Genomic DNA, 41,761 nt, shown 5'->3' on the forward strand with positions numbered 1-41,761 from the left:
GGGTCGGCACCGGACGCGCACCCGCCCGTCGCCGGGCAACCACGACTACAACACGTCGGCGCTCGACGGGCAGAGCCGACCGGGGTCAGCTCAGACGTTGAACCCGAGGGACCGGAGCTGGTCCCGACCCTCGTCAGTGATCTTGTCCGGGCCCCACGGCGGGAGCCACACCCAGTTGATGCGGATGTCGTTGACGAGGCCGCCGCCGGGGCCGGTGGTCAGCGCCTGCCGGGTCTGGTCCTCGATCACGTCGGTCAGCGGGCAGGCCGCCGAGGTGAGCGTCATGTCCAGGGTGGCGACGTTCTCCTCGTCGACGTGGACGCCGTACACCAGGCCCAGGTCGACCACGTTGATGCCGAGCTCCGGGTCGACGACGTCCTTCATCGCCTCCTCGATGTCGGCGAGCATGGCCTTGCTGACACCGCTCACCGAGGCGGCAGCATCGCCCGCCGGGACGGCGGCAGCATCGCCCGCCGGGACGGCGGCAGCATCGCCCGCCGGGGCGGCGGCAGCATCGCCCGCCGGGGCGGCGGCGTCACCGGCCTCCGGCGTCACCGCATCGGTCTGCGCCACGACGGCGTCATCGGCCTCCGGCGTCGCCGCAGTAGCCGTGTTCTCGCTGCTCATGCCTTCACTCCGCTTCGCTTCGTAACGCCATGAGGCACCACCGCGCCGCACCACTGACTCTCTCGCTGACGCTCGCTCATGCCTTCACCTCCGGGCTCACGCCCACACCGGCGCGTGCCGCGGCGTCCTTGAACGCCATCCACGGCAGCAGCGCGCACTTGACCCGGGCGGGATAGCGGGCCACACCCGCGAAAGCAACCCCGTCACCGAGCACGTCCTCGTCCGGCGTGACCTGGCCACGTCCGGACATCAACTCCACGAACGCCTCGTGCACCTCGAAAGCTTCCCCGGCGGTCCGACCGCGCAGCAACTCGTGCAGCACGCTCGCCGAGGCCTGGCTGATCGAGCAGCCCATGCCGTCGTACGAGATGTCGTGCAGCACGTCGCCGCCGGTGGCCACCCGGACGGTGACCTCGTCGCCGCAGGTGGGGTTGACGTGGTGCGCTTCCCCGACGCGGTCACCGGGGTCGTCGGCGTCGCGCAGGCCGCGACCGTGCGGGCGCTTGTAGTGGTCCAGGATGATCTCCTGGTAGAGCTGGTCGAGCTGCACCATCAGTCGAACACCTTCCGCACCTGCTCCAGACCGGCCACCAGAGCGTCGATCTCCTCGGTGGTGGTGTAGAGGTAGAACGAGGCCCGGGTCATCGCCGGGACACCGAACCGGCTGCACACCGGCTTGGCACAGTGATGGCCCACGCGCACCTGCACGCCGAGCGAGTCGAGCACCTGACCCACGTCGTGCGGGTGCACGTCACCGAGCGCGAACGAGATGGTGCCACCCCGGCCGATCGGCACGGTCGGGCCGAAGATCCGCAGGTCGGGCACCGAGCCGAGGGCGTCCAGCGCGTACGCCGTCAGCTCCTTCTCGTGCCACTGGATGCCCTGCATGCCGATGCCGGTGAGGTAGTCCACCGCCGCGCCGAGCGCGACCGCCTCGGCGATCGGCGGGGTGCCCGCCTCGAAGCGGGCCGGCGGCGCGGCGAACGTCGAGCGGGCCATGGTGACCGTCTCGATCATCGAACCGCCGCCGAACACCGGCGGCATGGCCGCCAGCAGCTCGCTCCGACCCCAGAGCACGCCGATGCCGGTCGGGCCGAGCATCTTGTGCCCGGTGAAGACGATGTAGTCGGCGTCCAGGTCGACCACGTCGATGGGCAGGTGCGGCACCGACTGTGAGCAGTCCAGCAGCAGCAGCGCGCCCACCTCGCGGACCCGCGCGGTGATGCGGGAGGTGGCGTTGACGGTGCCGAGGATGTTGGACATGTGCACCAGCGAGACGATCTTCGTCCGTTCGGTGATCAGGTCGTTCAGGCCCGACTCGTCCAGCCGGCCCTGCTCGGTGACTCCGAACCAGCGCAGGGTCGCGCCGGTGCGCTCGCAGAGCAGCTGCCACGGAACGATGTTGGAGTGGTGCTCCATCTCGGAGATCACCACCTCGTCGCCGGGACCGAGCCGGAAACGCTCGTCCGTGTCACGGGACGGAGCGGCGTCCGCGGGCAGCGAGGCGTTCGAGAAGGCGTACGCCACGATGTTGATCGCCTCGGTGGAGTTCTTCGTGAACACCACCTCGTCGACGCTCGGCGCGTTGATGAACGCGGCGATCTTGGCCCGCGCGCCCTCGTACGCCTCGGTGGCCTCGGTGCCCAGCGTGTGCACCGAGCGCGAGACGTTGGCGTTGTGCCGCGTGTAGTGCTCGTCGAGCACGTCGAGCACCTGGCGGGGCTTGTGCGAGGTGTTGGCGCTGTCGAGGTAGACAAGCGGGTGCCCGTTGATCTCCCGATCGAGGATCGGGAAGTCGGCACGCACCCGGGCCACGTCGAAACGCGGCACGTCGTCGTACTGCGGCATCCCCGCGGGGATCGCGATGCTGGTCATCTCGACAGCGCCTCTCCCGCTCAGGCCTTGGCCGTGCCGGCCCCGGCGGCGTACCGCTCGTAGCCCTCGGCCTCAAGCTTGTCGGCAAGCTCCGGGCCGCCCTGCTCGACGATCCGGCCGGCGACGAACACGTGCACGAAGTCCGGCTTGATGTAGCGCAGGATCCGCGTGTAGTGGGTGATCAGCAGCATGCCGGTGTCGCCGTTGTCGCGGACCCGGTTGACACCCTCGCTGACCACGCGCAGCGCGTCCACGTCGAGGCCGGAGTCGGTCTCGTCGAGGATCGCGATCTTCGGCTTGAGCAGCTCCAGTTGGACGATCTCGTGCCGCTTCTTCTCACCGCCGGAGAAGCCCTCGTTGACGTTGCGCTGGGCGAACGCCGGGTCCATCTGTAGGCGCTCCATCGCGCCGCGCAGCTCGCCACCCCAGGTGCGCAGCTTCGGCGCCTCGCCGTCGATGGCGGTCTTCGCGGTCCGCAGGAAGTTGGCCACCGAGACGCCGGGCACCTCGACCGGGTACTGCATGGCCAGGAAGAGGCCGGCGCGGGCCCGCTCGTCGACGGTCATGGCGAGCACGTCCTCGCCGTCGAGGGTCACCGAGCCGCCGGTGATCTCGTACTTGGGGTGACCGGCGATCGAGTACGCAAGCGTGGACTTGCCGGAACCGTTCGGGCCCATGATCGCGTGGGTCTCACCGGAGCGGACGGTCAGGTCGACGCCGGCCAGGATCGGCTTGAGCTCACCCTCGGGCAGCTTGACCGACACCTTCAGGTCGCGGATCTCCAGGGTGCTCATTATCGGGTCACTCCATTACTCGGCGTCAGGCTGAGGTAGATGTCGCCGTCGCGGACTTCGACGGGGTAGACGGGGACGGGTTCGGTGGCCGGCAGGCCGCTCGGCGCGCCGGTACGCAGGTCGAAGCGCGAGCCGTGCAGCCAGCACTCCAGCGTGCAGCCGTCGACCTCACCCTCGGAGAGGGCGACCGCGGCGTGCGAGCACTCGTCGTAGGCGGCGTAGAACTCGCCGTCCTCGCCGTGCACCAGCGCGATCGGGGTGCCGTCGACGTCCGCGCTGATCGCGGTGCCCTTTGGCACGTCCTCGGTGGAGCAGACGCGGATCATCAGGCGCCCGCCTTGGTCAGCCGGGCCTCGATCGCGTCGCCGAGGCTCTCGCGCAGCGACTCCACCGGGATCTTGTTGATCAGCTCGGCGAAGAAACCGCGGACCACCAGCCGGCGGGCCTCACTCTCCGGGATGCCCCGGGCCATCAGGTAGAACAACTGCTCGTCGTCGAAGCGGCCGGTCGCGCTGGCGTGGCCGGCGCCGGCGATCTCGCCGGTCTCGATCTCCAGATTGGGTACGGAGTCCGCCCGCGCGCCGTCGGTGAGCAGCAGGTTCCGGTTGATCTCGTACGTGTCGGTGCCGGTCGCCTCGGCCCGGATCAGCACGTCACCGACCCAGACGGTGTGCGCGCTCTCGCCTTGCAGGGCGCCCCGGTAGCCGACGTAGCTGCGGCAGTCCGGCACGGAGTGGTCGACCAGCTGCCGGTGCTCCAGGTGCTGGCCCGAGTCGGCGAAGTAGACGCCGTACAGCTCGGCCTCGCCACCCCGACCGGTGTATTCCACGCTGGTGAACTGCCGGACCAGGTCGCCACCCAGGGACACCTGGATGTGGATGACCTTGGCGTCCCGGCCCAGCTTGATCTTGAGATGCTGGGCCTGGACCGCGTCGTCGGCCCAGTCGGCGATCGTGACAAGCGTCAGCTTCGCGCCGTCGGTCACGGCCACCTCGACGTTGTCGGCCAGGGTGGCCGACCCGACGTGCTCCACGACCACTGTCGCCTCGGCGAACCGGCCCACCTCGACGAAGGTGTGACCGAACGCCGGCTGCTCGACACCCTCGCCGACCACCCGCAGACGCACCGGCTCGCCGAGCACCACGTCTTCGGCGACCCGCAGCAGCAGGGCGTCGGCGGCGGCGCCGTAGGCCAGCGCGCTGACCCGGTCGACCGGGGTCAGGACGCTACCGACCCGCTGGTCGTCGCGGCCGATCCGGGTGATGGCAACACCTTCGGGCAGGTCACCGTACTCGTGCCGAACCGCGCCGGTCGCGGTCGGCGACTCCGGCGCGGCAGCGTTGGCGCCGTCGCCGGTCAGGCCGCGCAGGCGCTTGAGCGGGGTGAAACGCCACTCCTCCTCCAGGCCGGTGAGGGCCGGGAAGTCGGCGACGTCGTACGAGCGCAGCGCCTGCGACTTGGTGCTGGGAGGCGGCGCGGAAGCCTGGGTAGTCATGTCTTCCTTGGTCTGTCTGTTCCGTGACGACGAGGTTGGGGCCGGGTGCGGGCGGGCCGACGTTCCGGCCCGCCCCGCTGGAGCGGCGGCGTCAGCCGACCGCGCCCTCCATCTGAAGCTCGATCAGGCGGTTGAGCTCCAGGGCGTACTCCATCGGGAGTTCCTTGGCGATCGGCTCGATGAAGCCGCGCACGATCATCGCCATCGCCTCGTCCTCGCTCAGGCCCCGGCTCATCAGGTAGAAGAGCTGGTCGTCGCTGATCTTGGAGACGGTCGCCTCGTGCCCCATCGACACGTCGTCCTCGCGGATGTCGACGTACGGGTAGGTGTCCGAGCGGGAGATGGTGTCGACGAGCAGCGCGTCGCACTTGACAGTGCTCCGGCTGTGGTGCGAACCCTCCAGCACCTGCACCAGGCCCCGGTACGAGGTACGGCCGCCGCCACGGGCGATCGACTTCGACACGATCGTCGAGGAGGTGTGCGGCGCGGCGTGCACCATCTTGGCGCCGGCGTCCTGGTGCTGGCCCTCGCCGGCCATCGCCACCGAGAGCACCTCACCCTTGGCGTGCTCGCCGGTCATGTAGACCGCCGGGTACTTCATTGTCACCTTGGAGCCGATGTTGCCGTCGACCCACTCCATGGTCGCGCCCTCGTGGCAGACGGCGCGCTTGGTGACCAGGTTGTAGACGTTGTTCGACCAGTTCTGGATGGTCGTGTAGCGGCAACGCGCGTTCTTCTTCACGATGATCTCCACGACCGCGCTGTGCAGCGAGTCTGAGGAGTAGAGCGGCGCGGTGCAGCCCTCGACGTAGTGCACGTACGCACCCTCGTCGACGATGATCAGCGTCCGCTCGAACTGGCCCATGTTCTCGGTGTTGATCCGGAAGTAGGCCTGTAGCGGGATCTCGACGTGCACGCCCTTCGGCACGTAGATGAACGAGCCGCCGGACCACACGGAGGTGTTCAGGGCGGCGAACTTGTTGTCACCGACCGGGATCACCGTGCCGAAGTACTCCTTGAAGACGTCCTCGTGCTCGCGCAGCGCGGTGTCGGTGTCCAGGAAGAGGACGCCCTGCTCCTCAAGGTCCTCACGGATCTTGTGGTAGACGACCTCGGACTCGTACTGCGCCGCGACACCGGCGACCAGTCGCTGCTTCTCCGCCTCCGGGATGCCCAGCCGGTCGTAGGTGTTCTTGATGTCCTCGGGCAGGTCCTCCCAGCTGGTGGCCTGCTTCTCGGTCGACCGCACGAAATACTTGATGTTGTCGAAGTCGATGCCGGTGAGGTCCGCGCCCCAGGCCGGCATCGGCTTGCGGCCGAACAGCCGCAGACCCTTCAGCCGCAGGTCGAGCATCCACGCCGGCTCGTTCTTCTTGGCCGAGATGTCCCGCACCACCGCCTCGTTGATGCCGCGCTGGGCGACCGCCCCGGCGGCGTCCGGGTCGGACCAGCCGTACTCGTACCGACCCAGTGCGGCGAGCTGCTCTTCCTGAGTCAGTGGCTGAACAATCTGCTCGGTCATCTAGCTGTCCTCACAGTGGTGACGGGATTACCGGATTGAGCACGCCCCGGCTGGGTCGGAATGTGCGTGGTGCACACCCCGTCGCCGTGCGCGATGGTGGCAAGGCGCTGCACGTGGGTGCCGACCAGACGGGAGATCACCGCGGTCTCGGCCTCGCACAGCTGAGGGAATTCGGCGGCCACGTGCGCCACCGGGCAATGGTGCTGGCAGAGCTGACCGCCGGAGGCGATCGTTGTCGCGTTGGCAGCGTAACCCTCGCCGGTGAGCGCCGCGGCGAGTGCCTCGGCTCGGGCGAGAGGGTCGTCGCCGGCGTCCTCCATGGCCGCCCGGCAGCGTGACTCCAGCGCGGAAACCTGCTCGGCGGCGAACGCCTCGACCGCGTCCGACCCGCCGCGGCGGGCGATCCACCGCAGCGCGGCGGTGGCCATGTTGTCGTAGTGATGGGTGCCACAGCGAACCCGGCCGGCCTCGGTCAGCATGAACACCTTGGCCGGACGCCCCCGACCACGGCTGCCCTGCACGGCCTGCTCGCGGGCGTACACGTCGCCGTCGGCGAGCATCGCGTCGAGGTGCCGGCGGATCGCCGCCGGGCTGAGCCCGAGGGCCACGCCGAGCTGCGCGGCGGTCGTCGCACCCCGCTCCAGCAGCAGTTGGGTGACCCGGTCACGGGTGGAACTCTCGGCCGCCGTGCCACCAGTGGGCGCCGCCGACGCGGTCACGACCGGCGCGGACGCGGACGCACCGACGGCCGGGACAGCCGTCGGCTGGTGCCCGGGAAGCGCCGCCGCGTTTTTCACAACGCCAACGTTACGTAATTACCCGGAGGGTCGCAAACCCCGACCCGGTGATCCGAACCACCGAGCCGACCGAGTCGGACGAACCTCGATCACTACAGTGCGTAGGATTTGCGCCGTGAACCGAATCGTCCGTCCGGTCCCCGGCATCCTGCTGCGCCGCCTCGCGCTCGCCTCCATCATCGCGAACGTGGCAATCGTCGTCACCGGCGGAGCCGTCCGACTGACCGCCTCGGGCCTCGGCTGCCCCACCTGGCCCCGCTGCACCGACGACTCGTACGTCACCACCCCCGAGATGGGTGTGTACGGGGTGATCGAGTTCAGCAACCGGATGCTGACGTTCGCGGTGGGCCTCATCGCACTGGCCACCCTGCTGGCCGTACTGGCACACCGGCCGCGCCGACCCGGGCTGCTGGCCCTCGCGGTCGCCGTCTTCCTGGGCATTCCCGCCCAGGCGGTGGTCGGTGGCATCACCGTGCTCACCAACCTCAACCCCTGGGTGGTCGGGCTGCACTTCCTGGCCTCGATGGCGGTGCTCGCCGCCGCGTACGCCCTCTGGCGGCGCATCGGCGACCCGGACGGCCCGACCGTGCCCGTGGTGCCCACACCGCTGCGCGTGCTGGCCCGCGTCACCACCGGCGTCGCCGTCGCGGTGCTGGTCATCGGCACCTGGGTCACCGGCAGCGGCCCGCACGCCGGCGACCACGGCGCGGCCCGCAACGGACTGGACCCGGAGTCGATCTCCCAGGTGCACGCCGACGGGGTCTTCCTGCTGATCGGCCTCTCGGTGGCGCTGATCTTCGCGTTCCGTGCCGTGGGTGCGCGCCGGGCCACCCGCGCCGCGATCGTCCTGGTCGCCGTGGAGCTGGGTCAGGGCGTGATCGGCTTCGTGCAGTACTTCACCCACGTGCCGGCGCTCCTGGTCGGCGCGCACATGCTCGGCGCCTGCCTGGTGCTGCTGGCCACCCTCTCGGTGCAGTGGTCGACCCGCGAGCGCCACCCCGTCGCCCCGGCCACCGAGACCACCCCGGCCGACGCCGCCCCCGTCCCGGTCACCGTCTGACGCCCCGCGCACCCCGCGCGCCCCGCGCGCCCCGCGCACCCCGCACGGCCCTGATCGACTCGGGTTTCTTGATGTCGCGGTGTCCGAGCCGGTCCGATGGGCCGACTTACAGAAGGCCGAGTCGATCACAACGAAGTCACGTCGCTCACCGGGCTCTGCGGGCGTTTCTCGGCTGCGCCACCGGTGTCGGCCGGCTCGGCAGCGGGCGTCAGGCCCGGCAGACCAGCCGACAGCGGGGGCCAGGCCCGGCAGACCAGCCGACAGCGGGCGTCAGGCCCGGCAGGCCAGGTGGGTGGCCTTCGCGGCGGCGAGACGGTCAGGGGGTCCGTCCGCGTACCCGATGAAGAGCGACGGCTCGGTCAGCTCCAGCCCGTCGTCCCACACTGCGGTCTCGACGGAGATGCCACGGGCCGTGAGCGGAGCGAGGACCAGCGGTCGTCCGGGTCGAGATCGACGAGGTCGGCACAGGTAACGAGAGCGACCCGGGGTTCCCCCCGGGTCGACTGGTGGTGTGCGGTCAATTCGGTTGGCTGCTCAGCGAGCCATCGTGCGCCGGGCCATCGACCGCCAGAGGTCGTTGCTGGGGCGCATCTGGTCCATCAGTTCACGCTCCCAGGCGTTCTCGACGGTGACTCCCGCCTCGGCGCACGCCTCCCGTGCGGTGACGGTGTCGTCGGCGAACTGGTCGCCCCACTCGCCGTCGGAACCCACCAGGACGATTCGCGCGCCACGCTTGCCGACGTACTCGATGACCGCCTTCGCGCCGCCGTGGCCGGCGGCGAACGCCTTGAGGCCCGCGACCAGGCCGTGGGGGGCCTGCTCGGCGGCGGTCTGCTCGGCCGTCATCGTCGTATCGGAACCATCTGCCATAACGCGAAGCCTAAGCAGACCCGCACCCTCCCGGGCGAGAACCATGAACCTTTTGTGATGCCAATTACCTAGAGGTTTGAAAACGATCACAGGTTTTCTGCCCGGTTATATCCGGACTTTCCACTGCTAAACGGGCGGGCAAAGCGTGCGACAGTCCGCACAGTTGAGCCGATCCGGCTCATGCTGAAAGTTACTCTGATGTGACGTTAAACCCGGACAACTCATCCATGCCCATGATTAGTCACGAGAGTCCCGGCGGCAGAGCCGCAGCCTGGGTGACGGGTCAGATCAGCGCGTCGAGCGCGACGGCCGCGAACACGATCGTCAGGTACGTCGTGGACCAGTGGAACAGCCGCATCGGCTTGACCGCCTCGCCCCGCGTCGCGCGTCGGCAGAGTCGGTGTGCCTCGACCACGAAGATGGCACCCACCACCAGGGTCGGCACCCCGTAGATCGCGCTGAGCCCCAGCGGCCAGACGGCGAGCGAGGTGAGCACGGTCAGCCACGCGAAGATCAGGATCTCGGCGTTCACCCGGCGGATCGAGGCCACCACCGGCAGCATCGGGATCCCGGCGCGGGCGTAGTCGTCCTTGTACTTCATCGCGAGCGGGTAGAAGTGCGGCATCTGCCAGAAGAAGACCACCGCGAAGAGCCCCCAGGCGGCCGGCGCCAGTGAGCCGGTCACCGCTGCCCAGCCGATCAGCACGGGCGCGGCACCGCAGGCGCCGCCCCAGAAGGTGTTGGTCGGGGTGGAGCGCTTGAGCCACAGCGTGTAGATGACGTCGTAGTAGACGATCGCGGCGAGGGTCAGCCCGGCGGCGAGCAGGTTGGTGAACGCCGCCATCAGGGCGATCGACACCGCCGCCAACACCAGACCGAAGACCAGCGCGCTACGCGGTGAGACGGTGTGCGCCGGCAGCGGCCGACGCTTGGTACGCCGCATCAACTGGTCGATGTCCCGGTCGATGTAGCAGTTGAGCACGCTGGCCGCACCGGCGGCGAGCGAGCCGCCGATCAGCACCACGGCCATCAGCCACAGCGACGGCAGCCCGCCGTCGGCGAGCATCATCGCCGGGATGGTGGTGACCAGCAGCAACTCGACGATCCGCGGCTTGGTGAGCGCCACGTACGCCGAGAGGACCCCACGCACGTCCCGCCGGGCCACCGGACCCTCGGCCGCCCGTGCCGGGTGTTGCCCGGCCGGGTTGCTCGCGGGGCGCTCGGTGATCATGCTCACGGATTGGCACCTTCCGGCATCGGCACGGGGAGATCGGATCGGCGGGCCGCTCGGGCCCGCACACCGACCCACACACTACGCGTTGTCGTTTTCGCTGCCCGGCCGACCCGACAACGGTGCGGGCCGTCACACCACCGAGGTGAACCAAGCATCCGGAACGTCACGTGGCGCACACCATGCGGAGATCCCCGGGCGCGGGTTTAGGGACGCTCGATAAGGTCATCGGTGAGGGTTCCGCCCATCTGCCGAGGAGCACAACCATCGTGGCTGCCAAACGACCCGAGCACTCCGCACTGAACTGGTCCGACCTCGATCGCCGGGCCGTCGATACCGTCCGCGTGCTGGCCATGGACGCCGTAGAGAAATCCGGCAACGGCCACCCGGGCACCGCGATGAGCCTCGCGCCCGCGGCGTACCTCCTCTTCAACCGCGTCATGCGGCACAACCCGGCCGACCCGAACTGGCCCGGCCGGGACCGGTTCGTCCTCTCCGCCGGGCACTCCAGCCTGACGCTCTACATCCAGCTCTTCCTGTCCGGTTACCCGTTGAGCCTGGACGACCTCAAGTCGCTGCGGCAGTGGGGCTCGCAGACGCCGGGTCACCCCGAGCACGGGCACACCCCGGGCGTGGAGACCACCACCGGCCCGCTCGGGCAGGGCCTGGGCAACGCGGTCGGCATGGCCATGGCGGCCCGCCGCGAGCGCGGCCTGTTCGACCCCGAGGCCGAGCCGGGCGCGTCGGTCTTCGACCACGACATCTGGTGCATCGTCTCCGACGGCGACATCGAGGAGGGCATCAGCCACGAGGCCAGCGCCCTCGCCGGGCACCAGCAGCTGGGCAACCTCACGGTGATCTACGACGACAACGAGATCTCCATCGAGGACGACACCCGGATCGCCAAGAGCGAGGACGTGGCCGCCCGCTACGAGGCGTACGGCTGGCACGTGCAGACCGTCGACTGGCGCAGCGGTGACGCCGACCAGGGCGACTACCACGAGGACGCCGAGGCGTTGTACGCGGCGCTGGTGGCCGCCCGGGCGGAGACCGCCCGCCCCTCCTTCATCGCGCTGCGCACCATCATCGGCTGGCCCGCCCCCAACAAGCAGAACACCGGCAAGATCCACGGCTCGGCGCTCGGCGCCGACGAGGTGAAGGCCACCAAGCAGATCCTCGGCTTCGACCCGGAGCAGACCTTCCAGGTCGACGAGGAGGTGCTCACCCACGCCCGTTCGGTGATGGGCCGCGGGTCCGAGGCCGAGCAGCAGTGGACCACCGCGTTCGACGCCTGGAAGAAGACCAACCCGGAGCGCACCGCGCTCTACGAGCGGTTGGCGGGCCGGGTCCTGCCGGACGGCTGGACCGACGCGCTGCCGGTCTTCCCCGCCGACGCCAAGGGCGTGGCCACCCGGGCCGCGTCCGGCAAGGTGCTGGAGGCGCTCGCGCCGGTGCTGCCGGAGCTGTGGGGTGGTTCGGCCGACCTGGCCGAGAGCAACAACACCACAATGAAGGGCGAGCCGTCGTTCATCCCGGCCACGCACGCCACCAAGGACTTCCCCGGTCACGAGTACGGCCGCACGCTGCACTTCGGCATCCGTGAGCACGCCATGGGCGCGATCCTCAACGGCATCGCCCTGCACGGCGGCACCCGCCCCTACGGTGGCACGTTCCTGGTGTTCAGCGACTACATGCGTCCCTCGGTGCGGCTTGCCGCGTTGATGGGCCTGCCGGTGACCTACGTCTGGACGCACGACTCGATCGGCCTCGGCGAGGACGGCCCGACCCACCAGCCGGTGGAGCACCTGACCGCGCTGCGGGCCATTCCGGGCCTGGACGTGGTCCGCCCGGCGGACGCCAACGAGACGGCCTGGGCCTGGCGGCAGGCGCTGGAGCACACCGACCGCCCCACCGCGCTGGCGCTGAGCCGTCAGCCGCTGCCGACCCTGGACCGCGACGTGCTCGGCGGTGCGGACGGCGTGGCCAAGGGCGGGTACGTGCTGGCCGAGGCGTCCAACGGCAAGCCGCAGGTGATCATCGTCGGCACCGGCTCCGAGGTGCAGCTCTGCCTGACCGCCCGGGAGCGGCTGGAGGCCGACGGCACCCCGACCCGGGTCGTCTCGATGCCCTGCCAGGAGTGGTTCTACGAGCAGGATGAGGCGTACCGGGAGTCGGTGCTGCCACGCGGGGTAAAGGCACGGGTGAGCGTGGAAGCGGGCATCGCGATGTCGTGGCGTGGCGTCGTCGGTGATCTGGGCGAGAGCGTCAGCCTGGAGCACTACGGGGCGAGCGCCCCGCACACCGTGCTCTTCGAGCAGTTCGGGTTCACCCCCGACCGGATCGTGGCGGCGGCGCACGCCTCGCTGGCCCGGGTGGGCGACATCACCGGTTTCACGACCGGCAACTGAGGGAGCGTGGACGGCATGACCGACAAGCTGAATGAGCTCACCGCCGCGGGCGTGGCGGTGTGGCTCGACGATCTTTCCCGGGTGCGGTTGAGCTCCGGCGGGCTGGACCAGCTCCGCCGCGAGAAGCACGTGGCCGGTGTCACCACCAACCCGACGATCTTCGCAAAGGCGCTGAGCGACGCCGACGAGTACAACTGGCAACTGCGCGACCTCGCCACCCGTGGCATCGAGGTCGAGGAGTCGGTGCGCATGCTCACCACGTACGACGTGCGGTGGGCCTGCGACGTGATGCGTCCGTCCTACGACGGCAGCGACGGCGTCGACGGCCGGGTCTCCATCGAGGTGGACCCCCGGGTGGCGCACGACAGCGACCGGACGGTGGCCGAGGCCAAGGCCCTGTGGTGGCTTGTCGACCGCCCCAACCTCTACATCAAGATCCCGGCCACCGAGGAGGGCCTGTCGGCGATCACCGACACGCTCGCCGAGGGGATCAGCGTCAACGTGACGCTGATCTTCGGTCTGGACCGCTACTCGGCCGTGATGGAGGCGTTCCTCGCCGGCCTGGAGCAGGCCAAGGCCAACGGCCACGACCTGTCGAAGATCGGCTCGGTGGCGTCGTTCTTCGTCTCCCGGGTCGACTCCGAGGTCGACAAGCGGCTGGAGAAGATCGGCTCCGACCAGGCCAAGGCACTGAAGGGCAAGGCCGCCGTCGCCAACGCCCAGCTGGCGTACGAGCGCTACACCGAGGTGTTCTCCTCCGACCGGTGGAAGGCGCTCGCCGCCGCCGGCGCGCACCCGCAGCGGCCGCTGTGGGCGTCCACCTCGACAAAGAACCCGGACTACCGCGACGTGATCTACGTCGAGGAGCTGATCGCCCCCGGCACTGTCAACACCATGCCGGAGTCGGTCATCCACGCGTACGCCGATCATGGCGAGACCCGCGGCGACACCATCACCGGCTCCTACGACGCGGCCCGCAAGGTCTTCGCGGACCTGGAGTCGGTCGGGGTGGACATCGACGACGTGATCGCCACGCTGGAGCGCGAGGGCGTGGAGAAGTTCGAGGCCAGCTGGCAGGAGCTGCTCGACGGCGTCCGTAAGTCGCTGGAGGCGGCGGCCAAGGGCAAGGGTGCGCCGAACAAGGCCGCCAAGGGCAACGCCAAGGGCGCCGAGAAGGCCGGTGGCGCATGAGCGAGCGCAGCGAGCGAATCAGCAGACTCAGTGCCGGGGTGGCTCATGACGGCACGCAGCGAAGCGGAGTGACGGCATGAGCGATCTACCTGCGGGGCCGGTCGAGGCCGCTGCCGGACTCTCCGTGTACGGCGCGGACGCGGTCGACAAGTCCGCGCCCGCGTCGACCCGGGAGGCGCTGGTCAGGGCCGGCGTCCCGGGCAGGTTGGCGGGCAAGGACGCGAGCCTCTGGGGTCCGGACGCCGAAGCCGAGGCGAAGGTCCGCCTCGGCTGGGTGGACACCCACCGGCGCAGCCGGGAGCTGCTGGCGCAGTTGGCCGAGCTGAAAGCGGAGCTGGCCGACCTGGACCACGTGGTGCTCGCCGGCATGGGTGGCTCGTCACTGGCCCCCGAGGTGATCACCCGGACGCTGGGTCGCCCGCTGACAGTGCTGGACACCACCGACCCGGGCCAGGTCCGGGCGGCGCTCGGTGACCGGCTGGAACGCACTGTGGTGGTGGTGGCCAGCAAGTCCGGCTCGACGGTGGAGACCGACAGCCACCGACGTGCCTACTGGCAGGCGTTCCTGGACGCCGGGATGACCGAGGCGGAGGCCGGTCGGCACTTCGTCATCGTCACCGACCCGGGTTCGCCGCTGGAGACCACCGCCGCCGAGATGGGCGCGTTCACAGTGCTCGCCGACCCGAACGTCGGCGGCCGGTACTCGGCGCTCACCGCGTTCGGCCTGGTGCCCTCGGCGCTGGCCGGGGTCGAGGTCGCGGAGCTGCTCGACCAGGCCGACGCGCTGGCCGCGTCGCTCGGCGCGGACCGGGACAATCCGGCGTTGGCGCTGGGTGCCGCGCTGGGTGCCGCGGCCACGTTGGCCCGGGACAAGGTCGCCCTGGTCTCCGACGGCTCCGGCATCGACGGGCTGGGCGACTGGGCCGAGCAGCTCATCGCCGAGTCGACGGGCAAGGCCGGGGTGGGCATCCTCCCGGTGGTCGTGGAGTCTCCGCGAAGCCCCGGCGCGACCGGGGCCGACGTGCTGACGGTCAGCTACGGCGGCTCGCTCGCCCCCGGTGACGTGCCCGGTGGTGGCGTCACCCCGGACGTGGCCGTCAACGGCCCGTTGGGCGCGCAGTTCCTGGCCTGGGAGTACGCGACGGCGGTGGCCGGCGTGGTGCTCGGCATCGACCCGTTCAACCAGCCGAACGTCACCGAGTCCAAGGAGAACACCAACAAGATCCTGGCCTCGGGTCCGCCGGCGGAGTCGCCGTCGTTCACCGAGGGCGCGATCGAGGTGTACGCCCCGCAGGGCGCTCCCGGTGACCTGGCCGGGGTGCTGCGCTGGCTGCTCGACGGGCTGGGCGACGACGGCTACCTCGCCGTGATGGCGTACCTCGACCGGTTCGCCGACGCCGACGCGGCCCGGCTGCGGACGCTGCTCGCCGAGGCGGGCGGGCGGCCGGTGACCTTCGGTTGGGGGCCGCGGTTCCTGCACTCCACTGGCCAGTACCACAAGGGCGGCCCACAGGTGGGCAGCTACCTCCAGGTGACCGGTGCGGTCGCCGAGGATCTGGCGGTGCCGGGCAAGCCGTACACGTTCGGTGTGTTGCAGGCGGCGCAGGCCGCCGGGGACCGGCAGGCGCTCGCCGAGCGGGAGCGCCCGGTGCTGCGGCTGCATCTGACCGACCGTGCCGCCGGTGTCGCCCAGCTACTCGACGCCGCCGGTGCGCTGCGGGCCTGAGGATGGACGACGTGACTGAGGCGAGAGCGAGGGTGGCACCGTGAGCGCGAGGAGTGAGCCGGGTTCGCGAGCCCCGCAGTCGCGAACCGAGGGTGGCGCGACGAATCCACTGCGCGACCCACAGGACCGCCGGTTGCCCCGGATCCCGGAGCCGTGCGCTCTGGTGATCTTCGGGGTGACCGGCGACCTGGCCCGCAAGAAGCTGCTCCCTGCCGTCTACGATCTGGCAAACCGGGGGCTGCTGCCACCCGGTTTCGTGGTGCTCGGCTTCGCGCGCCGCGACTGGGGTGACGGCGACTTCGAGACGCTTGCCTGCGAGGCCGCCCGCAAGCACGCGCGCACCCCGTGGCGGGACGAGGTGTGGGCGCGGCTGGCCGGCAACATCAAGTTCGTCGGCGGGTCGTTCGACGACGACGAGGCCTTCGACCAGCTCGCCTCGACGCTCGACGACCTGCGCCAGACGCACGGCATCGCCGGCAACGCGGCGTTCTACTTCTCCATCCCGCCGGCGGCGTTCCCGGTCGTGCTCAAACAACTGGCGCGCACCGGGATGGCCGACAACGAGAAGTCCGGCGGTTGGCGTCGGGTCGTGGTGGAGAAGCCGTTCGGCAACGACCTGCCCTCGGCGAAGTCGCTCAACGACCTCGTCGACGACGTGTTCACCCGGGAGGACGTCTTCCGGATCGACCACTACCTGGGCAAGGAGACAGTTCAGAACATCCTCGCCCTGCGGTTCGCCAACAACCTGTTCGAGCCCCTGTGGAACTCCAAGTACGTCGACTCGGTGCAGATCACCATGGCCGAGGACGTCGGCATCGGCACCCGCGCCGGCTTCTACGACACCGTCGGCACCGCCCGCGACGTGCTCCAGAACCACCTCCTGCAACTCCTCGCGCTGGTGGCGATGGAGGAGCCGACAAGCTTCGACGCCGACGAGATCCGGGCCGAGAAGCTGAAGGTGCTCAAGGCGATCACCCTGCCCAAGGACGTGGCCCGGGACACCGTCCGCGGCCAGTACCTGCCCGGCTGGGTGGGGGGTGAGCGCGCGGTCGGCTACCTGGAGGAGCGGGACGTCCCCGCCGACTCCACCACGGAGACGTACGTGGCGGTGCGGCTGGGCATCCAGAACCGCCGGTGGGCGGAGGTGCCGTTCTACATCCGGGCCGGCAAGCGGCTGCCCCGGCGGGTCACCGAGGTCGCCATCATGTTCAAGAAGGCACCGCACCTGCCGTTCAACGACGCGGACATGGAGTCGCTGGGCAACAACCAGTTGGTCATCCGGGTGCAGCCCGACGAGGGCGTGGTGCTCAAGTTCGGCTCGAAGGTGCCGGGCACCACGATGGAGGTCCGCGACATCGCGATGGACTTCCAGTACGGCGAGGCGTTCACCGAGTCCAGCCCCGAGGCGTACGAGCGGCTGGTGCTGGACGTGCTGATCGGCGACCGCACCCTGTTCCCGGACGCGGCCGAGGTCGAGCAGAGCTGGCAGGTGATCGACCCACTGGAGCATGCCTGGGCGGGCACCAAGCCGGAGCCGTACCGGGCCGGCGAGTGGGGGCCGCGTGCCTCCGACGAGATGCTGGCCCGCGAGGGCCGCGCTTGGAGAAGAGCATGATCGGGCTGTGGGACACCACCGGCAACGAGGTGGTCAAGGCGCTCGCCGCCGAGCGGCGCAGCGCCGGCGGCGTGGCCAGCGGAATGGCGCTCACGCTCATCGTGGTGGTCGACGAGAAGCGGGTCCGTGAGGCGGAGGCGGCGGCGACGATCGCCGCCGCCGCCCACCCGTGCCGGCTGGTGGTGGTGGTTCGCTCGGAGATCGAGCGGGACCGCAACCGGTTGGACGCGGAGATCGTGGTCGGTGGCCGGCTCGGCCCGTGCGAGGCGGTGGTCACCCGGATGTACGGCCGGTTGGCCCTGCACGCCGAGTCGGTCGTGATGCCGCTGCTGGTTCCGGACGTGCCGGTGGTCACCTGGTGGCACGGCGAGCCGCCGGCGGAGATCGCCACCGACTTCCTCGGGGTGGTCGCCGACCGCAGGATCACCGACTCGGCCCAGGCCGCCGACCCGGTGGAGGCGCTGCGGCAGCGTGCCCGGGACTACGCGCCTGGCGACACGGACCTGGCGTGGACCCGGATCACCCCGTGGCGCACCCTTGTCGCCGGGGCGTTCGACACCGCCAGCGAGCGGGTCGTCGAGGCGACGGTGGTCGCGCCGCCCACCGACCCGACGGCGGCGCTGATGGTCGGTTGGCTGTCCAGCCGGCTCGGCATCACCCCGCACCGGGTGGACACCGACGAGTTCCCCCGGATGCGGGAGGTGCGGTTGAGCTGCGCCAACGGCGACCAGTTGGTGCTGACCCGCGAGGACAGCATGGCGGTGTTCCGGCGTACCGGCCAGGACGACCGGGCGTTGCCGCTGGTCCGCCGGCCTCTCGGTGACGAGTTGGCCGAGGAGCTGCGGCGTCTGGACGCCGACCAGGTGTACGCGGAGGCGCTGGGCGCGACTGTCGGGCTGCGCGGGCTGGACCAGCGTCCCGCGCAGCGGGTGCACGTGTGGAAGGATCCGGCCACCGCGCGGCGCGCCGAGGCCGGGGTCGCCGCGCACTCCGGCACGAGCGGCGAGGGCTGACGCCCTACCGGGGCAGGACGTCGGGGCAGAGGCCGGTGCGGACCGGCCCTGCCCCGGAAGACACCATCTCGGGCATCGCGGCCCGGGCACGACGCGACAGCGACCGCCGGGCGGTCGGGAAACGAAGGCGCATCCCATGAGTGAGGCGAGTGTCGCCGTCCACGCCGACGCCGACCTGCTGGCGCAGGCCGTGGCGGCCCGGTTGCTGGTGAAGCTGCTCGACGCCCAGGCCGACCGGGGTGCGGCCTCGGTGGTGCTCACCGGTGGGCGGATCGCCGCCGCCGTGTACCGGGCGGTGGCGACGCTGCCCGCTTGCGACGCGGTGGACTGGTCCCGGGTCGACGTGTGGTGGGGCGACGAGCGGTTCCTGCCCGCCGGTGATCCGGACCGCAACGAGACCCAGGCTCGGGCCGCCCTGTTGGACGTGGTGCCGCTGGACCCGGCCCGGGTGCACCCGATGCCGGCCTCCGACGGCCCGGCCGGCAACGACCCGGAGGCGGCGGCGGCCGCGTACGCGCAGGAGTTGGCGCGTGCCGCCCGGCCCGGGGACGCCACCCTGCCGCACTTCGACGTGCTGATGCTGGGCGTCGGCGAGGACGGGCACGTGGCGTCGGTCTTCCCCGAGCACCCGGTGCAGTATGAGACCCGACCGGTCAGCGCGGTGCGGGGCAGCCCGAAGCCGCCGCCGATGCGCACCACGCTCACCCTGCCGGCGATCAACACCGCCGAGGAGGTCTGGCTGGTGGCCGGAGGCGCCGACAAGGCCCGCGCTGTGGGTATGGCGTTGGCCGGTGCCGGGTCGGTGCAGTTGCCGGCCGCCGGGGTGCACGGCGTGGGCCGCACCCGCTGGCTGCTGGACCGGGCGGCCGCGGCCGACGTGCCAGCACGGCTGCGCAGCCCGCGCTAACGGCCCGCTATCCGCCGCCGGCGGCGAGGGTTATTCGCCGCGGCGGCGGCGCAGCGCCGCCAGTGCCTCGTTCAGCAGCGCCTCGCCCTCCTCGGCGGTGCGCCGCTCCTTCACGTACGCCAGATGGCTCTTGTACGGTTCGGCGCGCACCCGGCCGGGTGGGTTCTGCGCGTCCCGGCCGGCGGGTAGGCCGCACCGGGGGCAGTCCCACCGGGCCGGCGCCTCGGCGTCCGCGGCGATCCGGATGTCGATCCGGTGATCGTTGCGGCACCAGTAGGTGACGTCCTGTCGGGGGGCGGGTTGGTGCCGTTCGTCGGGGCGCATGGGTGCGGACCCGACTCGGGCGCCGCGGATGACGTTGCCACTGGGCACGGCTGCTCGCTCCTGTCGTCGGAGGGAACCCGCCGTCGAACAGGGGTGGACGGCGGGCGACGCGGTGCAGCGGAGAAAAGCCTGCGCGCGGCCCGTCGTGTGACGGACCGCGCGCAGATTGTACGACTCAACGAGCTCGCTCAGGTGCCGCTGTTCATCTGGAGGCGCAGCCACAGCCCGAGCCCGACGATGGCGGCGAACCAGACGACGCTCACCAGAACCGTGTAACGGTCCAGGTTTTTCTCTGCCACGGAGGAGCCGGCGAGGCTGGAGCTGACGCCACCGCCGAACATGCTCGACAGACCGCCGCCCTTGCCGCGATGCAGCAGGATAAGCATGGTGAGCAGAATGCTCGTGATGATCAGCAACACGATCAACGTGTATGCGAACCAGATCGGCATGGCTGGGGTCAGTCCTCTCGTAGCGATCCTCGCCCGGTCTGATCGGGCACTGCGGCACCGACCGGCGGACGGGCGGTGTCCAGGATACCGACCGATCAGCGGGCGATGTGCTCCGGGAAGCGGCAGATCTGAGCGAATTCCTCCGCGTCCAGGCTGGCACCCCCCACGAGGCCCCCGTCCACGTCCGGCTGGGCCATGATCGAGGCGACGTTCGACGCCTTGACCGAGCCGCCGTAGAGGACCCGGACCTGGTCGGCGGTCTCCTGGTCGAACCGTTCCGCCACGCGCTGACGGACCGCCCCGCAGACCTCCTGGGCGTCCTCCGGCGTCGCGGTCTTGCCCGTGCCGATCGCCCAGACCGGCTCGTACGCGATCACGACCTGCCGCACCTGCTCGGCGGTGAGCCCGGCCAGGCCCCCGTCGAGCTGGTCGGCGCAGTGCGCCACGTGGGTGCCCTGCTCGCGGATGTCCAGCCCCTCCCCCACGCAGAGGATCGGCGTCAGACCGTGCGTGAGCGCCGCCTTGACCTTGGCGTTGACGAGCGCGTCGTCCTCGTTGTGGTAGGCCCGCCGCTCGGAGTGCCCGACCACCACGTAGGTGCAGCCGAGCTTGGCCAGCATCGCACCGGAGATCTCCCCGGTGTACGCGCCGGCCGCGTGCGCGGAGAGGTCCTGCCCGCCGTAGCCGATGAGCAGCTTGTCCCCGTCCACAGCGGTCTGCACGGTCCGCAGGTCGGTGAAGGGCGGCAGCACGACCGTCTCGACGTCGGTGAGCTGCTTCTCGGTGAGGCTCGCCGCCAGCTTCTGCACCAGCAGGTTGGCCTCAAGGTGGTTGAGGTTCATCTTCCAGTTGCCGGCCATCAGCGGCCGGCGGGTGGTGCTCGACATTCAGTTCTCCAGGGCCGCGATGCCGGGGAGGGTCTTGCCCTCGAGGTATTCCAGGGAGGCGCCACCACCTGTGGAGATGTGCCCGAAGGACGTCTCGTCCAGCCCCAGCGCACGGACGGCGGCAGCGGAGTCACCGCCGCCGACGACACTGAACGCGTCGGCCTTGGTGATCGCCTCGGCGATCCCCCGGGTGCCCGCCGCGAAGGCCGGCATCTCGAACACGCCCATCGGGCCGTTCCAGAAGATCGTCTTCGCCGGGGACAGCGCGGCGGTGAAGCCGGCCACCGTCTCCGGGCCGACGTCCAGACCGAGCCGGTGGCTCGGGATGCCGTCGACGCGGACCGTGTCGTGCGCGGCGTCCGGGGCGAACGCGTCCGCGACCACCACGTCGACCGGGAGCAGGATCTTGCCGTTGGCCCGCTCCAGCAGGTTGCGGCAGGTCTCGACCATGTCCTTCTCCAGCAGCGACGTGCCCACCTCCAGGCCCTGGGCCTTGAGGAAGGTGAAGCACATCCCGCCACCGATGAGCAGCCGGTCGACGGTGGGCAGCAGGGCCTCGATCACGGCGAGCTTGTCGGACACCTTCGACCCACCGAGCACCACCACGTACGGCCGCTCGGGGTCACCGGTGAGCTTGGAGAGCACCTCGACCTCCCGCAGCACCAGGCGGCCCGCGACGTGCGGCAACCGGGCCGGCACGTCGAAGACACTCGCGTGCTTGCGGTGCACCGCACCGAACGCGTCGTCCACGTACGCGTCGCCGAACGCGGCGAGCTGGTCGGCGAACGCGCCCCGCTCGGCCTCGTCCTTGCTGGTCTCGCCGGCGTTGAAGCGCAGGTTTTCCAGCAGGGCGACCTGGCCGTCGGCCAGGTCCGCGACAGTGGAGCGGGCGGAGTCGCCGACGGTGTCGGTGGCGAAGTGCACGGGCGCGCCGAGCAGCTCACCGAGCCGCCCGGCAACCGGACGCAGGCTGAACTGCGGGTCCGGAGCGCCCTTCGGGCGGCCCAGGTGCGAGCAGACGACAACCTTCGCGCCGGCCTCGACCAGCGCGCCGAGGGTCGGCAGCACCGCGCGGATCCGGCCGTCATCAGTAATCGCACCGGACTGCTTGTCGAGCGGGACGTTCAGGTCGGCGCGCACCAGCACGCGCCGACCTGCCACCCCCTCGGCGAGCAGGTCGTCGAGGGTCCGGATGCTCACAGCGACGAACCGACCAGCTTGACGAGGTCGACGAGGCGGTTGGAGTAGCCCCACTCGTTGTCGTACCAGCCGACGACCTTGACCTGGTTGCCGACGACCTTGGTCAGCGGCGCGTCGAAGATGCACGACGCCGGGTCGGTCACGATGTCCGAGGAGACGATCGGGTCCTCGTTGTAGACCAGGATGCCCTTGAGGGGGCCGTCCGCGGCGGCCTTCAGCGCGGCGTTGACCTCGTCCACGGTGGTCTCGCGACCCACGTTGACGGTGAGGTCGGTGACCGAGCCGGTCGGGATCGGCACCCGCAGGGCGTACCCGTCGAGCTTGCCCTTGAGGTCCGGCAGGACCAGACCGATCGCCTTTGCCGCACCGGTGGAGGTCGGCACGATGTTCAGCGCGGCGGCGCGGGCCCGACGCAGATCCGAGTGCGGCGCGTCCTGGAGGTTCTGGTCCTGGGTGTACGCGTGGATCGTCGTCATCAGACCGTGCTGGATGCCGAACGTGTCGTGCAGGACCTTCGCCATCGGGGCGAGGCAGTTGGTGGTGCACGAAGCGTTGGAGATGATGGTGTGCTTCGCCGGGTCGTAGGTGTCGTGGTTGACACCCATGACGACGGTGACGTCCTCGTTCTTCGCCGGGGCGGAGATGATGACCTTCTTGGCCCCGCCGTCGACGTGCGCCTTGGCCTTGGTGGCGTCGGTGAAGAAGCCTGTCGACTCGATGACGACGTCGGCGCCCACCTCGCCCCACGGCAGTTTCGACGGGTCCTTCTCGGCGTACGCCTTGATGGTCTTGCCACCGACGGTGATCTCGTCGGCGGTGGCCTTGACCTCGTACGGCAGGCGACCCAGGATGCTGTCGTACTTGAGCAGGTGGGCGAGCGTGCCGTTGTCGGTGAGGTCGTTCACCGCCACGACCTCGATGTCGGCGTCAGACGCCAGCACTGCCCGGAAGAAGTTACGGCCGATTCGGCCGAAGCCGTTGATGCCAACCCGGATGGTCACAGGTCCCATCTCCTCGCGTTCTGGTCCGCCGGCTACAGACAACGGGCCGGCGGGAATGGTGTGCGCCGACCGTTGGAGCCGGCCGCTGACGGTTCATCTCGGCCACCCCGCCGCGCGGTCTGCGGACCTGACCGCCCGAGGCGGTGGGCACAGCGAGGAGTGCCGGTGTCGGCCCCCTTGCCGTACGCAGCGACCCTATCCGAGCGTGCGAGACCACGCTGCGCCGGGGCGTGCTCCCGGGCACACCGTGCGGCCCCACCGTCCTATCAGACCACGAGCATGTCGGGCGTGACTGCCGCTTCGGTATCCGGGATGCCGAGGTCCCGGGCGCGTTTGTCGGCAAGCGCCAGCAGCCGGCGGATCCGCCCGGCGATGGCGTCCTTGGTCAGCGGCGGGTCGGCCAGCGCGCCCAACTCCTCCAGGGACGCCTGCCGGTGCTCCAGGCGCAGCCGCCCGGCGTCGGTCAGGTGGTTGGGTGCCTCGTCGGCGAGGATCTCCAGCGCACGGGTGACCCGGGCGGCGGCGGCGACCGCGGCACGCGCCGAGCGGCGCAGGTTGGCGTCGTCGAAGTTGGCGAGCCGGTTGGCGGTGGCTCGCACCTCCCGGCGTACCCGACGCTCCTCCCAGGCCAACACGCTGGAGTGCGCGCCGATGCGGGTGAGCAGCGCGGCGATCGCGTCGCCGTCCTTGACCACGACCCGGTCCACCCCGCGCACCTCGCGGTTCTTGGCGGTGATGCCGATCCGGCGGGCCGCGCCGACAAGCGCCAACGCCGACTCCGGCCCCGGGCAGGTGATCTCCAGAGCGCTGGAGCGGCCCGGCTCGGTCAGCGAACCGTGTGCCATGAACGCCCCCCGCCACGCGGAGACCGCGCAGCAGACGTTCGCCGCCACCACGTGCGGGGGCAGCCCGCGCACCGGGCGGCCCCGCACGTCGAGCAGGCCGGTCTGCCGGGCGAGAGCCTCGCCGTCCTTGACCACCCGCACGATGAAGTGGCTGCCCTTGCGCAGGCCACCGGAGGCCAGCACGTGGATCTCGCTGGAATATCCGTAGACCTCGGCGATCTCCCGGCGTAACCGCCGGGCCACCGCCCCGGTGTCCAGTTCCGCCTCCACCACCACGCGGCCGGAGACGATGTGCAGCCCGCCGGCGAAGCGCAGCAGCGCGGCCATCTCCGCCCGCCGACAGCAGGGCTTGGGCACGTCGACCCGACTCAGCTCGTCCTTGACCGCGGCCGTCATCGCCATTGTGCGTCCCCTCACGGACCGGTTCCGGCGTGTCGCCGGTGATTACGTACGTGTCTAACGATCGGCGCCCAGGACAGGCACCAGCGCGGCGCCCAGGGCAGCCGGATCATGGCGGGGAGTGCCGTCGGTGACGGCGACGGGAGCTAGGACCAGGCGGGCACCAAGCGATTCTGCCGCACGTTCGACCGGTTCGGGGTCACCCACCGCCCGGGCATCGGCGAGCACTGTGTCCACCTTGAGCTCGGGCAGGTACCAGCGCAGCGCCGCGAGATGGTCGGCGACGGAGAGCCCGAGGGTCTCCTTCTCCGCGGCGAGGTTCAGCGTGACCAGCCGCCGGGCCGAGGTGGACACGATCGCGTCGGCCAACTGCGGCACCAGCAGGTGCGGGAGCACACTCGTGTACCAACTGCCCGGCCCGAAGATCAACCAGTCCGCCGCCATGATCGCCTCGATGGCCTCGGCACAGGCCGCCGGGGCGGCGGGCGTCAGGCGCAGCGACTCGACCCGCCCGGTGGTGACGGCCACCTGGTGCTGGCCACGCACTGTGTGCACCTGGTCGGGGGCGGTCGGGTCGACACCGCGTACCCGGGCCTCGATGCCGACCGGCTGACGGGACATCGGCAACACCCGGCCGACCGCGCCGAGCATCGCGCCGGCGTGCTCCAGCGCGGCCACCGGGTCGCCGAGCAACTCCATGAGGCCGCAGAGCACCAGGTTGCCCACCGCGTGCCCGGCCAGCCCGTCGCCGTGCGTCGCGCCAAGATCGTTCGTACCCTCGCCGCCCGAACCCTGCTCACGCGGCGCGGGGCCGTCGGCGCCCTGGTCGCGCGGCGCGGGGCCGTCGGCGCCCTGGTCACGCGGCGCGGGGCCGTCGCCGTGGTCGCGCGGGCTGCGGCCGTCGGTCGCTGCCGGGGCCGGGTCGACTTCGCCGCGTTGGGGTACGCCGGCCGGCACGGCGGCGAAGCGGTGCTGGAACAGCCCGGCGCTGCGCCGGGTGGCCGGGTGGTCTCCGGCAAGCGCCACCAGCGCCTGGCGCAGATCACCAGGGGGCAGGCCACCCCGCTCGGCGCGCAGCCGGCCGCTGGAGCCGCCGTCGTCGCCGACGGTGACCACGGCGGTGATGTCGAGGTCGAGTTCGGGTGCGCAGTGGCGCAGCGCCCGCAACGAGGCGGAGAGCCCGTGCCCACCGCCGAACGCCACCACCCGGCGGGCCGTCATTCGCGCCCCAGGTCGCGGTGCTGGGCGTTGGCCGCCAGCCCGGAGTGCCGCAGGCGGGCGGCCAGCTCCTCGGCGATGGCCACGCTGCGGTGTTTGCCGCCCGTGCAGCCCACGGCGACAGTCAGGTAGCGCTTGCCCTCCCGCTCGAACCCGGTAGTGGTGGCGTTGACCAGGTCGGCGTACGAGGCGACGAAGGCGTCCGCACCCTCCTGACCCAGCACGTACGCGCTGACCGCCTCCTCCCGACCGGTGTGCTCCCGCAACTCCGGCACCCAGTACGGGTTCGGCAGGAACCGGGCGTCCAACACGAAGTCGGCGTCCGGCGGCAGGCCGTACTTGAAGCCGAACGACAGCACTGTGACCCGCAGCCGGCGGGCGTCCTCGCCGCCGAACAGCTCCTCGATGCGCCGGCGGAGCTGGTTGACGTTGAGGTGGCTGGTGTCAATGATCACGTCGGCCTGGTCGCGCGCCTCCTCGAGCAGGCCCCGCTCCACGGCGATGCCGTCGGCCAGCCGCCCGTCGCCCTGCAACGGGTGCGAACGGCGAACGCTCTCGAACCGCCGGATCAACACCTCGTCGTCGGCGTCGACGAACACCACCCGGGGCGAGAACCCGCGCTCCTTGAGCTCCCGGATCGCCCCGGCCAGGTCGGTGGAGAAGGCCCGCGACCGCACGTCCAGCACCATCGCGGTACGCCGAGCCGCGCCACCCGCCTTGAACGCCAACTCCGCCATGTCCAGCATCAGTGCCTGCGGCAGGTTGTCGACGACGTAGTAGCCGACGTTCTCCAACGCTCGGGCCACAGTGCTGCGACCACCCCCGGAGACGCCGGTCACCACCACGAGTGTGGTTTCCGACTCGGCCGCCGGCTGCCCGTCCCCCGCGGCCGGACCGTCGATCCGTCCGCCGCCCGCACGCGCCTCGCTCACCCGTACCCCCAAGCTGTGGCGCCGCGGCCCCCTCGGCCGCGTTTGGTCAATCAGCGACTCTATCCCGCCGCCCGGCCGACGGGCCGGCACCCGCCGCGGGTCGCGCTCCCGACAGTCAGCAGTCTTGATGACGATCAGTAACTGTCAATACGCTCTTTGTGATCGTCGCAGGTCAGACCGACATCTGGGAGGGTGCGATGCACGACCTTGCGGACAAGAACAAATACATCGGCTTCCTGTTCATGCGAATCAGTCCGGAGTACTTCGCCCTCGGCCGGGAGGGCATCCACGAGGTCTCCGCCGAACACGCGCGGGACCTGGGCCGCTTCGCCAAGCAGCTCACCCACGTCGTGACGACCGGGGTGAACGGCAAGTACGACCAGGTCACCATCGTCGAGGGCGACACCCTTGAGGAGATCAACGCGGCGGCCACCGCCTTCCGGATGGGCGGCAAGGCCCGCTACATCGAGATCGTCGACATCGTCGTCGGGATGAAGGCCCCGCCGCGGGGTCTGGCCAACCGGTCCAGCCAGCCCGGCTGACCGCGTCGCCCGTCCGGCGCACCCGTCGCTCAGATGCGCCGGACGGGTCCCCGGCCGATGCCTACAGCGCCTTCCTGGACGCACAACCCAACGAACTCAACCGCACTCAGGCGGACCTGACCGCCTGGCAACCGGCTGCACCTGCTCGCAGAGCTGCACGTGGACCGCCCGTAGCGCGCCGCCGATCTCGGCCGGCTCATCCTCGTACGTCTCCCAGGCGAGAAAGGCGCGAGTTAGCCGGCCTGCGCGCGAAGCCGGTTTTCCCACACACGATCGGTGGCTGCCCACTCGGCGACCAACAGTGCCAGGCGTCGGGCGGGGATGCTGCCCGCGACTTCGGCCAACTCGGCGACCCTTGGGTCGACCGCCAGGGCCGACGGCGGGGTGGCCGCCGACGACCACGTGAAGCCGTCGTCCAGGGCTGTGGCGGTGAGGGCCACGGCGTGGACGCACAGTTCCTCAGCGGCTGCGCAGTCACACTCGGCGGTGAAACCGTCCGCCGTGATGCCCACCCAGACCTCGAACGAAGGCTGCCCGGTCTCGCGGAACTCGCCGGAAACCCCACCACCGGCCGGCCTCGGCACCACCGGTTGATCAGATGCTCGAAGCTGGTCCGCTGCCGCACAGACCATAGGTCCGGCCGCGTCCCGGAGTGCGTTGATGTCGATGCGTACCGCCATGGGGGCCATCCAACCGGATGGAGGTGATGCCGCCGGCATCAGGGCAGCCGACACCTTGCCGCAGGCGTCAGCCGAGCGGGCCGCGCCGCAGAGCTGTCACAAACGACGACCAAGCGCCCCGGTCGAAGATGAGCGCCGGCCCGCCCGGATCCTTGGAATCCCGCACGGCCAACGCGCCAGGAAGTGGGGCCACCTCGACACAGTTAGAGCCGCTTGCGCTGCTCCGGCTGCTCTTGCGCCACTTCCCTGCGGGAACGTCCGGAGCGGTCATCGGTCAGACCCCTTGAGCGCTAGTCAGTATTCACCAGCCACCTGGGCCAGGAAGCCAGCCGACTCGTCCGGGTCGAGTGCCTTGGCCATGAGGTGATCGAACATGAGTCTATATCGGGCGACGTGTCTCTCCTCCTCAAGGAGCAGGGTGCTGGAGTCGTTGTCGAGATAGACGACGGTGGGGTCCAAGGTCGGTTCGGCGTAGTCGAGCAGGGTAAAAGGGCCGCCCATGCCTGCGTGCGCGCCGGCAGCGAAGGGCAGGATCTGGATCTCGACGGTGGGCAGCTCACAAGCCTCGATCAGGCGAGCGAGTTGCGCGCGCATCGCGGCGGGGCCGCCCACAATGCGGCGCACGGCCGCCTCATCGAGCACAATCCACAATCTCGGCGGCAGATCTCGCGAGAGCAGAACCTTGCGGCCGAGCCGTGCTGCCACCCGACGGTCGACTTCGTCCTGGTCGGCGGTGCTGCGGCCCGCCTTGACGATCGCGCGGACGTACTCCTCCGTCTGCAACAGGCCGGGAACGTACAGACTCTCGAACGCGCTGATCGACGTGGCCTCCGCCTCGAAGCCGACGTAGTCGTCCGGCAACACGTCGCCGTAGGCGCTCCACCAGCCTTTCTGGCGAGACTGCCGAAGCAACCCGGTCAGCGACTCGCGCTCCTCTTCGGAGGCGTCGTAGAGGTCGAGCAGCGGAGGCATGTCCTTCGGCATCACCCTGGAGTGCCCGAGTTCGAAGCGGATGACCTTGGTCCGGTGCCACCCCAGGATCTTGGCCACCTCCTCGGCGGTGTGTCCGGTGCGGTCCCGCAGACGACGCAGCTCGCGCCGCAGACGACGGGCCCTGATCGTCGGACTTGGCACCTGTGACATCGCCAGCACCACCTCCACCGTGAGTAATCGATTCTTGCCTAGGAGCGACCGCAGATCAAGCACCTGGCGGAAGGAAACACGACGTTGCATTTCCGTTCGCCGTGGTCCAGTCTCTTGGTAATCACTCGCTACGGAGAGGCAGGGACCGGTGACTGACAACCGATCGTCGCGGTGGGAGCGGGAGCCGCGGCAGCACAACGGCTTCCAGGACGACCTGACCGCCGTACTCGACGGGGCCGACGTGTCCGAGCGGGTCCGGGCGGCCATCGCGCACGCGCTGGCGAAACCGGGCGCTCTGTCCGCGTACGCCAACTCTTTGGTCAGCCGCTACACGACGGAGCGCGAGCGGCGCTCGGGCCGCAACGGGCCGCCCGCCGGCGGGTTTCGGATGCCCCGGCGCTGGACGCTGCACCTGACCTACCTGGCGAGCGACCTGGCGGAGGCCCGCGACCAGGCCGTCGTCTACACGGAGGGGTTGACGATCCTGCGGCCCGAGATGCCGGCGGGGGCCGCGCTGCTGTCCCGGGCCGACGCCTGGAACCACGTCGAGCCCGTCTTCTGCGGCCGGATCGGTCCCGACAAGGAGGTCTGCGTGGACGTCACCGGGCACCCCGGCTGCCACAGCGCGGCCGGCATCGGCGGGCTCTGCTGGGGTGACGGGGATGGCGAGACGGGGCAGTAACTGCCCCACAGTTGCGAGACGCGGTAGACGCGCCGGGCAGGTGTGCGGGCACCGCTGTCGGGGTCGGCTCGTAGACTCCCCGGATGGCTTCTCCCACCGACCTGCGTACCGAGGACGCTCTGCCGGTGCTGCGCCGGGTGTTCGGCTACGACGCCTTCCGCGGTTTCCAGCAGCAGGTGATCGACCACGTGGTCGCTGGTGGCGACGCCCTGGTGCTGATGCCCACCGGTGGCGGCAAGTCGTTGTGCTACCAGATCCCGGCTCTGGTCCGCGAGGGGGTCGCGGTCGTCGTGTCGCCGCTGATCGCACTCATGCAGGACCAGGTGGACGCCCTCACCGCGGTCGGCGTGCGCGCCGGCTTCCTCAACTCGACCCAGACCCTGGACGCCCGACGCCGGGTCGAGGCCGCCTTCGTGGCCGGCGAGTTGGACCTGCTCTACCTCGCCCCGGAGGCGCTCGGCGTCCGGTCCACCCTCGCCCTGCTGGACCGGGGGCGCATCTCCCTGTTCGCGATCGACGAGGCGCACTGCGTGTCGCAGTGGGGTCACGACTTCCGCCCCGACTACCTCGCGCTGTCGATGCTGCACGAACGCTGGCCGCAGGTGCCACGGATCGCGCTGACGGCCACCGCGACGAGCGCCACCCGCACCGAGATCGCCACCCGGCTCAACCTCGACGACGCGCGGCACTTCGTGGCCAGCTTCGACCGCCCCAACATCCAGTACCGCATCGTGCCCAAGCGGGAGCCACGCAAACAACTGCTGGCCCTGCTGCGCGACGAGCACCCCGGCGACGCCGGGATCGTCTACTGCCTGTCCCGCGCCTCGGTGGACAAGACCGCCGAGTTCCTCGTCGCCAACGGCATCGCCGCCCTGCCGTACCACGCGGGCCTGGACGCGGCCACCCGCGCCGCCAACCAGCAGCGCTTCCTGCGCGAGGACGGCCTCGTCATGGTGGCCACCATCGCCTTCGGCATGGGCATCGACAAGCCCGACGTCCGGTTCGTCGCCCACCTCGACCTGCCCAAGTCCGTCGAGGGCTACTACCAGGAGACCGGCCGCGCCGGCCGGGACGGCCTGCCGTCCACCGCCTGGCTGGCGTACGGGCTTCAGGACGTGGTCCAGCAACGCAAGATGATCGAGACGTCCGACGGCGACCTGGCCCACCGCCGCAACCTCGCCGCGCACCTGGACGCGATGCTCGCCCTGTGCGAGACGGTGCGCTGCCGCCGCGTCCAACTGCTCGAATACTTCGGCGAGACGACGACGGCCGCCTGCGGCAACTGCGACACCTGCCTCAACCCACCGGAATCCTGGGACGGCACCGTCGCCGCCCAGAAGTTGCTGTCCGCCGTCTTCCGGCTCGACCGCGAACGCAACCAGCGATTCGGCGCCGGGCACTGCATCGACATCCTGCTCGGCAAGCAGACCGACAAGATCAGCCAGTACGGTCACGACTCGCTGACCGTCTTCGGCATCGGCTCCGAGCTGAGTGAGGCCGAGTGGCGGGGCGTGGTCCGCCAACTGCTCGCCGAAGGGCTGCTCGCCGTGGAGGGCGACTACGGCACGTTGGCTCTGACCGAGGCCAGCGCCGACGTCCTGGGTCGCCGCCGCACGGTCACGATGCGCCGCGAACCGGAGAAGCCCGCGTCGAGTCGTTCGTCGAAACCGCGCGGCGCGGCCACCGTGGTGGCCGAGCTGACACCGGCCGCCGCGTCGCTGTTCGAGCGGCTCCGGAGCTGGCGGGCGGCCACCGCCAAGGAGCAGGGCGTCCCGGCGTACGTGGTCTTCCACGACGCGACGCTGCGACAGATCGCCAGCGACGCGCCGAGCACGCTGGCCGACCTGTCCCGCGTCAGCGGGGTCGGCGAGAACAAGCTCGCCAAGTACGGCGAGCAGATCCTCGCCGTCCTCGCCACCGACTGACTCCGCACGCGCTGAAGGGCCGGTCCCCGTGGGGTCCGGCCCTTCGCTGGTGCACAGGTGCTGGCGTGGTGCGCGGTGCTGTGTGGTGCGCGGTGCTGGCTGGTGCGGTGTGGCGGGGTCAGCTGGTGGCGTAGCCGCGGGTGGCGATCCAGTCCGCGAGGTGCTCGACGGTGACCTCGTAGGAGGCCTGGTTCGGGTCGGCGGAGTCGGCGATCCTCACAATGGTGCCGTTGTCGCGGTAGCCGACGACGCTGATGTAGTGCCCACCCTCGTAGGAGTGCGTCGTCCCAGCGGTGTCGGTCGTGGTGCCGGCGATGTTGGCGACCACGGCCCGGCCGTCGTCGACGGTCTTGACGATGTCGGCGCGCAGCGTGTCGGTCTGCTTGGCGTCGGCGTCAGGCTTGCTGATCTCCACGGACCGGTAGGCGTCAGCCTTGCCGGTTTCCTTGTTCAGGACCGGGGTGATGTCGTTGATGCTGTTGGTGCCGGCCTCGGTGGTGCCCATTTCCTTGGCCATGTCGTCGACGTTGATGTTCTTGCCCTGCACGGACAGGGCGTTACGGGTGGCGGCGGGGCCACAGTAGTAGAAGTTCGGCTGCGCCTCATAGCGCACACCCAGCTGACGCTCACCGTTGGGCTTGCGGTCGGTCTGCGTCTGCGAGGTCGGCTTGGCGGTGCTCGGCGCGGCGAACGCCGTGGTGACAGGGCCGGCGATAGCCCCACCGGTGAACGCGAGCCCAGCGGCGGTCAGGGCGGTCTTGCGGATCAGATCGGTACGCATGATGGCGTGCTCCTCTGCATCGGGGGTGTGCCCGCACGGCAGTGAACCGGGGGGGTGCGTGCCATGCGGGGAAGTTCGAGACAACGCCAGCGATCCACGGGGACCTGCTCGAAGCGTCGTGGGGGATGTAACGCCCCCCAGCGGCGAGGCATTCCACCGCACTGAACCCGGGGGGAGCGGCCCTGCCCGTGCTCGGTGGGCCGGGAGATGTAACAGTGGCGCCCCGGCGGATGTTCCCGGGGGTCGCCGCACACCAGAGCCCGAGGGCTACGGCGGCATGCCAGGTATAACGACCCCGCCCGACCCCCCATTCCACAACCGCGATGACCCGGACCACAGGACACTGCCGAACAAAACAGACAATCAACCCACTCGGCCGCCCCTCGGCGCGGTCAAATCGGCGTGATCAACTCGGGTTTGCTGAAACCGCGGTGACCGAGCGCCGGGGACACCCCGACATTATGAAACACGAGTGGATCATGCCCGCCTGGGCCGCTTGTTGGCCGCCCCCAGGCGGGACAAATAACGACATTCCGCATGAACCGGTGGGTCGCCCCCAGGCCGGGCGGACGACACTCGGCATAAGCCGACAGCCGCCCCCGCCGGGCGGACGACGACAGTGCTCAGGTGGCGCTGGGCTTTACCTCCGCGCTGTCGCCGACCTTCATATCCTTGTCGAGAGCGGCCAGGATCGCCTCGGCGGTGCGTCGACCCACCCCGGGAACCTCGGTGATCTCCTCGACTGTCGCGGCGGAGAGTCGTTTGAGTGAGCCGAAGTGCCGCAGCAACGCCTTGCGCCGCACATCGCCGAGGCCGGCCACGTGGTCGAGTGCCGACTCGGTCATCCGCTTCGAGCGGCGTTGCCGGTGGAAGGTGATGGCGAACCGGTGGGCCTCGTCGCGGACCCGTTGGAGCAGGTAGAGACCCTCCGAGGTGCGCGGCAGGATGACCGGGAACTCGTCGTCGGGAAGCCAGACCTCCTCCAGCCGCTTGGCCAGGCCGCACAGTGCCACATCGTCGATGCCCAGGTCGGCAAGGGCCTGCGCGGCGGCCGCGACCTGTGGCGCGCCGCCGTCGACGACCACCAACTGCGGGGGGTACGCGAACTTGCGCGGCCGGCCGGTGGTCGGATCGATAAGCACGCCGACCTGAGGCTCCACCGCGTCTTCCGGGGCGGCCGGGTCGTCGGCCGACTCCACACCGACCTCGCCCGTCTCAGCCCTCGCGTCCAGGTAGCGGGCGAAGCGACGGCGCAGCACCTCGGACATCGCGGAGAGGTCGTCGGTGGCGCCACGGACGATGAACCGCCGGTATTCGCTCTTGCGGGGCAACCCGTCCTCGAAGACCACCATGCTGGCCACCACGTCGGTGCCCTGGATCTGGGAGATGTCGAAGCACTCGATGCGCAGCGGCGAGGTGCGCATGTCCAGCGCCTCGCTGATTTCGTCAAGTGCCTTGCCCCGGGTGGTGAGGTCACCGGAACGCTTCAGTTTGTGCCGGGCCAGCGCGTCCTTGGCGTTGCGCTCGACCGTCTCCATCAGTGAACGCTTGTCACCGCGCTGCGGCACCCGCAGCGACACCCGGCTGCCCCGGTGGTTGGAGAGCCAGTCCGCCAGCGCCTCGGCGTCGGCGGGCAGCTCAGGCACCAGCAGCTCCCGGGGCACGTCGGTCTCGCCGTGCTCGCCGCCGTACACCTGGGTGCAGAAGTGGTGCACCAGGTCGCCGGTGGTCAGCTCCTCGGTCTTCTCCACCACCCAGCCGCGCTGGCCACGGACCCGGCCGTCACGGACGTGGAAGACCTGCACGGCCGCCTCGAGCGGGTCGTCGGCGAACGCGACAACATCGGCGTCGGTGCCGTCGCCCAACACCACCGTCTGCTTCTCCATGGCACGGCGCAGGGCGGCCACGTCGTCGCGCAGCTTGGCGGCCCGCTCGAACTCCAGCTGCTCGCTCGCCTCGGTCATCTCCCGCTCGATCTTGCGGACCATGGTGTCGGTGCGCCCGGCCATGAAGTCGCAGAACCCGTCCACGATGGCGCGGTGTTCGTCGGCGGAGACGGTGCCGACGCACGGCGCCGAGCACTTGCCGATGTAGCCGAGCAGACAGGGACGGCCGACCTGGCCGGCGCGTTTGAACACGCCGGCGGAGCACGTCCGGGCCGGGAACACGCGGAGCAGCAGGTCGAGGGTCTCCCGGATGGCCCAGGCGTGCGAGTACGGACCGAAGTAGCGCACCCCCTTGCGCTTGGCGCCGCGCATCACCTGGAGCCGTGGGTATTCCTCGTTGAGGGTGACGGCCAGATAGGGGTACGACTTGTCGTCGCGGTAGCGGACGTTGAACCGGGGGTCGTACTGCTTGATCCAGGTGAACTCCTGCTGGAGCGCCTCGACCTCGGTGCCGACGGTGATCCAGTCCACCGACTCGGCGGTGGTGACCATCTGGCGGGTGCGCTCGTGCAGGTTCCAGACGTCGCCGAAGTAGGAGTTGAGCCGGCTGCGCAGATTTCTCGCCTTGCCGACGTAGATCACCCGGCCGGTGCCGTCGCGGAAGCGGTAGACCCCCGGTAGCTCCGGGATGGTGCCGGGTGCGGGGCGGTAGGTCGAGGGGTCAGCCACACCAACAAGCCTAGTCCGCACCACCGACAGCCCGGTCCAGGCGCTAGATCCACTCGGTTTCCGGGAAGTCGGGGTGTCAGCCGGCCGCGGACACCCCGATTTCCCAGAACACGAGTCGATCATGCAAGCGGGGGCGCTCGCCGCACCCCCGCCCGGTCAGGCCAGCGAGATCTGGTCGCCGGTGACCTTGATGGTCTTGGGCGGCAGCGGCTTGGTGGCGGGGCCGGCCTTCACCGAGCCGTCGTCGATCGAGAACTTGCTGCCGTGGCACGTGCAGTTGATGGTGCCGCCGTCGACGTTCGTCACCGGGCAGTTCTGGTGGGTGCAGATCGGGCTGAAGCCCTTGAACTGCCCGGCCACCGGCTGGGTGATGACCACACCCTCGGCGGCGAGGACCTTGCCGCCACCGACCGGGATGTCGGCGGTGGTCGCCAGGGACTGGGCACCCTGCCGGTCTCCGCCGCCGGCGTCACCGCTGCTGGGCACCGCCGGACCTCCACTGGTGGGGGCCCCACTGCCGTTGCCGTTGGCGTTGCCGCTGCCGTCGTCACTGCCGCAGGCAGCCAGGACGACGGCCGCGCCGACTGCCCCGACGCCGGTGAGCAGGGTACGGCGTGTGTGCGTGCCCGGACCGGTCAGCGCCTGATCGTCACTCATGCCTCGCCTCTCTCTAGCCCGCTGCGCCGGGCAAGACCCGGCCACACCTAGTGCACACGGGCAACTGTGCCGGATGGTTCACCACAGCATGCGTGCGACCCCGAATTCGGACACGGCGGCCCCTCATCGACCAGCCACACGCTGCGCGCACGCGACAGCACGGCGTGCGCCGCCGGGGGCGGACCAGACCGAACCGCCCCCGGCACCGAACAGGCCCAGCACGAGCCGGACCGGACCGGCGCGCACAAGCCCGACCAGACCGACCGGACCGACTAGGGAGATCGGGGTCAGCGCGTGGCGGCGGGCACCTTACGGCTGGCCCGCGCCTTGGTGACGCCGTTGGCCTTGGCCGCCCGGGTGGTGGCACCGGCCGCGCCCTTGGCCGCGCCGTCGAGCTTGAGCACCTGGCGCAGGAACTGGCCGGTGTGGCTCTCGGTCACCTCGGCGACCTCCTCGGGGGTGCCGGTGGCGAGCACTGTGCCGCCCCGGTGGCCGCCCTCCGGGCCCATGTCGATCAGCCAGTCGGCCGTCTTGATCACGTCGAGGTTGTGCTCGATGGTGATCACGGTGTTGCCCTTGTCGACGAGCCCTTCCAACACCATCAGCAGCTTGCGGATGTCCTCGAAGTGCAGGCCGGTGGTCGGCTCGTCGAGCACGTAGACCGTCCGCCCGGTGGAGCGCTTCTGCAACTCGGAGGCGAGCTTGACCCGCTGCGCCTCACCGCCGGAGAGGGTCGGCGCGGGCTGACCGAGGCGGACGTAGCCGAGGCCGACGTCGACAAGGGTCTTGAGGTGCCGGTGGATGGCCGGGATGGCGGAGAAGAACTCGGCGGCCTCCTCGATCGGCATCTCCAGCACGTCCGAGACGGTCTTGCCCTTGTAGTGCACCTCCAGGGTCTCCCTGTTGTACCGGGCGCCCTTGCAGACCTCGCAGGGGACGTACACGTCGGGCAGGAAGTTCATCTCGATCTTGATGGTGCCGTCGCCGGAGCAGGCCTCGCAGCGCCCGCCCTTGACGTTGAACGAGAACCGACCCGGCCCGTACCCGCGTACCTTCGCCTCGATGGTCTCGGCGAAGAGCTTGCGGACGTGGTCCCAGACCCCGGTGTAGGTGGCCGGGTTGGAGCGCGGCGTACGGCCGATCGGCGACTGGTCCACGCCGACGACCTTGTCCACGTGCTCCAGGCCGGAGACCCGGGTGTGTCGACCGGGGACCAGCCGGGCGCCGTTGATCTGGTTGGCCAGCACCGCGTAGAGGATGTCGTTGACAAGCGTCGACTTGCCCGAGCCACTCACCCCGGTGACGGCGATCAGCTGACCCAGCGGGAACGGGACGGTCAGGTTGCGCAGGTTGTGCTCACGCGCGCCGTGCACCACCAGCTCGCGGGACGGATCCTGCGGCCGGCGGCCGGCCGGCGTCGGGATCGACCGCTTTCCGGACAGGTACGCCCCGGTGATCGACTCCTTGTTCTTCAGCAGTGCGGGCACCGAGCCGCTGTGCACGATCTTGCCGCCGTGCTCGCCCGCGCCGGGCCCGATGTCGACGATCCAGTCGGCGGTGCGGATGGTGTCCTCGTCGTGCTCGACAACGATCAGCGTGTTGCCCAGGCCCCGCAGCCGGATCAGGGTCTCGATGAGCCGGTGGTTGTCGCGCTGGTGCAGCCCGATCGAGGGCTCGTCGAGCACGTAGAGCACACCCACCAGGCCGGAGCCGATCTGGGTGGCCAGCCGGATGCGCTGCGCCTCACCACCGGACAGGGTGCCGGCCGGCCGGTCCAGGGAGAGGTAGTCGAGGCCCACGTCGAGCAGGAACCGCAACCGGGCGTTGATCTCCTTGAGGACCCGCTCGGCGATCAGCTTCTGCCGGTCGGTCAGCTCGATGCCGGCGAGCAGGTCGGCGCACTCCCCCACGGACAGGTTGCAGACCTCGGCGATGCTCTTGCCCGCGAGGGTGACGGCGAGCACCTCGGGCTTGAGCCGGGCACCGCCGCAGGCCGCGCACGGCACGTCGCGCATGTAGCCCTCGTACTTGTCGCGGGACCACTCGGACTCGGTGTCGGAGTGCCGGCGCTCGATCCACTGCACCACGCCCTCGAAGCCGGTGTAGTAGGAGCGCTCGCGCCCGTACTTGTTGCGGTAGCGCACGTGCACCTGGTCGTCGGAGCCGTGCAGGATCGTCTTCTGCGCCCGCGCCGGCAACGCCCGCCACGGGGTGTCGACGTCGAAGTGCTGGGCCTCGCCGAGCGCCTCCAGCAGGCGCAGGAAGTATTCCAGGTTGTGCCCGGTCGCCCAGGGCTGGATGGCGCCCTCGCGCAGGCTGCGCTCCGGGTCGGGGACCAGCAGCTCCGGGTCGACCTCCTTCTTGGTGCCCAGGCCGGTGCACTCCGGGCAGGCGCCGTACGGCGCGTTGAAGGAGAAGACCCGGGGCTCGAGATCCTCGATGGCCAGCGGGTGGTCGTTGGGGCAGGCGAGGTGCTCGGAGTAGCGGCGCTCCCGGTCCGGGTCGTCCTCCGGGAGGTCGACGAAGTCGAGCAGCACCAGGCCGCTGGACAGGCCCAGGGCGGCCTCGACCGAGTCGGTCAGCCGCTGCTTGGCGCTCGCCTTGACGGTGAGGCGGTCGATCACCACCTCGATGGTGTGCTTCTCCTGCTTCTTGAGCTTCGGCGGCTCGGTCAGCGGGTGCACCACGCCGTCGACCCGGGCCCGGGCGTAGCCCTTGGCCTGCAACTCGGCGAAGAGGTCGACGTATTCGCCCTTGCGGCCACGGATGACCGGCGCGAGCACCATGAACTTGGTGCCCTCGGCCATCGCGAGGACCCGGTCGACGATCTGCTGGGGGCTCTGCCGGGAGATCCGCTCGCCGCAGACCGGGCAGTGCGGCTCGCCGATGCGGGCGTAGAGCAGGCGCAGGTAGTCGTAGACCTCGGTGATGGTGCCGACTGTCGAACGCGGGTTGCGCGAGGTCGACTTCTGGTCGATGGAGACGGCGGGGCTCAGGCCCTCGATGAAGTCGACGTCTGGCTTGTCCATCTGGCCGAGGAACTGCCGAGCGTACGACGAGAGCGACTCGACGTAGCGGCGTTGCCCCTCGGCGAAGATCGTGTCGAAGGCCAGGCTCGACTTGCCCGACCCGGACAGCCCGGTGAACACGATGAGTGCGTCCCGGGGCAGGTCGAGACTGACGTCACGCAGATTGTGCTCGCGCGCGCCACGGATGATCAGTCGGTCGGCCACTGTGCGTGTACTCCCGGGAGAAGACGAAGCGAAGGATCTGTCCCGCTCTGGGGTGATCTGAGCGGTCGTGCGGGCGCGGAAAACACGCCTCGGCAACTCTAGCCCCGAGGTATGACAGTTTCCCCCGCCCGCACATTCCCCCAGCTCAGCCCGGTCGGCCGCCCCGAGCCGCGCCTCCACCACGCCGGACGCACAGCGCCACCGCGCACCACCCGCCGGCGCCGCGCACACCCCCACGGGCGCCGCGCGCACCCCCACGGGCGCACACCCCAGCCGGCGCCGCGCACACCCCCCCGCCGGTCAGAACCCGCCCGGCGTCGGGGGCCGGACGGCCCGTCGCCGGGCCGAACGCCACCCGCCGCGCCGCTCCGCCGCCACCCGGGCTTCCCGCCGTCGGCTCTCGTGGGACAGCTCCCCCTGGAGGCGCCGCCAGCTCTCCCAGCGGCGGGTGGGGAGTTCGCCGGTCTGCAACGCCTCGCGGACCGCGCAGGCGGGCTCGCCGTCGTGGCCGCAGTCGGCGTACCGGCAGCCCTCGGCCAACCCGGCGATGTCGGCGAACGCCCGGTCGAGCCCGACCGCGCCGTCCAGCAGGCCCACCGCACGCACCCCGGGCGTGTCGATCACGGCGCCGCCGCCGGGGATCGGCACGAGTGCCCGCCAGGTGGTGGTGTGCCGACCCTTGCCGTCGACGCGCCGGATCGCCTGTGTCGGCATCATCACCGCCCCGACCAGGGCGTTGACCAGACTCGACTTGCCGGCACCGGACGGCCCGAGCAGACCGAGCGTGCGGCCGGGGGTCACCTCGGCACGCAGCGGGCCCAGCCCGACGCCGTGTTCGGCGCTGACCGGCAGCACCGGCACCCCGGGGGCGATCGCGGCGAGTTGGCGGGCCAACGCGGCCGGGTCGGCCGCGAGGTCGGCCTTCGTCAGCACGACCAGCGGCCGAGCGCCGGACTCGTGGGCCAGCGAGAGCAGTCGCTCGATGCGGCCCACGTCCGGCTCGGGGTGCACCGGTTCCACCACGGCGGCCGCGTCCAGGTTGGCGGCCAGCACCTGGCCGCTGGAGTCCTTGCCGGCGGTACGGCGGATCAGCGCGCCCCGCCGCGGCAGCACCGCCTCCACTGTGACGCGGCGGTCCGGCCAGTGGGTGAGCAACACCCAGTCTCCGGCGCAGGGCAGCGCGGACGGGTCGCCGGCCGCGGTGGCCAGCACCACCGGGCCCAGGCTGGCCCGGATCGGGCCGGCCGCGGTGAGCACCGTGCAGACCCCCCGGTCCACCCGGGCCACCCGGCCCGGGTGGTGCTCGCCGCGTCGCGCGGCGTACGTCGCCCGCTCGGCGTCCCAGCCGAGCGCGGTCAGATCGATCGTCATGGCATCCTCATCGGTGTCGAAGCTGGTGATGGCGGAACACGCGTGCCACGTCCGGCATGATCACCACCTCCGTCCGATGTCCCGGTGCCGCGTCTGCCGCTGACGGTAGGTCGCGCGGCGACGCGCCGAAAGCGATTTCCCCGGCGACGGCGCGGGCGGCGGACCGCTAGGGTCGACGGGTGACCACGGATCCGCTCCTGCTGATGGGCGAGGTGGACGCGGCCACCAGCCGGCTCCTGCGTACCACAGCGTCTTTCGACGCCGCGGACCTGGCCGGCGCGTCGTTGCTGCCGGGCTGGACGCGCGGCCATGTGCTGGCGCACCTGGCACGCAACGCCGACGGCTTCGTCAACCTGCTCACGGCGGCCCGCACCGGCGCGGCGTTGCCGATGTACGCCTCGCTGGAGGCCCGCACCGCGGACATCGAGACCGGCTCGGGCCGGCCACCCGCCGAGCACCTGGACGACCTGCGGCGCACCGCGGACCTGTTCGCCGCGGCGGTCGCGGCGATGCCGGCCGAGGCGTGGGCGGCGACGGTGCAGGCGCGGAGGGGCCCGTGGCCGGCCGCGCTGCTGGTCTGGGGTCGCCTACGGGAGATCGAGGTGCACCACCTCGACCTGGCCGCCGACTACGGCCCCGCCGACTGGTCGGACACGTTCGCCCACCGGCTGCTGCGCGAGGCCGCCAGCCATCACGCCTCGGGGCCGACGCCGCCGTCGATGGTTCTCCGTCTGGACGGCAGTGAGCACGACGTGGTGCTCGGCGACAGTGCCGGCGCCCCGATCGTCGCCGGCCCCGTTTCCGACCTCGCCGCCTGGCTGATCGGCCGTGCCGACGGCGGCCCGCTCTCCGTCACGCCCGACGGTCCCCTGCCTACTCCCCCGGAATGGATCTAGAAACGTCATGACATACAGCGGAGACGTCACCCACGGCGGCGCGCCGGCGGTACGCGAGTTGGACGGGCTCACCATCAGCAAGCTGTCGGTGGGCCCGATGGACAACAACGCCTACCTGTTGCGCTGCACGGGCACCGGTGACCAGGTGCTGATCGACGCCGCCAACGAGGCGCCCCGGCTGTTGGAGCTGATCGGTGACGGCGGGCTCACCGCCGTGGTGACGACCCACCAGCACATGGACCACTGGGTGGCACTGGAGGAGGTGGCCGCCAAGACGGGCGCGCGGGCACTGGTGCACGCCGACGACGCGGACGGGCTGCCGATCGAGGCGGAGCGTCTCGCCGACGGCGACACGGTGCCGGTCGGCGACTGCGCGCTGGAGGTCATCCACATCAAGGGCCACACCCCGGGCTCGATCGCACTGCTCTACCGCGACCCGGCCGGCACCCCGCACCTCTTCACCGGGGACAGTCTTTTCCCAGGTGGCGTAGGAAACACGGACCGGGATCCGGAGCGCTTCGCGGCGCTGATCGACGACGTCGAGCACAAGCTGTTCGACAAACTCCCGGACGACACCTGGTTCTACCCCGGCCACGGCAAGGACAGCACCCTGGGAGCTGAACGCCCAGCCCTCCCCCAGTGGAAAGCAAGAGGCTGGTAACCCCCCACCCCACCCACCACCCCACAAAAAACCAAACGCCGACCGAGAACCCCCAAGATCAACAACCCGAGGACGGCGGCGGCACGTTTGCACAAGCCGCAACCCCGACGGGGGCGGGGCCTGCCGTGCCCGGCGCGGCCCCGCGGAGCACATGAGCCCCACCCCGGCGCCGCCGGCCCGCGGCCGCCC

Annotated in this window: 38 protein-coding genes; 12 read left to right on the forward strand and 26 right to left on the reverse strand. The window is 70.7% G+C overall.

What is annotated here, in order from left to right:
• Positions 1-90: 90 nt before the first annotated feature.
• The 8 genes from AB0A95_RS31045 to AB0A95_RS31080 form a co-directional block, all read right to left on the reverse strand.
• On the reverse strand, positions 91-555 hold the full coding sequence (locus tag AB0A95_RS31045; protein ID WP_357559315.1) for a metal-sulfur cluster assembly factor: 465 nt from the start codon (positions 553-555) through the stop codon (positions 91-93).
• Between the two features lie 148 nt (positions 556-703).
• Complete coding sequence (gene sufU / locus AB0A95_RS31050; protein WP_357559316.1) at positions 704-1,177, reverse strand: Fe-S cluster assembly sulfur transfer protein SufU; 474 nt, start codon at positions 1,175-1,177, stop codon at positions 704-706.
• A 2-nt stretch (positions 1,178-1,179) separates the two neighbouring features.
• Entirely contained in the window at positions 1,180-2,502 is a 1,323-nt protein-coding gene (locus tag AB0A95_RS31055; RefSeq protein WP_357559289.1) for a cysteine desulfurase, read from the reverse strand.
• Positions 2,503-2,522: 20 nt separating this feature from the next.
• On the reverse strand, positions 2,523-3,296 hold the full coding sequence (sufC, locus tag AB0A95_RS31060; protein ID WP_357559290.1) for a Fe-S cluster assembly ATPase SufC: 774 nt from the start codon (positions 3,294-3,296) through the stop codon (positions 2,523-2,525).
• Positions 3,296-3,622 (reverse strand): non-heme iron oxygenase ferredoxin subunit, encoded by a 327-nt coding sequence (locus AB0A95_RS31065; protein WP_357559291.1) that lies wholly within the window; start codon positions 3,620-3,622, stop codon positions 3,296-3,298. Before AB0A95_RS31065 ends, sufC begins: the two co-directional genes overlap by 1 nt.
• The gene (gene sufD, locus AB0A95_RS31070) at positions 3,622-4,791 is read right to left on the reverse strand and encodes a Fe-S cluster assembly protein SufD (RefSeq protein WP_357559292.1); all 1,170 of its coding nucleotides are present in this window, start codon (positions 4,789-4,791) and stop codon (positions 3,622-3,624) included. The genes AB0A95_RS31065 and sufD overlap by 1 nt, the downstream gene beginning before the upstream one ends.
• 91 nt (positions 4,792-4,882) lie before the next feature.
• A complete protein-coding gene (gene sufB / locus AB0A95_RS31075) occupies positions 4,883-6,313 on the reverse strand; it encodes a Fe-S cluster assembly protein SufB (protein WP_074312771.1) in 1,431 nt (476 codons plus the stop codon).
• Complete coding sequence (locus AB0A95_RS31080) at positions 6,310-7,032, reverse strand: transcriptional regulator (RefSeq protein WP_357559317.1); 723 nt, start codon at positions 7,030-7,032, stop codon at positions 6,310-6,312. The genes sufB and AB0A95_RS31080 overlap by 4 nt, the downstream gene beginning before the upstream one ends.
• A gap of 193 nt (positions 7,033-7,225) precedes the next feature.
• On the opposite strand from AB0A95_RS31080, the gene AB0A95_RS31085 reads away from it, so the two are divergent.
• Positions 7,226-8,170, forward strand: a complete 945-nt coding sequence (locus AB0A95_RS31085) for a COX15/CtaA family protein (RefSeq protein WP_357559293.1) — start codon at positions 7,226-7,228, stop codon at positions 8,168-8,170.
• 534 nt (positions 8,171-8,704) lie between these two features.
• On the opposite strand, the gene AB0A95_RS31090 is transcribed toward AB0A95_RS31085, so the two are convergent.
• Both AB0A95_RS31090 and AB0A95_RS31095 read right to left on the reverse strand, forming a co-directional pair.
• Entirely contained in the window at positions 8,705-9,040 is a 336-nt protein-coding gene (locus AB0A95_RS31090; protein ID WP_357559294.1) for a hypothetical protein, read from the reverse strand.
• Positions 9,041-9,323: 283 nt separating this feature from the next.
• Positions 9,324-10,277, reverse strand: a complete 954-nt coding sequence (locus tag AB0A95_RS31095; protein ID WP_357559295.1) for a heme o synthase — start codon at positions 10,275-10,277, stop codon at positions 9,324-9,326.
• Between the two features lie 263 nt (positions 10,278-10,540).
• On the opposite strand from AB0A95_RS31095, the gene tkt reads away from it, so the two are divergent.
• The 6 genes from tkt to pgl all read left to right on the forward strand — a co-directional run bounded on the left by tkt (position 10,541) and on the right by pgl (position 19,131).
• Positions 10,541-12,679: a transketolase gene (tkt, locus tag AB0A95_RS31100; protein ID WP_357559296.1), complete on the forward strand. Its 2,139-nt coding sequence runs from the start codon at positions 10,541-10,543 to the stop codon at positions 12,677-12,679.
• A gap of 15 nt (positions 12,680-12,694) precedes the next feature.
• On the forward strand, positions 12,695-13,870 hold the full coding sequence (tal, locus tag AB0A95_RS31105; protein WP_357559297.1) for a transaldolase: 1,176 nt from the start codon (positions 12,695-12,697) through the stop codon (positions 13,868-13,870).
• 76 nt (positions 13,871-13,946) lie between these two features.
• On the forward strand, positions 13,947-15,596 hold the full coding sequence (locus AB0A95_RS31110; protein WP_357559298.1) for a glucose-6-phosphate isomerase: 1,650 nt from the start codon (positions 13,947-13,949) through the stop codon (positions 15,594-15,596).
• Positions 15,597-15,705: 109 nt separating this feature from the next.
• On the forward strand, positions 15,706-17,211 hold the full coding sequence (gene zwf, locus AB0A95_RS31115) for a glucose-6-phosphate dehydrogenase (protein ID WP_357559318.1): 1,506 nt from the start codon (positions 15,706-15,708) through the stop codon (positions 17,209-17,211).
• The gene (locus tag AB0A95_RS31120) at positions 17,208-18,224 is read left to right on the forward strand and encodes a glucose-6-phosphate dehydrogenase assembly protein OpcA (protein WP_357559299.1); all 1,017 of its coding nucleotides are present in this window, start codon (positions 17,208-17,210) and stop codon (positions 18,222-18,224) included. Before zwf ends, AB0A95_RS31120 begins: the two co-directional genes overlap by 4 nt.
• A 136-nt stretch (positions 18,225-18,360) precedes the next feature.
• Positions 18,361-19,131, forward strand: coding sequence for a 6-phosphogluconolactonase (pgl, locus tag AB0A95_RS31125; RefSeq protein WP_357559300.1), 771 nt, complete (start codon positions 18,361-18,363; stop codon positions 19,129-19,131).
• Between the two features lie 30 nt (positions 19,132-19,161).
• Here pgl and AB0A95_RS31130 read toward each other — a convergent pair whose 3' ends face one another.
• The 8 genes from AB0A95_RS31130 to rapZ all read right to left on the reverse strand — a co-directional run bounded on the left by AB0A95_RS31130 (position 19,162) and on the right by rapZ (position 26,356).
• Complete coding sequence (locus AB0A95_RS31130) at positions 19,162-19,503, reverse strand: RNA polymerase-binding protein RbpA (protein ID WP_357069810.1); 342 nt, start codon at positions 19,501-19,503, stop codon at positions 19,162-19,164.
• A gap of 140 nt (positions 19,504-19,643) precedes the next feature.
• Positions 19,644-19,904, reverse strand: coding sequence for a preprotein translocase subunit SecG (secG, locus tag AB0A95_RS31135; protein WP_355033235.1), 261 nt, complete (start codon positions 19,902-19,904; stop codon positions 19,644-19,646).
• A gap of 95 nt (positions 19,905-19,999) precedes the next feature.
• A complete protein-coding gene (gene tpiA, locus AB0A95_RS31140; protein WP_357559301.1) occupies positions 20,000-20,791 on the reverse strand; it encodes a triose-phosphate isomerase in 792 nt (263 codons plus the stop codon).
• A complete protein-coding gene (locus tag AB0A95_RS31145; RefSeq protein WP_357559302.1) occupies positions 20,792-21,991 on the reverse strand; it encodes a phosphoglycerate kinase in 1,200 nt (399 codons plus the stop codon).
• A complete protein-coding gene (gap, locus tag AB0A95_RS31150) occupies positions 21,988-22,992 on the reverse strand; it encodes a type I glyceraldehyde-3-phosphate dehydrogenase (RefSeq protein ID WP_179780100.1) in 1,005 nt (334 codons plus the stop codon). Before gap ends, AB0A95_RS31145 begins: the two co-directional genes overlap by 4 nt.
• 266 nt (positions 22,993-23,258) lie before the next feature.
• Positions 23,259-24,239, reverse strand: coding sequence for a DNA-binding protein WhiA (whiA, locus tag AB0A95_RS31155; RefSeq protein ID WP_350872673.1), 981 nt, complete (start codon positions 24,237-24,239; stop codon positions 23,259-23,261).
• Between the two features lie 54 nt (positions 24,240-24,293).
• Positions 24,294-25,457 (reverse strand): 2-phospho-L-lactate transferase CofD family protein, encoded by a 1,164-nt coding sequence (locus AB0A95_RS31160; RefSeq protein WP_357559303.1) that lies wholly within the window; start codon positions 25,455-25,457, stop codon positions 24,294-24,296.
• Positions 25,454-26,356 carry an RNase adapter RapZ gene (rapZ, locus tag AB0A95_RS31165; protein ID WP_357559319.1) on the reverse strand — a complete coding sequence of 301 codons (903 nt, stop codon included), beginning with the start codon at positions 26,354-26,356 and terminating at the stop codon, positions 25,454-25,456. Before rapZ ends, AB0A95_RS31160 begins: the two co-directional genes overlap by 4 nt.
• Before the next feature lie 227 nt (positions 26,357-26,583).
• Here rapZ and AB0A95_RS31170 point away from each other — a divergent pair, with 227 nt between their 5' ends.
• Positions 26,584-26,928 (forward strand): hypothetical protein, encoded by a 345-nt coding sequence (locus AB0A95_RS31170; RefSeq protein WP_355033230.1) that lies wholly within the window; start codon positions 26,584-26,586, stop codon positions 26,926-26,928.
• A 233-nt stretch (positions 26,929-27,161) separates the two neighbouring features.
• Here AB0A95_RS31170 and AB0A95_RS31175 read toward each other — a convergent pair whose 3' ends face one another.
• The 3 genes from AB0A95_RS31175 to AB0A95_RS31185 form a co-directional block, all read right to left on the reverse strand.
• On the reverse strand, positions 27,162-27,515 hold the full coding sequence (locus AB0A95_RS31175; protein ID WP_357559304.1) for a hypothetical protein: 354 nt from the start codon (positions 27,513-27,515) through the stop codon (positions 27,162-27,164).
• Between the two features lie 160 nt (positions 27,516-27,675).
• Positions 27,676-27,879, reverse strand: coding sequence for a DUF397 domain-containing protein (locus tag AB0A95_RS31180; RefSeq protein ID WP_357559305.1), 204 nt, complete (start codon positions 27,877-27,879; stop codon positions 27,676-27,678).
• A gap of 23 nt (positions 27,880-27,902) precedes the next feature.
• The gene (locus AB0A95_RS31185) at positions 27,903-28,751 is read right to left on the reverse strand and encodes a DUF5753 domain-containing protein (protein WP_357559320.1); all 849 of its coding nucleotides are present in this window, start codon (positions 28,749-28,751) and stop codon (positions 27,903-27,905) included.
• Between the two features lie 148 nt (positions 28,752-28,899).
• On the opposite strand from AB0A95_RS31185, the gene AB0A95_RS31190 reads away from it, so the two are divergent.
• Positions 28,900-29,433 (forward strand): hypothetical protein, encoded by a 534-nt coding sequence (locus AB0A95_RS31190; protein WP_357559306.1) that lies wholly within the window; start codon positions 28,900-28,902, stop codon positions 29,431-29,433.
• 83 nt (positions 29,434-29,516) lie between these two features.
• Positions 29,517-31,358, forward strand: coding sequence for a DNA helicase RecQ (gene recQ, locus AB0A95_RS31195; RefSeq protein WP_357559307.1), 1,842 nt, complete (start codon positions 29,517-29,519; stop codon positions 31,356-31,358).
• A 118-nt stretch (positions 31,359-31,476) separates the two neighbouring features.
• Here recQ and AB0A95_RS31200 read toward each other — a convergent pair whose 3' ends face one another.
• The 5 genes from AB0A95_RS31200 to rsgA all read right to left on the reverse strand — a co-directional run bounded on the left by AB0A95_RS31200 (position 31,477) and on the right by rsgA (position 40,015).
• Positions 31,477-32,139, reverse strand: coding sequence for a C39 family peptidase (locus tag AB0A95_RS31200; protein ID WP_357559308.1), 663 nt, complete (start codon positions 32,137-32,139; stop codon positions 31,477-31,479).
• 623 nt (positions 32,140-32,762) lie between these two features.
• Positions 32,763-34,754 carry an excinuclease ABC subunit UvrC gene (gene uvrC / locus AB0A95_RS31205; RefSeq protein WP_357559309.1) on the reverse strand — a complete coding sequence of 664 codons (1,992 nt, stop codon included), beginning with the start codon at positions 34,752-34,754 and terminating at the stop codon, positions 32,763-32,765.
• 156 nt (positions 34,755-34,910) lie between these two features.
• Positions 34,911-35,411, reverse strand: a complete 501-nt coding sequence (locus tag AB0A95_RS31210; RefSeq protein ID WP_357559310.1) for a Rieske (2Fe-2S) protein — start codon at positions 35,409-35,411, stop codon at positions 34,911-34,913.
• Between the two features lie 287 nt (positions 35,412-35,698).
• Positions 35,699-38,644 carry an excinuclease ABC subunit UvrA gene (uvrA, locus tag AB0A95_RS31215; RefSeq protein WP_357559311.1) on the reverse strand — a complete coding sequence of 982 codons (2,946 nt, stop codon included), beginning with the start codon at positions 38,642-38,644 and terminating at the stop codon, positions 35,699-35,701.
• Positions 38,645-38,944: 300 nt separating this feature from the next.
• The gene (gene rsgA / locus AB0A95_RS31220) at positions 38,945-40,015 is read right to left on the reverse strand and encodes a ribosome small subunit-dependent GTPase A (protein WP_357559312.1); all 1,071 of its coding nucleotides are present in this window, start codon (positions 40,013-40,015) and stop codon (positions 38,945-38,947) included.
• A 179-nt stretch (positions 40,016-40,194) separates the two neighbouring features.
• Between rsgA and AB0A95_RS31225 the strand changes: the two genes are divergently transcribed.
• Together AB0A95_RS31225 and AB0A95_RS31230 are read left to right on the forward strand one after the other, a co-directional pair.
• The gene (locus AB0A95_RS31225) at positions 40,195-40,911 is read left to right on the forward strand and encodes a maleylpyruvate isomerase family mycothiol-dependent enzyme (protein WP_357559313.1); all 717 of its coding nucleotides are present in this window, start codon (positions 40,195-40,197) and stop codon (positions 40,909-40,911) included.
• A 7-nt stretch (positions 40,912-40,918) separates the two neighbouring features.
• Entirely contained in the window at positions 40,919-41,572 is a 654-nt protein-coding gene (locus AB0A95_RS31230; RefSeq protein ID WP_357559314.1) for an MBL fold metallo-hydrolase, read from the forward strand.
• The last annotated feature ends 189 nt before the right edge of the window (positions 41,573-41,761 follow it).

The organism is Micromonospora sp. NPDC049230 (assembly GCF_040647875.1).
In the GTDB taxonomy this organism is placed as follows: Bacteria; Actinomycetota; Actinomycetes; order Mycobacteriales; family Micromonosporaceae; genus Micromonospora.

Coding starts and splice junctions, on each gene's coding strand:
- AB0A95_RS31055 (WP_357559289.1), bottom strand. CDS start 2,502: ATGACCAGCATCGCGATCCCCGCGGGGATGCCGCAGTACGACGACGTG.
- sufC (WP_357559290.1), bottom strand. CDS start 3,296: ATGAGCACCCTGGAGATCCGCGACCTGAAGGTGTCGGTCAAGCTGCCC.
- AB0A95_RS31065 (WP_357559291.1), bottom strand. CDS start 3,622: ATGATCCGCGTCTGCTCCACCGAGGACGTGCCAAAGGGCACCGCGATC.
- sufD (WP_357559292.1), bottom strand. CDS start 4,791: ATGACTACCCAGGCTTCCGCGCCGCCTCCCAGCACCAAGTCGCAGGCG.
- sufB (WP_074312771.1), bottom strand. CDS start 6,313: ATGACCGAGCAGATTGTTCAGCCACTGACTCAGGAAGAGCAGCTCGCC.
- AB0A95_RS31090 (WP_357559294.1), bottom strand. CDS start 9,040: ATGGCAGATGGTTCCGATACGACGATGACGGCCGAGCAGACCGCCGCC.
- tal (WP_357559297.1), top strand. CDS start 12,695: ATGACCGACAAGCTGAATGAGCTCACCGCCGCGGGCGTGGCGGTGTGG.
- AB0A95_RS31110 (WP_357559298.1), top strand. CDS start 13,947: ATGAGCGATCTACCTGCGGGGCCGGTCGAGGCCGCTGCCGGACTCTCC.
- AB0A95_RS31120 (WP_357559299.1), top strand. CDS start 17,208: ATGATCGGGCTGTGGGACACCACCGGCAACGAGGTGGTCAAGGCGCTC.
- pgl (WP_357559300.1), top strand. CDS start 18,361: ATGAGTGAGGCGAGTGTCGCCGTCCACGCCGACGCCGACCTGCTGGCG.
- secG (WP_355033235.1), bottom strand. CDS start 19,904: ATGCCGATCTGGTTCGCATACACGTTGATCGTGTTGCTGATCATCACG.
- tpiA (WP_357559301.1), bottom strand. CDS start 20,791: ATGTCGAGCACCACCCGCCGGCCGCTGATGGCCGGCAACTGGAAGATG.
- whiA (WP_350872673.1), bottom strand. CDS start 24,239: ATGGCGATGACGGCCGCGGTCAAGGACGAGCTGAGTCGGGTCGACGTG.
- AB0A95_RS31160 (WP_357559303.1), bottom strand. CDS start 25,457: ATGACGGCCCGCCGGGTGGTGGCGTTCGGCGGTGGGCACGGGCTCTCC.
- AB0A95_RS31170 (WP_355033230.1), top strand. CDS start 26,584: ATGCACGACCTTGCGGACAAGAACAAATACATCGGCTTCCTGTTCATG.
- AB0A95_RS31180 (WP_357559305.1), bottom strand. CDS start 27,879: ATGACCGCTCCGGACGTTCCCGCAGGGAAGTGGCGCAAGAGCAGCCGG.
- AB0A95_RS31185 (WP_357559320.1), bottom strand. CDS start 28,751: ATGTCACAGGTGCCAAGTCCGACGATCAGGGCCCGTCGTCTGCGGCGC.
- recQ (WP_357559307.1), top strand. CDS start 29,517: ATGGCTTCTCCCACCGACCTGCGTACCGAGGACGCTCTGCCGGTGCTG.
- AB0A95_RS31200 (WP_357559308.1), bottom strand. CDS start 32,139: ATGCGTACCGATCTGATCCGCAAGACCGCCCTGACCGCCGCTGGGCTC.
- AB0A95_RS31210 (WP_357559310.1), bottom strand. CDS start 35,411: ATGAGTGACGATCAGGCGCTGACCGGTCCGGGCACGCACACACGCCGT.
- rsgA (WP_357559312.1), bottom strand. CDS start 40,015: ATGACGATCGATCTGACCGCGCTCGGCTGGGACGCCGAGCGGGCGACG.
- AB0A95_RS31230 (WP_357559314.1), top strand. CDS start 40,919: ATGACATACAGCGGAGACGTCACCCACGGCGGCGCGCCGGCGGTACGC.